Below are 56,369 nucleotides of genomic sequence, written 5' to 3'. Positions count from 1 at the left end.
ACCGGCACGGCCCGGTCCCCTGGTAGCCGCCGCGCGGTTCGCCGAAAGGCCCGGTCAGGGCCGGACCGCCGACCCCGCCGTCTCAGATAGTAGGAAGTCCGAGTAATTGTGCAGACAGAAGCGGGCCGCTCCCTTACTTTTGTAGGAGCCGAACGTCTCGCTCGATCAAGCGAATGGCGGTCGTGAGCCGGGCCCCGTGCAGGCAACCCCTGCGGCCTTCGCTCCCCGCCCCTTCCGGCGTCTCGTAACCCCCCTGCCGTACTCCACGTATGCCGAAGGAGTCGATTCCCATGGCCGAGACGACCGTCCGCCGCCGAGTCCGCCACGTGTCCCGCACGAGCGACTCCGAGCGCAAGAACGCGGCCGCCGCCCTCCAGCGCGCCCTCGACCGCCGTGACAACGGCGGCGAGACCGGCCACTGACCGGCGGCGGTCCTCTGATCGGGAGCCGCACCCGCACGGGGTACGGCGTGGCCCGGACCGCCGCGCCGTACTCCGGGATCAGCCGCCGCGCCGTATCTCGAAGTGGTCGATCCGGGCCCCGTCGTGGGCCAGCGCCGACACCTTCAGCCGCGGGCCGGCACCCGTCTCCGCCTCGACCTTGAGGAAGGAGAAGCCGGTGTACCGCACCCGCGACCACTCCACCGTCTCGGCCGCGTTGTGCTGCCCCTCGGTCCAGTGGAAGCTGTCCACCGCGTCGTGCCGGGTGACGTGCCCCTCGTAGCTGTCCTTCACCCCGGAGGGGAACGCGTACAGGGCCCGCCCGCCGCCGCCCGCCGTGACGTGCACGATTCCGTCCCGGGTCGGATCGGTCGAGCCGCCGACCGGGACCGCGCGGCCGACCCGGCCGTCCCGCACCGCGTCGGTGCGCTCGTAGACGTGGTTGTGCCCGTTGATCACCAGGTCCACCTGGTACCGGTCGAACAGCGGCAGCCAGGCCGCCCGCACGCCGCCGTCGGAGGCGTGCGAGGACGTCGAGTACGCGCAGTGGTGGAAGAAGACCACGACGAAGTCCACGTCCCCGGCCGCCCGCAGCTCCTTGAGCTTCCGCTCCAGCCACGCCGTCTGCCGGCCGCCGCTGTAACCGAGGTTGGCGGGTATCTCGTACGACACGTCGTTCGCGTCCAGCGCCACGAAGCCGACGTTGCCGTAGGTGAACGCGTACACGCCCGGTGCCCCGCGCGGGTCGAAGCCGTTGTCCGGGAGGGCGAAGCGGGCGTACTGCCCGCCGTAGCCGTCGGGGGAGTACCAGGCCTCCATGTCGTGGTTGCCGGTCGTCACCATCCACGGCACCGACCGCGCCACCGGGTCGTTCTGCTTCAGGAACCGGTCCCACTCGCGGGCGTCGTAGCCGTCCGAGGTCTTCCCGGCGCCGTTGCCGTCGGCGTAGCAGATGTCACCCGCGTGGAGGTGGAAGGCCGGGTCCTGCCGCAGCAGCGCGTGGTCGCTCGCCCGGCCGGCCTGACTGACGCCCTGGTCGCCGAAGGCCGTGAACACGAACCGCTCCGGGCTCGCGGGCGCGGTGCGGAAGGAGGCGACGGCGGAGCGGTGGGCCGGGGCGGCCGGGTCCCGGCCCTCGTGGCCGACGCCGTAGTAATAGGTGGTGCCGGGGGCGAGGCCGTCCACCGCCGCGTGCAGGTAGTACTGCTCGACCACCGGGCGCACGCCCGGCACGCCCGGCGTGTGCAGATGCCGTACCTCCGCGTCGACGCGCCGGGCCAGGTCGTCGGGCCGGGTCCCGATCCGGACGAACGGCTTGCGGACGGGGGAGGGCACCTGCCAGGAGACTCGCATCTGCCGTCCCGGGTCGGCACCGAAGGCGAGGTGGCGGCCGAACGGCGGGACGTCCGCACCCCGGACCGCCGAGGTGGCCGGCGCCGGCCTCACCGACCTCCCCGAGCAGCCGGCCAGCAGACCGCCGCCCGCCACCGCGCCCGCCGTCACCAGGGTGCGGCGGCTCACCAGCCGGGTGCGCAGATACTCGTACTGCTCGGCCATGCTCATCCGGGCCGCGAGGCGCGGCGGAATACCGAAGTCGGGGACGTCCATGCCGCAAAGATGCCCAGCACACGTCAACAACCGCCATACATACGGGTGAACGCCGGGCGACGGGATGAGCGGTACCCCCCATCGGGTGTCCGCATGACGGACGGTGCGTGTCATCCCATGGGACGAGGAGTAGGGTGCTGTGCATGTCGGCAAGCTCTCGCATCCTCAATCTCGCAGTGATCCCCGGTGACGGCATCGGGCAGGAAGTCGTGGCCGAAGGCCTCAAGGTCCTCTCCGCCGTCCTCCCGCAGGATGTGAAGCTGGAGACCAAGGAGTACGACTTCGGCGCCCGGCGCTACCACGCCACCGGTGAGACCCTCACCGACGCCGACCTCGACGCGCTGAAGCAGCACGACGCCATCCTGCTGGGCGCGATCGGCGACCCGAGCGTCCCGTCCGGCGTCCTGGAGCGCGGCTTCCTGCTGAAGCTCCGCTTCGCCTTCGACCACCACGTCAACCTGCGTCCGTCGAAGCTCCTCCCCGGTGTCGCCACCCCGCTGGCCGGCGAGCCCGAGATCGACTTCGTCGTGGTCCGCGAGGGCACCGAGGGCCCGTACACCGGCAACGGCGGCACCATCCGCAAGGGCACCGAGCACGAGGTCGCCACCGAGGTGTCCGTCAACACCGCCTACGGTGTCGAGCGGGTCGTCCGGGACGCCTTCGCCCGTGCCCAGGCCCGCCCCCGCAAGAAGCTCACGCTGGTCCACAAGAACAACGTGCTGACCTTCGCGGGGCACCTGTGGACGAACATCTTCAACAAGGTGGCCGAGGAGTTCCCCGAGGTCACCACGGACTACATCCACGTCGACGCGGCCACCATCTACCTGGTCACCGACCCGGCCCGGTTCGACGTGATCGTCACCGACAACCTCTTCGGCGACATCATCACCGACCTCGCCGCGGCCGTCTCCGGCGGCATCGGCGTCGCGGCGAGCGGCAACATCAACCCCTCCCGCGAGTTCCCCTCGATGTTCGAGCCGGTCCACGGTTCCGCGCCCGACATCGCCGGCCAGGGCAAGGCGGACCCCACCGCCACGGTCCTGTCCGTCGCCCTGCTGCTGCGCCACCTCGGCTACGAGGCCGAGGCCGCCCGCGTCGAGGAGGCGGTCACCGCCGACCTCACCGAACGCCAGGGCAAGCCCGCCCGCTCCACCTCGGAGATCGGCGACGCGCTGGCCGTACGAGTAGCCGGCTGACCCGCCGGGCTTCTCCCTCCGTCAAGAAGCCGCCGGGTCGCACACGCACCCGGCGGCTTCCCCGTGCCTGCCACCGGGTGCCACCATCAACCCCGGGTCCGCTTTCACCCCGATTCCTTCCGCCCAGGCCCCCGCGCGATAATCGAACGCGGAGCCGCGGTATGAGGGAATGCTCGGACGTCCTACGACAAGGGTGTGAGCGCGGCCACTACTACAACCGGTGAAGGACTACCACTCATGACGACGCCCACGATCGAGCTCAAGCCGTCCGCGCACCCCACCGCCGCCGCCGAGCGCGAGGCGATCCTCGCCCACCCCGGATTCGGCCGCCACTTCACCGACCACATGGTGACGATCAAGTGGACCGAGGGCCGCGGTTGGCACGACGGCCAGCTCGTCCCGTACGCGCCGATCCCGCTCGACCCGGCCACCAACGTCCTGCACTACGCCCAGGAGATCTTCGAGGGGCTGAAGGCCTACCGCCGCCCCGACGGCTCGGTGGCCACCTTCCGGCCCGACCAGAACGCCAAGCGCTTCCAGCGCTCCGCCCGCCGCCTCGCCATGCCCGAGCTGCCGGTGGAGACCTTCATCGAGGCCTGTGACGTCCTGGTCCAGCAGGACCGGGACTGGGTCCCGGCGCACGGCGGCGAGGAGTCCCTCTACCTGCGCCCCTTCATGATCGCCACCGAGGTCGGCCTGGGCGTCAAGCCGGCCAACGAGTATCTCTTCCTGGTCATCGCCTCGCCGGCCGGCGCCTACTTCCCCGGTGGCGTCAAGCCGGTCTCCATCTGGGCCTCCGAGGACCGGGTCCGCGCCGTCCCCGGCGGCATGGGCGACGCCAAGACCGGCGGCAACTACGCGGCCAGCCTGCTCGCCCAGGCCGAGGCCGCCGCCCAGGGCTGCGACCAGGTCTGCTACCTCGACGCGGTCGAGCACAAGTGGGTCGAGGAACTCGGCGGCATGAACCTGTACTTCGTGTACGGCAACAAGATCGTCACCCCCACCCTGTCCGGGTCCATCCTGGAGGGCGTCACCCGCGACAGCCTGCTGACCGTCGCCCGCGACCTCGGCTACGAGTCCGAGGAGGCCCGGGTCTCCATCGACCAGTGGCAGCGCGACTCGGAGAACGGCACCCTCACCGAGGTCTTCGCCTGCGGCACGGCCGCCGTGATCACCCCGGTCGGCACGGTCAAGCGGACCGGCGCCGAGTGGCAGCAGTCGGGCGGCGAGCCCGGCGAGGTCACCCTCAGGCTCCGCGAGGCGCTCCTGGACATCCAGCGCGGCACGGCGGAGGACAAGCACGGCTGGATGCACCAGCTCGGCTGATGCCACTGCTCGGCCCTCTCACGGTCCCCGCCTCCCGGTCGGAGCGTGGTGACCCGTGGTCCGCCGGCGCGTCGAGGTACCCCCTCGGCTGGTGAGGGCGGGCCGTCGGCCTCAGACGCGGGACGGGGTGGAGTGCGGTGCCGAGCGGCCTTCGCCCTCGGAATCCGGACGGGACGGGGAGGGCCGGCCCGCGCTCAGCAGCAGGTACACCAGCCCGCCCACCGTCCCCGACAGCAGGAAGCCGCAGTCCACCCCGCCCGTCAGGGAGCAACGGGCCCTCGTACGACGGCAGGGAGACCGCGAGCAGGCCGACGCCCGCTCCCAGCGCCCAGGACAGCGTCGCCCGGACGTTCCAGCCCGCCCGGTACCAGTAGGCGCCGCCCCGTGAGCGGCGGTTGAAGACCTGGAGGGCGTCCGCGTCGTACACGCCCCGGCAGCGGGCGAAGCCGATGAGGGTGATGACCGCCCAGGGGGTGCCGACGGCGGTGAGCAGGAGGACGAAGGAGGTCATCGCGGACTGGGCGTTCCAGGCGATGGGGGTCCCCCCGGGCGCGAGCGAAGCCGAGCGTTCGGGGGAGGCCGGCGAAGACGCAGGCCGTGGCGACGACGGCGACCGTGTACGTGGCGCGGGCACGGGACGCCCGGGGGAGGATCGCGTCGAGGTCGAGGCCCATGGAGTAGAGCATGAGGCCCGCGTTGCCGACCGAGCCCGCGGAGGCGGAGAGCAGGAGCGGGACGAGGTACCAGGCGGGGGAGGCCGACACCGGCGGGCCCGCGTAGTCCGCCGCCGCCCGTGCCGCGTACGCGGTGAACGTGCCGAAGAGCTGCGGCACCAGCAGGCCCAGGATCAGGCCCAGCCAGGTCGCGTGCAGGACCCGGCGGGAGGTGTGGCGGGCCGGGGAGATGTAGCGGGTGTGGTCGCCGAGGAGGGTGATGAAGGCGACCGGTCCGGACAGGCCCGCCGCCAGGCACCAGGTCGGCCGGAAGCCGCCCAGCAGGTAGCCGCCTGCCCCCGGCAGCGCGGAGGTGGTGAAGTGCGGGGCGTAGGCGAGGATCCCGAGGAGCAGCAGGGCCGTCATGCCGACGGCCAGGACCTTGGACATGGCGAGCAGCACCCGGTAGCCGTAGACCGCGCCCGCCACCGTCGCCGCCGCGAGCACCGTGTAGACCACGGCGTACGCCACCCCGTCCGCGGGCAGCCCGAACAGCCGGTCCAGCACGCCGACCATCACGTCGCCGCCGATCCACACGGAAAGCGCGGTGTGGCCGAGGGCCGGCAGGAGGCCCACCGCCGAGCCGACCAGCCGCCCGCGCACCCCGAACTGGGCGCCCGAGGAGGTCGAGAGGTTGGTCGCGGTGCGCAGCGAGACCGGCGCCAGCGGGGCCGTGAACACCGTGCCGATCAGCGTGCCCGCCACGATCGCGCTCACCGACGCCCACCGGCCGAGCCCGAAGGACGGCGGCGGCCAGTCGAAGATGATCACGCCGAGGCAGAGGTTGGAGCCGAGCAGGATCGAGACCAGGTCCTTCGGGCCGCTGGTGCTCCCCCACGCTCTCAACTGCGTTCGAGCGCGGGAGGTACCTCCATCCCGTCCGGGATCGTGTCGACTGCGCGCTGTTCCATCGGCATGGCTGGTCTCCTTCGACGGCCGCCACAAGTTAGAGCGACGTTCAATGTGGTTGACCTGGCAGGCGATGCCAATGGTTCCCTTCTTGTGATCCGGCATTTAGAGTGCTGTTCTAAATGAAGTCGGATGTGAGGAAACCAAGGAGGTGCCGGGCGTGCGACTGACCCCGACGGAACGTGACCGGCTGCTGCTCTTCGGAGCCGCCGAGCTGGCCCGGGCCCGCCGCGCGCGCGGCCTCAGGCTCAACGTGCCGGAGGCCACCGCGCTGATCGCGGACACCGTCTGCGAGGCCGCCCGGGACGGCCGGCGGCTGGCCGAGGCGATCGAGGCGGCCCGCTCCGTCCTCGGCCCGGCCGACGTGCTGCCCGGCGTCGCCGACATCGTCACCGAGGTGCACGTCGAGGCCGTCTTCGACGACGGGTCCAGGCTCGCCGTGGTCACCGACCCGATCGGGGGCGCGGGACTGGGCGAGGACGCGCCCGGCGCGCTGCTTCCGGGGCCCGGGCACGCCGACCCGGAGGCGGTCGTACGGCTCACCGTCACCAACACCGCCGCCGTCCCCGTCTCCGTCACCTCGCACTTCCACTTCTTCGAGGCCAACCCCCGCCTCGACTTCGACCGGGCCGCCGCCTACGGCCTGCGGCTCGCGGTGCCCGCCGGGTCGTCCGTGCGGTTCGGGCCGGGAGACTCGCTGGAGGTCGGTCTCGTGCCGATCGGCGGTTCCCGGGTCGCCATCGGCTTCGCCGGTCTCGTCGACGGGCCGCTGGACGCGCCCGGCGCCCGCGAGGAGGCGCTGCGCCGCGCCGCCGCCTGCGGATACCTGGGGGTACGAGAGACAGAGGAGGCCGATCGATGAGCCGCCCCGGAGGCCACCCCGCCGAGGCCCGCCGCCTCACCCCGCACGAGTACGCGGCCACCCACGGCCCGCGCGCCGGCGACCGCGTCCGCCTCGGGGACTCGGGCCTCGTGATCCGCGTCGAGGACGACTCACAGCGCTACGGCGACGAGTTCCTGGCCGGCTTCGGCAAGACGGCCCGGGACGGGCTGCACCTCAAGGCCGCCGCCGTCCGCGAGACCTGCGACGTCGTGATCAGCAACGTCGTCGTGATCGACGCCGTGCTCGGGATCCGGAAGGTCTCCATCGGCATCCGCGAGGGGCGGATCTGCTCGATCGGCCGGGCCGGGAACCCCGACACCCTCGACGGGGTCGACGTCGTGGTCGGCACCGGCACCTCGATCGTGTCCGGAGAGGGGCTCATCGCCACCGCCGGGGCCGTCGACACGCACGTCCACCTGCTGTCGCCGCGCATCATGGAGGCCTCGCTGGCCTCCGGTGTCACGACGATCATCGGGCAGGAGTTCGGTCCGGTGTGGGGCGTCGGCGTCAACTCGCCCTGGGCGCTGAAGCACGCCTTCAACGCCTTCGACGCCTGGCCGGTCAACATCGGCTTCCTCGGCCGGGGTTCGTCCTCGCACGCGGCCCCGCTGGTCGAGGCCCTCGCCGAGGGCGGCGCCTCCGGCTTCAAGGTGCACGAGGACATGGGCGCCCACACCCGCGCCCTGGACACCGCGCTGCGGGTCGCCGAGGAACACGACGTCCAGGTCGCCCTGCACAGCGACGGGCTGAACGAGTGCCTGTCGGTCGAGGACACCCTCCGGGTGCTCGAGGGCCGCACCATCCACGCCTTCCACATCGAGGGCTGCGGCGGCGGACACGTGCCCAACGTCCTGAAGATGGCCGGCGTCCCCCACGTCATCGGCTCCTCCACCAACCCCACCCTGCCCTTCGGCCGGGACGCGGTCGCCGAGCACTACGGGATGATCGTCTCCGTCCACGACCTCAAGACCGACCTGCCCGGCGACGCCGCCATGGCCCGCGACCGCATCCGCGCCGGCACCATGGGCGCCGAGGACGTGCTGCACGACCTGGGCGCGATCGGCATCACCTCGTCCGACGCGCAGGGCATGGGCCGGGCCGGGGAGACCGTCCGCCGTACCTTCGCCATGGCCGGCAAGATGAAGGCCGAGCTGGGCGCCCCGGACGACGGCCACGACAACGAGCGCGTGCTCCGGTACATGGCCAAGCTGACCATCAACCCGGCCATCGCCCACGGCCTCGCGCACGAGGTCGGCTCGATCGAGGTCGGCAAGCTCGCGGACATCGTGCTGTGGTCGCCCGAGTACTTCGGCGCCAAGCCGCAGCTCGTCCTCAAGTCCGGCTTCCCGGCGTTCGGCGTCACCGGTGACCCGAACGCGGCCACCGACACCTGCGAACCCCTCGTCCTCGGCCCCCAGTTCGGGGCGCACGGCGCCACCCCGGCCGACCTCTCCGTCGCGTTCGTGGCGCAGGCCGCCCTCGACCAGGGCCACGACACCATGCCCACCCGGCGCCGCCGGGTCGCCGTCCGCGGCACCCGCGGCATCGGACCGGCCGACCTGCGGCGCAACTCCCGTACCGGAGCGGTCGACGTCGACCAGCGCACCGGCCTGGTCACCCTCGACGGCGAACCGCTCCGCTCGGAGCCCGCCGACTCCGTCTCCCTCAACCGCCTGTACTTCCTCTGAGGATCACCGATGACTGCTGCCTGCGACGGTTTCCGGATGCCCGCCGAGTGGACCCCGCACGCGCGCACCTGGATGGCGTGGCCGAGTCCCAACCCCACCTTCGACGACGCCGGCGACCTCGTCGCCGCCCGGACGGCCTGGGCGTCGGTGGCCCGTGCCGTCCTGCGCTTCGAACCGGTGACCGTCGTGTGCGGCCCCGGCCAGTCGGCGGCCGCGCAGACGCTGCTCGGCCCCCGCGTCGACACCGTCGAGCGGGACCTCGACGACGCCTGGATGCGGGACATCGGGCCCACCTTCCTGACCAACGGGCGTGAACTGGCGGCCGTGGACTGGACGTTCAACGGCTGGGGCGCCCAGCACTGGGCGCGCTGGGAGCACGACGCGAAGATCGCCGCACATGTCGCGGACCTCGCGGGCGCCCGGACGTACGCCTCGAAGCTGGTCAACGAGGGCGGGGCGATCCACGTCGACGGCGAGGGGACGGTCCTGCTGACGGAGACCGTGCAGCTGGGCCCCGAGCGCAACCCCGGCTGGACCCGCGAGGAGGTCGAGGCCGAGATCCACGGCATGCTCGGCACCCGCAAGGCGATCTGGCTGCCGCGCGGACTCACCGGTGACTATCCCCCGCACGGCTTCGGCACCCTCGGCCACGTCGACATCGTCGCCGCCTTCGCCCGCCCCGGCGTCGTGGTCGCCCACCACCAGCCGGACCCGGCGCACCCCGACCACGAGGTCACCAAGGAGGTCATCGGGCTGCTGCGGTCCGCGACCGACGCCCGCGGCCGCGCCCTGGAGGTCGTCGAGGTGCCCGCGCCGACCGTCCTGGAGGCCGACGGACACTGGGCGGACTACTCCTACATCAACCACTACCTCTGCAACGGCGGGGTCGTGCTGTGCGGCTTCGACGACCCGCGCGACGAGACCGCGGCTGGGATCTTCCGCCGTCTCTTCCCCGAGCGGACCGTGACCCTGGTGGACGCCCGTACGATCTTCGCGGGCGGTGGCGGTGTCCACTGCATCACCCAGCAGCAGCCGAAGATCTAGGGAACCAGGAGCGGAACATGGCCGGTGCGCGCAGGAACGCCCCGCCCCGCGAGGACGTGCTGGCCGCCGCCATGACCATGATCGCCGACCGGGGTCTGGAGAAGCTCACCATGGCCGCCCTCGGCCGCGAGGTCGGGATGAGCAGCGGCCATCTCCTCTACTACTTCCACTCCAAGGACGAGCTTCTGCTCCAGACCCTGGAGTGGAGCGAGGGCCGGCTGGGCGCCGAGCGCGGCCGGCTGCTCACCGGGCCCGGCACCACCCGCGAACGCCTGGACGGGTACGTCGACCTGTACGTGCCCGACCGGCACCGCGACCCGCACTGGACGCTCTGGCTGGAGGTCTGGAACCGCTCGCAGAACGCCGAGGAGGCCGCCCGCGACCGGCAGGCCGCCATCGAGGGCGCCTGGCACCGCGACCTGGTGGCGCTGCTCGCGGAGGGCGTGTCCACGGGCGAGTTCCGCCCGGTCGACCCGGACCGCTTCGCCACCCGGCTGCGCGCCCTGCTCGACGGCTTCTCCATCCATGTGGCGATCGGCCTGCGCGGCACGGACCGGACCCGGGCGCTCGGCCACGTACGGGAGTTCCTGGAAACGGATCTCGTGCGACACCCGGTCTGACGACCGCATCCTGAGACGGTGAGTGAGCCGGGGACACGGTTGTGCCAGACTGCCCCCGTGCTCTCGTTCGCCATGATTATTGGCAGCAGGCGCGCCGGTCCGCAGTGACCACCACGTACGACCAGGTACGGGTGGCCATCGTCGTCCTCGACCCGCGCGCAGACCTCTCGCACCCGCGAGGGGTTTTTTCGTTTTCCGGCCCACCTTCAGCCGGGAGGCAGGCGCGAGGGACCATGGAGGCACGGTGGAGCCGGTCATTCCGGTACGACCGAGATTCGACATCAGGAGCCTTGAGACCATGACCGAGACGGAAACCAACGAGCTGGACGACTCGTTCCACGTCTTCGACACCACACTGCGCGACGGCGCGCAGCGCGAGGGCATCAACCTCACCGTCGCGGACAAGCTCGCCATCGCCCGGCACCTGGACGACTTCGGCGTGGGCTTCATCGAGGGCGGCTGGCCGGGCGCCAACCCCAGGGACACCGAGTTCTTCGCCCGTGCCCGGCAGGAGATCGACTTCAGGCACGCCCAGCTCGTCGCCTTCGGAGCGACCCGCAGGGCGGGCGCCAAGGCGGCGGACGACCCCCAGGTCAAGGCGCTGCTGGAATCCGGCGCCCCGGTGATCACGCTGGTCGCCAAGTCCCACGACCGGCACGTCGAGCTGGCCCTGCGCACCACCCTCGACGAGAACCTGGAGATGGTCCGCGACACCGTCTCCTTCCTCAAGGACCAGGGCCGCCGGGTCTTCGTCGACTGCGAGCACTTCTTCGACGGCTACCGCGCCAACCCCGAGTACGCGAAGGACGTCGTCCGCGCCGCCTCGGACGCCGGCGCCGACGTCGTCATCCTCTGCGACACCAACGGCGGCATGCTCCCCGCCCAGGTCAACGCCGTGGTCTCCACCGTCCTCGCCGACACCGGCGCCCGGCTCGGCATCCACGCCCAGGACGACACCGGCTGCGCGGTCGCCAACACCCTCGCCGCCGTCGACGCGGGCGCCACCCACGTGCAGTGCACGGCGAACGGCTACGGCGAGCGCGTCGGCAACGCCAACCTGTTCCCGGTGGTCGCCGCCCTGGAACTGAAGTACGGCAAGAAGGTGCTGCCCGACGGCCGGCTGCGCGAGATGACCCGCATCTCCCACGCCATCGCCGAGGTCGTCAACCTCACCCCCTCCACCCACCAGCCGTACGTGGGTGTCTCGGCCTTCGCCCACAAGGCCGGCCTGCACGCCTCCGCCATCAAGGTGGATCCCGACCTCTACCAGCACACCGACCCCTCCCTCGTCGGCAACACCATGCGCATGCTGGTCTCCGACATGGCGGGCCGTGCCTCCATCGAGCTCAAGGGCAAGGAGCTGGGCGTCGACCTCGGCGGTGACCGGGAACTGGTCGGCCGGGTGGTGGAACGCGTCAAGGAACGCGAGCTCAGGGGCTACACCTACGAGGCGGCCGACGCCTCCTTCGAACTCCTCCTGCGCGCCGAGGTCGAGGGCAGGCCGCGGTCCTACTTCCGCGTCGAGTCCTGGCGGGCCATCGTCGAGGACCGCCCCGACGGCACCCACGCCAACGAGGCCACGGTCAAGCTGTGGGCCAAGAGCGAGCGCATCGTCGCCACGGCGGAGGGCAACGGCCCGGTCAACGCCCTCGACCGGGCGCTGCGGGTGGCCCTGGAGAAGATCTACCCCCAGCTGGCCAAGCTCGACCTGGTCGACTACAAGGTCCGCATCCTGGAGGGCAAGCACGGCACCGAGTCCACGACCCGGGTGCTGATCTCCACCTCCGACGGCAGCGGCGAATGGTCCACGGTCGGCGTCGCGGAGAACGTGATCGCCGCGTCCTGGCAGGCCCTGGAGGACGCGTACACCTACGGTCTGCTGCGCGCGGGCGTCGAGCCGGCCGAGTAGACGAGAGCCGGGGCCCGCTGCCGGCGCCGCCGCGCCGGAGGCCGAGGGCCCGGGGGTCCAGGGGGCGGAGCCCCCTGGGCGGGTTCACCTACCGCAGGTTCCACTTCTGGTTGGCGGCACCCGTGCAGGACCAGATCTGCGCCCTGGCCCCGTTCGCCGACGAGTTGTCCGTGACGTCCAGGCACTTGTTCGCCGCCGTGTTCACCACGTCACCGGTGGACGAGTTGTACGACCACTGTTGTGCCCCGGTTCCGTTGCAGTCGTACAGCTGCACCTTCGCGCCGTCCGCCGTCGACGCCGACGTCACGTCGAGGCACTTGCCGAGCGCCCGGATCGACCCGTCGGACCCCACGGTCCACTGCTGGGCGGTGGACCCGTTGCAGTCGTAGAGCTGGACGGCCGTGCCGTTCGCGGTCGAACCGCCCGCGACGTCCAGGCACTTGCCCGCGAGCCCCACGAACGCGCCGGTCCGGCTGCCGCCGCCCGACTGGGTGCCGGACCAGGTGAAGGTCGCCGAGGTCTTGCCGGGGAGCGAGTACGTGGCGTGCTGCGAGCCCCAGTCGATGGTCACCGTCTGCGCGCTCGACGAGTCGTTGTAGGCGATCAGCGCCTTCGAGCCGTCGGGGTTGCGCCAGGCCACGTTCGGCACGGCGGTGGACGCGGTGGAGGCGATCCGCTGCGCGCCGGGCCGTACGAACTTGGTCAGGTGGCCCATGTCGTAGTACTCGACGGTGTAGTCGACCGTGCCGCTCGCACCGTCCCCGTTGTGCACGGTGATCAGCCCCGTGCAGGTGCCGCAGCCGCCGTTGTGCGGGCCCATGTTCTGGTCCACGGCCAGCGACCACTTCGTCACCGACTTCGCCCAGTTGCGGGTGTAGTCGATGATGTTGGACATGTCCTCCTGCTGCTGGTCGGCGACCCAGGTGCCGCCGGAGTGCTCGGTGCCGAAGGCGTCCAGCGTGGGGTACTGGTCGTGCACGGTGGTCTGCTCGGAGACGTCACCGCCGTAGCCGTGCCAGGCGATCCCGCCGAAGTTGGGGTGGTTGCGGATCGTCGCGTCGTCGACCAGGGCGGCCGCGTACGAGTCGTACACGTCCCAGTTCCAGTCGTGGGCGAGGACCTTGGTGGACAGGCCCGCCGACTGGAGCTGCGGCAGCAGGTCGTTCTTGAGGAAGTACTGCAGCCCGGAGGCGTTCCAGCTCATCGACGGGTAGCCGGAGCAGCAGGTGGGCTCGTTCTGCGGGGTGACGTAGGAGACCTTGACGCCCTGCGCCTGGTACGCCTGGAGGTACTTCACGAAGTACGCGGCGTAGGCGGCGTAGTCCTCCGACTTGAGCCAGCCCCCGTTGAGTGAACCGCTGTCCTTCATCCAGGCCGGCGCCGTCCATGGCGAGGCCATGACAGTCAGAGAGGGGTTCAGCTGGAGCGCCTGCCTGGTGAGCGGCACGACGTCCGCGAGGTCGTGCGAGATCGAGAAGCTGTTGAGGTTCGGGTCGGTCTGCCCGGCGGGTACGTCGTCGTACGTGTACCCGTACCGCGCCAGGTCCGAGGCACCCATCGGATTGCGCAGGAAGGACAGTCCGATGCCGTCCGTGGGGGAGAACAGCTTCCTCATGGTGGCGTCCCGGGTGGCCTGGGACAGCGCCCCGCTGCTGTTCATCAGCCAGGCCGCGGTGTCCGTGAAGGACGCGCCGCCGCCGGTGAAGGTCTGGTACCGGGTGTTCTCGTCGACGGTGATGTTCGTGCCGCCGCCCCCGGTCCCGGCGGAGAAGGTGAACGGCGTCTGCGCCTGGAGCCCGCGGGTGACATGGCGTCCGGCGGAGTCGTCGGTGGTGGTGAGGTACGCGGTGACCTGCTCACCGGCCGCGTGCGCGGGCGGCACGACGGCACTGAAGCCGGCCGCGGTGAGCAGCCCGGCCAGCACCAGGCGCAGGGTGTGGGGGGTTCTTCTCATGGGCACATCGCCCTTCCTGACGGGACGTCTTGACGGGTGTGCGAGCCGTTAGTTAACTCACGACGTGATCTAAGCCATGAGTGAACTGTGAGAGCCCCGAGTGAACCAGAGAGTCGAGGGAAGGTCCATGCCAAGAGCCGCCCTGCTCGTCTCCACCGCACTGCTCGCAGCCCTGATCCCCCTGTCCGCCGCCGGCGCCGCCGACGACCCCGCGCCCACCCCCGTCGACCGCTTCGAGGGCGAGGTCCCCTTCGCCTCCCAGCCCGCCGAGGGCATCTTCACCTGGGGAGGCGACAGCGACGACCCGCCCGCCCTCCAGTTCGCCGACCGCGCCGACGCCCCCGAGGGGGCCAAGGTCCTCTCCGGGACCTACGACATCAGCGGCTACGGCGGCTTCAGCCACGACTTCGCCGCCACCGAGCCGGCCCACGACTGGTCCGCCCACAAGGGCATCCGCTTCTGGTGGGACGGCCAGGACAACGGCAAGAAGATCGCCTTCGAGATCAAGGACGGCGGCGCCAACGGCGAGGCCTCCGAGCTGTGGACGACGTCCTTCACCGACGACTTCACCGGCTGGAAGCAGGTCGAGATCCCGTTCACCGACTTCGTCTACCGGACCGACTACCAGCCGGTCGGCGGCATCGACCACGTCCTCGGCCTGACCCGGATGTGGGGCTACGCGGTCACCCTCCCCGTCGGGATCAAGGGCCGGTTCGCCATGGACGACGTGGAGTTGTACGGCAAGGCCGACCAGGCGCTGCGCGCGTCGGTCACCACGGACGCGGCCGTCTACCCGGTGAAGGAGGGCTCCACGGCGAGCGTGAAGGTCACCGTCGCCACCACCGGCTCCGCCCCGATCGACGACCCGGTCACCGTCGCGTACACGACGCAGGGCGGGACCGCCGAGCCCGGCAAGGACTACACGGCGGTCTCCGGCACCGTCACCTTCCCGGCGGGCACGGCCTCCGGGACCACACGGACCATCAAGGTGCCGACGCTGAAGGACCGGTCGGCCGAGTCCGCCGAGACCGTCCCGCTGAAGCTCACGGTCACCGGCGCCAAGGCCCCCGCGGAGACCCCGCAGGTCGTCATCGACGCGCACGGACTGCCCTACCTGGACAGCAGGTTGCCCGTGAGGAAGCGGGTCGCCGATCTCCTCTCCCGGATGTCCCTGGAGGAGAAGGTCGGCCAGATGACCCAGGCCGAGCGCGGTGCCGTGGGCACCGGAGGTGACGTCGCCGCGTACGACCTCGGCTCGCTGCTCTCCGGCGGCGGCTCGACCCCCACGCCCAACACGGCCGCGGCCTGGGCGCAGATGATCGACGACTTCCAGCTCCGGGCACAGGCCACCCGGTTCCAGATCCCGCTCGTCTACGGCGCCGACGCCGTCCACGGCCACAACAACCTGGCCGGCGCCACCATCTTCCCGCACAACATCGGCATCGGCGCCACCCGCGACCCCGCACTCGCCGAGCGGGCCGGTGCGGTCACCGCCTCCGAGGTCCGGGCCTCCGGCGTCTCCTGGGACTTCGCCCCCTGCCTCTGCGTCAGCCGTGACGAACGCTGGGGCCGCTCCTACGAGTCCTTCGGTGAGGACCCGGCTCTCGTGCAGTCCATGGAGACCGTCATCCAGGGCCTCCAGGGGCGCGCGGACGGACGGGACCTGAAGCACGACGACAAGGTCCTGGCCACCGCCAAGCACTTCGTCGGCGACGGCGGCACCGCCTACGGCTCGTCCACCACCGGCACATACACCATCGACCAGGGCGTCACCACGGTCACCCGGCAGCAGCTGGAGGCCGTCCACCTGGCGCCGTTCCGGACAGCCGTGGACCGGGGCGTCGGCACGGTCATGCCGTCGTACTCCTCGCTGGAGATCATCGGCGACGGCCGGGGCCCGGTGAAGATGCACGCTCGCGCCGACATGATCACCCGGGTGCTCAAGGGCCGGATGGGCTTCCAGGGCTTCGTGATCAGCGACTGGAATGCCATCGACCAGCTCCCGGGTGACTACGCCTCCCACGTCGGCACGGCCGTCAACGCGGGCGTCGACATGATGATGGTGCCGTACAGCTACCAGGACTTCACGAAGACCCTGATCGACCAGGTGAAGGCGGGCACCGTCAGCGAGCGGCGCATCGACGACGCGGTGTCCCGCATCCTCACCCAGAAGTTCAGGCTGGGCCTCTTCGAGCACCCCTACGCCGACACCTCCGGTGCCTCGAAGATCGGCTCCGCCGGGCACCGGGCCGTCGCCCGGCAGGCGGCCGCCGAGTCGCAGGTGCTGCTGAAGAACTCCGGCGGCGTCCTGCCCCTGAAGAAGTCGCAGAAGGTGTACGTCGCCGGGTCCAACGCCGACGACCTCGGCAACCAGACCGGCGGCTGGACCATCACCTGGCAGGGCCAGTCCGGCACCCACACCACCGGCACCACCATCCTCCAGGGCATGAAGAACGCCGGGGGAGACGTCACCTACTCCAAGGACGCCTCGGCACCCACCTCCGGCTACGACGTGGGTGTGGTCGTCGTCGGCGAGACCCCCTACGCCGAGGGTGTCGGCGACGTCGGCAACGGCCACGACCTGGCCCTGTCCGCCGCCGACCAGGCCGCCGTGGACAAGGTGTGCGCGGCCATGAAGTGCGCGGTGCTGATCGTCTCCGGGCGCCCGCAGCTCATCGGCGACCGGCTCGGCGAGATCGACGCCCTGGTGGCGTCCTGGCTGCCGGGCACCGAGGGCGACGGCGTGGCCGACGTGCTCTACGGCAAGAAGGCCTTCACCGGGCAGCTCCCGGTCACCTGGCCGAAGTCCGAGGCGCAGCTGCCGATCAACGTCGGCGACGCGTCGTACGACCCGCAGTACCCCTACGGCTGGGGTCTGACCACGCTGACCAAGACACCCAAGGGCGGTGAGGCCACCCTGAAGGCGCTCGGCGCGGCGGCGAGGGCGGCCGAGCGTGCGGGCTCCGGCTCGGCGGGCCGGAAGGTGGTCGACCAGGCCCGGCTGCTGGTCCAGGCGAAGATCGGGCAGTCGGTCACCGCGGCCGTCTCGAAGCCCTTCGCCGACGCCGACCACCTGCTGCTGACCGGCAGGTACGCGGCGGCGGTGGAGAAGCTGACGGAGGCCTACCGGGCAGCGTAGGAGGACGGCGCTCCAGGGAGGCTTCGGGGTAGTTTCGAAGCATGAACGCGGTGCGACGGACCACTCGAAGCCTCCCGGGGCTGTTGTTCCTGGCGCTTGCCCTGGCGCTGGTCGCCCTGGCCGCGCCCGCCCCACGGGCGAGTGCGGCCACCGGTGTCTCGGCGGTGGCCGACGCCTTGCGCAAGAACCCGGTGTACGTCGACCCGGCAGCCGCCGCCCAGCTCTCCACGGCCGACGCGGAGGCGCTGGCCCGGCAGATCAAGGACGCGGACAAACCGCTGTTCGTCGCCGTCCTGCCCGCCGGTTACCCCACCAAGGACCTCTTCACCGACCTGCGCACCGCGACCGGCATCACCGGCCTCTACGCCGTCCGCCTCGGCGACCGCTTCGACGCCCGCGCCGACTCCTCGGTCCTGCCCAGGACGGCCGTGCGGAACCTGGTCACCAGCGTCCAGGGCGAGAGCGCCAAGGCCCAGCTGACCGACTTCACCGACCGCGCCCTGACCCACATGGGCGGCAAGGCCCCCGCGAGCTGGGGCGGCTCCGGCACGGGCGGCTCGGGCGTCTCCAGTACGGCGCTGATCGCGCTCGGCGCCGTGGTGGTGGCCGGCGGGGCGGGCGCGTACGCGCTGGTCCGCCGCAACCGCCGACGCCACGAGCAGGAGCGGCGGGCCGCGCTGGACCGGCTCCGGGTGGTCGTGGACGAGGACATCACCGCGTTCGGCGAGGAACTGGACCGGCTCGACTTCCACCCGGCCGAGTCCGGCGCGGACGACGCGATGCGCGCGGACTACGAACGCGCGCTGAACGCCTACGACCGGGCGAAGTCGGCGATGGCCGACGCCCGGCGGCCGGAGGACGTCCGCGCGGTCACCGAGGCCCTGGAGGACGGCCGGTTCTCGCTCGCCCAGCTGGCCGCCCGCCGCACCGGAACCCCGCTCCCGGAGCGCCGCCCGCCGTGCTTCTTCGACCCCCGGCACGGCCCCTCTGTCACGGACGCCACCTGGACCCCGCCCGGCGGCGCGCCCCGCGAGGTCCCGGTCTGCGCGGCCGACGCCACCCGGCTGGCCGACGGCCGCGACCCCGCGGTCCGCGAGGTCGACACCGACTACGGCCGCCGCCCCTACTGGGACGCGGGCCCGGCCTACGGTCCCTGGGCGGGCGGCTACTTCGGCGGCGGCATCCTGCCCGGCCTCCTCCTCGGCACCGCCCTGGGCGGCTGGATGTCCGCGCCCGCCTACGCGGCCGACTACGGCACCGGGTACGGCGACTTCGGCGGCTTCGACACCGGGGGCTACCAGGGCGGCGACGTGTCCGGCGCGGACTTCGACCCGGGGGACTTCGGCTCCTTCGGCGGGGGCGGGGACTTCGGGGGCGGCGGGGGAGGGGACAGCGGGGACTTCGGCGGAGGCTTCTGACCCGCTGTCTCCCTGGTGGTGCCAGGCCTGGCCTCCCGTGTTGTGGATGAAGCGGTCGCTGAACGCACGTGCCGACGTGCGGTTGGCGAGGTGACGTCATGCCGGTCCCGGCGTCAGCGGCCGCTGCGTGGCCGCGACCTGCGTGCCGTCAGGAACACCAGCGTGCCGCCCGCCACCAGCAGGACGGCGGTGCCCGCTCGCAGCAGGACCCCGTCCGCGCCCGTGGCGGCGAGCCCGCCGCCGGCCGTCGTCCCGCTCCCGGTTCCCGTCCCGGAGCCGGACGGGCCCGCGGTGGCCGTGGCCGACGGGGACGCGGGGGCGCTGGGTGACGGGCTGGACGTCGCCGAGCCGGTGGCCTGCACCGTGATCGCCGCGGTGTCGTTCGCCGCGTCGTCGTCACGGTTGGGGTAGTCGGGATTCGCCACCGCCCGCACGCTGCCCTGTGCGCCGGGGACGATCCGGTCGATCCGCACCCTGAACTCCTGGGTCACGGAGGCGCCAGGACGGAAGTCCGTGCTGCCGATGGCGCAGGTGTAGCTCTTCGCGCCGGCCTTGCGCGGTGTGCAGTTCCACAGCGGCCCGGGGTCGCCCTGCTCGCCGGGGTCGGGGGCGCCGGTGATGGTGGTGCCGGCGGGCGGGGTCACCACGAAGGTGCCGGAGTTGCCGGCGTCCGTCCAGCGGAAGTCCATCCGGCCCGGCCCGGTGTTCCGCACGCCCACGGTGATGCTCACCGTCTCGCCTACCTTGCCCTTCACCGTGGCACCGAGCGCCTGGTAGTCGGCGTGCTGGGTGGTGGCGAAGGTGCCGTACCCGGAGCCGGTGAAGCCGGAGCCGGCGGCGACGGACTTCAGGCCGAGCGGCGCGCCGGTGCCGGTCTTGGGGAAGTCGGACGGGTGGAAGGAGTCCGGCGCGGTGCCGCCGACCGGCCACACCACGTAGGTGTTGTATCCGTACATGGTGTCCGCGGCGGCGGTGTAGCGCAGCGGCGCGTCCGTCTCGTAGGCCGAGCCGGGCGCGACCGGGGTGTCGAACCGGCACCAGGCGCCGACGTCGGGCGAGTCCGAGTAATGGCAGTTGGAGTGGGCGCGGGCGAGGGAGACGCCGTCGGAGTCCTGCACCAGCAGCATGACGCCCTTGTCGGCGGGGGCGGAGCCGGTGTCGGCGAAGGCCGGGGTGCGCTCGAAGACGGCGCCGGGGGCGATGCCCTTCAGCGCCGGGTAGGGCCGGGTGACGAGCTTCGGGCCGCCGACCAGGACGTCCGTCCTCCCCGTCGCGGTGGGCGCGTCGGAGGCGGTGGCGGTGTAGGTGATGGCACCGGTGTCGCCGGCCTTGGCGGCCGCGGTGGGCTTCAGGAAGAACGGGTCGATCGACTCCCCGCCCGACAGCGGGCCCACGTCGCACCTCACCTTGAGGGCGCCGGTGCTCACACAGTCCCCCGTGACCACCATCGTCGCCTTCCCGGCGAGGGACGACGCGTCGACCGCGACCGAGACGCCGTGGGCGTCCCCGCCCGAGGCGGTGATACCGAGGTTCAGGTTCGGGCCTTCGCCCGTGGTGGGGAGGTAGTAGTTCTCCTGGGCGTCCAGGACGAGCGTCGTTCCGGCGGCGTGCGCGGCCGGGGTCACGAACGCCAGGAGGGCAGTCGCGCATGCGGCGGCGGCCGCCGTCCGCCATGTTCCACGTAGTGTCAGCACAGTACGTGGACACGCCAAGGTCGCGGAAGGTTGCGCCCGAGCGTCCGTCAGCCGAAGAACAGGTGCCGCTCCCCGGTGCGGCTAGGTGTCGAGGAACTCGGGGACGAAGATGTCGCGGCTGGTCAGCAGGCGCTGGGAGAGGCCCTGTTCGTGGTGGTAGCGCAGGAAGGTGTCGACCGCCTTGCGGTTCGCGCGCAGGCCGTAGGGCCACCAGTCCTCGCCGAGCAGGCTGCGGTTGCGTTCGAACAGGCTGCTGAACCAGGGGGTCACCAGGCTCATGTGCTGCTTCAGGGCGCCCTCGAGGTAGGTGCGTCCGGCCAGTTCCTTGGCCTGGACGAAGGCGCGGTAGACCGAGCGCAGATCCTCGCAGCGGTGCACCAGGTCCCTGCGGACCGCGACGACGTGCATCGGAGGGAAGATCCCGGTGCGCCGGTAGTAGTCGCGCTCGACGTTCTCGTAGTCGGGGAAGAGCCGGGCGATCTTCGCCGATCCCCGCACCATGGCCTGGGGCACGTCGACCGAGATGAGCGCGTCGATCTCTCCGGACTCCAACATGGCGCCGAGGGTCTGGCCGTCGTCGGCGTGCCGCACGTGCACGCCGTCCGGCACCGGCTGCGGGAGCCAGTCGAAGGCGGGGACGGGATGGTTGGTGCCGCCGATGACCCAGCGGCACTGGTCGACGGTCACGCCGAACTCGTCCGACAGGATGCCCTTGGGCCAGACGCCGGCGTCGTGTCCGAAGAGCGCGAACTCGCCGAGTGTCTTGCCGGCGAGGTCCTGCGGCTTCTCGATCCCCGCCTCGGTGTTCACGAAGATGGCGGAGTGCCGGAAGTTGCGGTTGGGGAAGATCGGCAGCGCCATGAACGGCGCGTCGTCCAGGTCGAAGGTCCGCAGGAAGTAGGTCAGGCCGAGTTCCGCCATGTCGTAGCGGCCTTCGAGCATGTGCCGGAAGAGGTCCGAGACCAAGGGCTCCGTCTCCAGGGTGGCGTCCACCCCGTCGATCTTCACGCGGCCGTCGAAGAGCGCCTCGGTGTGCTCGTACCGGTAGGTGCCGATGGTCAGCTCGCCGCTCATCAGGATCCCCGCTTCCGTGAATGACCTTTCACTTTTACGATGAGCCCGATAGCCTTCCGTGTCAAGATGAATGATCATTCACTTCGAGGGAGGCGGCCATGCCGCGCATCACGCCCGAGCGTCGGGAAGCCAAGCGTGCGGGGATCGTGGCGGCAGCGCGCCGGTGTTTCGCGCGGGGCGGCTTCCACCAGACCTCGATGCCGGACATCGCCGCCGCAGCCGGTGTTTCCGCGGGTGCCCCCTACCGCTACTTCGCGAGCAAGGACGAGATCATCCTGGCCATCGCCGCGGACGCCTTCCGGCTGATCTTCGAGCCGATGGAGCGGGTGGCCGTGGCGGCTGACGCCCCTTCCCTGGGCGACCTGGTCGCCGCCTCCCTCCAGGCGCTGAGCGCCGAGACGGTCACGGACGCGGCGGGGGAGGAGGTGCCGGTCGAGGAACTGCTCCAGTGCGTCGTGCAGACCTGGTCGGAACTGCTGCGCAACGACGGCGTGCACGCCCGCGCGCTGGAGGGCTTCGAAAGGGTCCGGCGCAGCATCGCCGCCGCCCTGCGCCGCGGACAGGCGGCGGGCGCTGTCCACACCGTGGAGCCGGAGAGCGGCGCACGGGTGTTGATCGGTCTGCTGCACGGGTTCCTGCTCCAGCGTGTGGCCTTCGGCTTGACCGACACGGCGGGGTTCGACGACGCCGTCCGGGGGTTGCTCGACGGAGCCGAGCGCCCGGACACCACCTCGCGGTGAGCGTTCCCCGGACCGGGCTGCCGTCCGGGGTGCGGACATGACGGAGCGCCCGCCCTGCCGCGGGAAGCGGAGGACGGGCGCCACGGAAGGTCACGCGTTCTTGATCGCGGAGATGTCGAAGTTCAGCTTGATCTTGTCGGAGACCAGGACGCCACCGGTCTCCAGCGCCGCGTTCCACGTCACGCCCCAGTCGGAGCGCTTGATCTCGGCCTTGCCCTCGAAGCCGACGCGCTCGTTGCCGAACGGGTCCTTGGCCGCGCCGTTGAACTCCAGGTCGATGGTGACCGGCTTGGTGACACCGAGGATCGTGAGGTCGCCGGTGATGCGGTAGTCCTCGTCGCCGAGGGCCTCCGCCTTGGTGGAGCGGAAGGTCATCGTCGGGAACTCGTCCGTCTTGAAGAAGTCCGCCGACTTCAGGTGGCCGTCACGGTCCGGGCTGCCCGTGGTGATGCTGGCCATCTGGATGTCGAGGGAGGCCGTGGACTTCGAGGGGTCCTCGCCGTCCAGGTGCAGCGTGCCCTCGAAGTCCTGGAAGCTGCCCTTGACGTTGGTGACCATCGCGTGACGGGCCACGAACCCGAGCGTGCTGTGGGCCGGGTCGATCGTGTAGTCGCCGGTCAGCGCGGCGAGGTCGGCGGTCGGCGTGGTGGTGGCGTCGTCGTTCTTGCGGCCGAAGATGCTCATGGGGGTGCTCCTTGGGGGACGGGTCGCGTTGATGTTTAACATTCAACGAACTCAACGAAGCCCACCGTAGACCTATTCCGTGCGACCTTCAACATCATCGGATCGCGTGTCCCACCCCTCACGCAACGTAACGCGACGGATGCCGTACGGTGGGGTGCGGACCGCCGTCCGAGGGGCTCTGTCACTCCCCGGGTGGTATGGAGGGCGCCGGAATGTGAGGCGGCTCTCGGTCGCCCCCTTTGTGTCACCCCTACAACGGCGAAGCCCTCTGAACAGTCGGAACGGCTGCATGCCGGTCAGGTTCTGTTCAGTGCTTCCAGGAAAACGCGCCGGAGACTGTACGGAGTCGACGTCACGCATTCCTTGGTGTCCTTCGTAAGGTCACTACATGACCGTTTTGGAAGAGACGACGGGCGAGCCCACCGGCGAACCGACGGACGCGCGCGGGCGGGTCGCCGAGCTGCACGAGATCCGTGCGGTGGCCGTGGCCGGGCCCAGCGAGAAGGCGACCGAGGCGCAGCACGCCAAGGGCAAGCTGACGGCCCGGGAGCGCATCGAGCTGCTCCTCGACCCGGGTTCCTTCCAGGAGGTCGAGCAGCTGCGCCGGCACCGCGCCGTCGGGTTCGGCCTGGAGGCCAAGAAGCCCTACACCGACGGTGTCGTCACCGGCTGGGGCACCGTCGACGGCCGTACGGTCTTCGTCTACGCCCATGACTTCCGGATCTTCGGCGGCGCGCTGGGCGAGGCCCACGCCACCAAGATCCACAAGATCATGGACATGGCCATCGCGGCCGGCGCCCCCCTGGTCTCCCTCAACGACGGCGCGGGCGCCCGTATCCAGGAGGGCGTCTCCGCCCTCGCCGGCTACGGCGGCATCTTCCAGCGCAACACGAAGGCCTCGGGTGTCATCCCGCAGATCTCCGTGATGCTCGGACCGTGCGCGGGCGGCGCGGCCTACAGCCCCGCCCTCACCGACTTCGTCTTCATGGTCCGCGAGACCTCACAGATGTTCATCACCGGTCCGGACGTCGTCAAGGCGGTCACCGGCGAGGAGATCACCCAGAACGGCCTCGGCGGCGCCGACGTCCACGCGGAGACCTCCGGCGTCTGCCACTTCGCGTACGACGACGAGGAGACCTGCATCGCCGAGGTGCGGTACCTCCTCTCGCTGCTCCCGCAGAACAACCGCGAGAACCCGCCGCGCGCCGAGTCCACGGACCCGGTCGACCGGCGCTCCGACGTCCTCCTCGACCTGGTACCCGCGGACGGCAACCGGCCGTACGACATGGCCAAGGTCATCGAGGAGATCGTCGACGACGGCGAGTACCTGGAGGTCCACGAGCGCTGGGCGCGGAACATCATCTGCGCGCTGGCCCGGATCGACGGCCAGGTGGTGGGCATCGTCGCCAACCAACCGCAGGTGCTGGCGGGCGTCCTGGACATCGAGGCGAGCGAAAAAGCTGCGCGCTTCGTCCAGATGTGTGACGCTTTCAATGTTCCGATCGTCACCTTCCTGGACGTACCGGGCTTCCTCCCCGGTGTCGACCAGGAGCACGGCGGGATCATCCGGCACGGCGCGAAGCTGCTCTACGCCTACTGCAACGCGACCGTTCCCCGGATCTCCCTGATCCTGCGCAAGGCGTACGGAGGTGCCTACATCGTCATGGACTCCCAGTCGATCGGTGCCGACCTGACGTACGCCTGGCCGACGAACGAGATCGCGGTGATGGGCGCGGAGGGCGCGGCCAACGTGATCTTCCGTCGGCAGATCGCCTCCGCCGAGGACCCCGAGGCCATGCGGCAGAAGATGGTCAAGGAGTACAAGGCCGAGCTCATGCACCCCTACTACGCGGCCGAGCGCGGCCTGGTCGACGACGTCATCGACCCGGCCGAGACCCGCGAGGTGCTCGCCAGGTCGCTGGCGATGCTGCACACCAAGCACGCCGACCTGCCGTCCCGTAAGCACGGCAACCCCCCGCAGTAATCCTGCGGAAACCTCTCTCACGGAGACTGACACCCATGAACGTGCCTGACATCCGCGTCGAGAAGGGCAACGCCGACCCGGAGGAAGTCGCCGCCATCACGGCGGTCCTCCTGGCCCGCGCGGCCGCCCGGCCGACCGCCGACACCGAGCAGACCCACCGAGGCCGCGCCAAGGCGGGCTGGCGCCGCCTGGAGCGCGAGAACGGCTTCCGCGCCCCGCACAGCTGGCACGGCTAGGCTGCGCCGCTCAGCCGACAGCACGAACAAGAAGGGCCCCTCTGCTGGAGAGGGGCCCTTCTGCGTGGGGCCAGGGCCTGCCGGCCGGTCCGGCACCGCCGAACACCGCCGTCTGGGCTGAGCACCGGCGCGGCGGGAAAGAGAGTTGCCTGTGCCGCGGCCGCGGCCGCGACAAAAAGTTCGGGCCCCTTCGCAGGAAGGGGCCCAGGTATGCGCCCCCGAGGGGGCGCTGGGGGTGCCCCCGGCCGAAGGCTGGGGGAGGAACTGCGCGACGAGCCACGATCCGCCCGCGGTCGGCGAACGACCGGTCGTGGCAGTCCGGTTGCCGGAACTACCGCAGCCGAGCCATCAGCGCGTGCTCCACGAGGGTGATCAGGGCGCTCTTCGCATCGGCACGATGCCTCGCGTCCGTCGTGATGATCGGCGTGTCCGGACCGATCTGCAGCGCCTCGCGGACCTCTTCCGGGTTGTACGGCTGGTTGCCGTCGAAGCCGTTGAGGGCGATGACGAAGGGCAGGCCGCTGTTCTCGAAGTAGTCCACCGCCGGGAAGCAGTCGGCCAGCCGGCGGGTGTCGACCAGCACGATCGCGCCGATGGCGCCGCGCACCAGGTCGTCCCACATGAACCAGAAGCGGTCCTGGCCGGGCGTGCCGAACAGGTACAGGATCAGGTCCTGGTCCAGGGTGATACGGCCGAAGTCCATGGCGACCGTGGTGGTCGTCTTGTCCCCGGTGTGGGTGAGGTCGTCGATGCCGGCAGACGCGGACGTCATCACGGCCTCTGTGCGCAGCGGATTGATCTCCGAGACGGCGCCGACGAACGTGGTCTTGCCCACGCCGAAGCCGCCCGCCACCACGATCTTCGCGGAGGTGGTGGAGCGGGAAGGACCGCCGCTAGAGCTTGCGAAGTCCACTGAGCACCCTTTCGAGCAGTGTCACGTCTGGCTGGCCGCCGGCGCTCTCGTCGCCGCCGGGCTGATGGATGGCGACCAGGCCCGCCTCCGCCAAGTCGGCGACGAGGATCCTGGCCACGCCGAGTGGGATCGACAGCAGGGCCGAGACCTCGGCCACCGACTTGATCTCCCGGCAGAGGTTGCAGATCCGCTGATGCTCGGGCAGTTGGCCCTGCATCTGGTGCGGCTGCGCGGTGGTGTGCACCAGTGCCTCGATGGCGAGCTGGTACCGCGGGCGGGTCCGGCCACCGGTCATGGCGTACGGACGCACCAAGGGGTTGTTCGAGCCGGAGGCCGGCGCCGCGTCGGGGCGGCGGTGCGGCTGCACCGGCTGGATGCGGGGCGCCGGCGGCTGGTCGTACGGGGACGGACCGGGGCCCTGCGGCGCGTACGGCTGCCGGTGGCTCGGCGTGGAGGGGAAGTTGTACCGGTTCGCGGAACCGTCGCCGCCCTGGCCCTGCGCAGGACCGTACGGCCAGTTGCCGTTATTCGAACCGCCTGGGGGTGTTGCCACTCTCTCTCCTCCTCCGACCGTGCCGGGCACCCATCCCTGTGGAGCCGCGTCCCGAAACCTTACGGCCCCGAGACGCCAAAACGCACCGTCTGACTATTAGTTGAGAAGGCTTCCCTGGAGTTCCGCACGCAGATCCGGGGTAAGAACCGTGCCCGCGCGGTCCACCAAAAGGGCCATCTCGTACCCAATCAGGCCGATGTCGGCCTCCGGGTGGGCCAGGACCGCAAGCGATGAACCATCGGAAATGGACATGATGAACAGGAACCCCCGCTCCATCTCCACAACCGTCTGGTTCACGCTGCCGCCCTCGAAGATCCGGGAGGCGCCTGCCGTCAGAGACGTCAGACCGGAGGCGACGGCCGCGAGCTGGTCGGCGCGGTCGCGGGGGAAGCCTTCGGACATCGCCAGAAGGAGTCCGTCGGCGGAGACCACCACCGTGTGGGACACCCCCGGGGTGTTGTCCACGAAGTTGGTGATCAACCAGTTCAGGTTCTGTGCCGCCTGGCTCATCGGGCTCACACTAACGCTCCTGGTTGTAGGTGCTGTCAGGACCGAAGCCCTGGCCGTTCGTTTCACTGCCTGCGCTGCGTCCGCGCTGGACGCCTCGACGCAGGTTGCTCAGCCGGCCCCGGACGTCCTCCGGGGCGCGGGAGACCTGTGGGCCTCCCTGAGGGGTGCTCGCGGCGGCTCCCTCGACCAGGTTGGCCTTGGGTACCCGCCTCGGCAGGCCGGAGGAGGTGACCCCGCCCGCCTTGGGCTTGCGCAGCGCCGAGGCCTGCTGCCAGCGCTCGTCGTTCTGCGACCGCCAGTTGCTCTCGCCCGTCGGCTCCGTGGCCGGGGCCGCCTGAGCGGACGGTGCCGGAGCCTGCTGCGCGGGGCTCGTGCCGTTCGCGCCGCCCGTGCCGTTCACACCGCTCGTGCCGCCGCCCACGGATCCCCGGCGGGGCAGTCCGGCGTCGGTCAGCTGGTGTCCGGCGGCGGGAGCCGCTCCCGGACGGTCGAAGCCTACGCGGTTCCGCTCGTCCACGTCACCGGCCTGCGCCGATTCCGCTTCGGGAGCGTACTGGGCCGGGTAGCCGTTCTGGTAGCCGTCCTGCTGCGGCCAGTCGTCCTGGTAGTCCCGTTCGCGGAAGGACCCGAACGCCTCGGGGGCGGCTGCCTCGGCGGCCGCGGGCTCCTCCTGGACCGGCTCCGGATACGCGGGCTCCGGGTAGCCGCCGCCCGAGGGGAACGCCCCGGACGAGAACGGGTCCTGCTGCTGCGGCAGGCCGCCGCCCTGCGCGTAGAACTGCTCGTCGTACGTGCCCTGCGACTGCTCCTGGTACGACGGCTGCGCGTCGTAGCCCGTGGGCTGCTCCTGGAAGCCCGTACCGCCGGTGTCGTAGCCCTGCCGGCCGCTGTCGAACTCGTCGGTGTACGCCGGGATCTCGGCGGTCTCCTGCGGGGCGCCCGGGAGCTGCGCGGCCCCCGGGGGCTGCGCCTGGGCCTCCAGGGCCGCACGGCGCTCCTCGCGCATCAGGGAGCGGCCCACGGGGTCGAGGTCCCGGATGTCGTCGGGGACCTCCGGGTAACGGCTGTCGTCGAAGCCGAGCTCGGCCGCGGTGCGCATCGGCTGGAGCTGCGGCTGCTGGAAGCTCTCACCCTGGAACTGCTGCTCCGGGATGATCTGCGAGACCGTGAACTCGTCGCGGTCCAGCGACTGTTCGCCGCCACCGCCGTGCGTGATCGCGTCGGGCAGCATGACCAGCGAGGTGGTGCCGGCCTGCTCGCCCGAGGGGCGCAGCTGCACCCGGATGCCGTGCCGGTCGGAGAGCCGGCCGACCACGAACAGGCCCATGCGCTGCGAGATCGCGGCGTCCACGGTCGGCGGGTTGGCCAGCTTGTGGTTGATGTCCGCGAAGTCCTCGGCGGTGAGACCGATGCCCTTGTCGTGGATCTCGATCATGATGCGGCCGTCGGGGAGACGGGTCGCGGTGACGCGGACCTTGGTCTGCGGGGAGGAGAACGTGGTCGCGTTCTCCAGGAGCTCGGCGAGCAGGTGCACGAGGTCGGTGACCGCGCGGCCGTGGATCTCGGCCTCCGGGACGCCGGACAGCTCGATGCGCTCGTACTGCTCCACCTCGGAGGAGGCGGCGCGCAGCACGTCGACCAGCGGGACCGGCTGGTCCCAGCGTCGGCCGGGCTCCTCGCCGGCGAGGACCAGGAGGTTCTCGCCGTTGCGGCGCATACGGGTCGCGAGGTGGTCCAGCCGGAACAGGTTCTCCAGCTGGTCCGGGTCCGCCTCGTTGTTCTCCAGGTCGGTGATCAGGGTCAGCTGGCCCTCGATCAGCGACTGGTTGCGGCGGGACAGGTTGGTGAAGATCGCGTTGATGTTGCCCCGCAGCAGGGCCTGCTCGGCGGCGAGCCGCACGGCCTCGCGGTGGACCTGGTCGAAGGCGCGGGCGACTTCGCCGATCTCGTCCGTCGAGGTGATCGGGATCGGCGCCACCCGGGTGTCGACCCGGCCGGGGTCGGTGCGCGAGAGCTGGTCGACCAGCATCGGCAGGCGCTGCTCGGCGATGCCGAAGGCGGCGTTGCGCAGCTGGCGCATCGAGCGGGACATCTGGCGTGCCACCATGCCGGCCAGGATGAACGCGGCGAGCAGGGCGACCACGACCGCGGCACCGGTGATGAAGGCCGAGGTCTTGGCGTCGTCGGCGATGCCGGACGCCTCGCTCACCGCCTTGTCGGCCATGTCCGACTCGATCGTGCGGTAGGCGTTGTACTTGAGGGTGTTCACCGCCCACCAGTTCTCGGCGGTGATCCCCTTGGTCGCCAGCGCCTGCCGGGTGAGGGGGTTGGTGTCCTGGAGCGTCGCCAGCGCCGAGACCATCGTGGTGGTGCTGGACGGCGGGGCCACGTACTTCGGGTCCTTGGCCTTGGCCTGCTGGACCATGGCCGCGCCGTCGGTCTTGATCTTCTGCTCGAGGTCGGTCAGCTTCTGCGCGTCGGCCTCGGTGCCACCGCCGACGTACTCCTCGACGGCGATCCCCTCCAGGTAGGCGTACGAGGAGAGGGCGACCCGCTGGGAGGCCAGGTTGCCGGCGTCCGGTCCCGGCTTCACCAGCAGGTGCATACCGATCGAGCGCTCCAGCGACAGCGCCGCCTTGGTGAGCGCGATGGCGTAGACGGTACGGCCGTACGAGGTGATGTTTCCGGTGCCCAGACCGAGTTCGTTGGCGAACTCCATCAGCGGGTGGGCGATCTGGGTGTAACCCTCTTCGGTCTTCACCCCGGTGAGCTTGGTGGTGTACGCCGCGGCGCGGAGGTTGGTGAGCTGCGGCTCGGCCTCCCGGAACAGTTTCAGACGGCGTTCCAGGCCGGCTTTCTGCGGCATGTTCTGCGCGGCCGCGTCGAAGGCGTCGGCGGCCTTGTCGGTCCGCTGCCGCGCGTCGGTGACGACCTGCTTGTTCTTGTCCAGCAGGATCGGGGCCGCGCTGACGTCACGCTCGTTGTAGAGGGCGTCGCTGTAGGTCAGGGCGGCGCGGACCAGGCGGGCGGTGTTCTCCGCGTCGCGGGCCTGCTGCCAGGTGTCGATGGAGCTCTTTACCTGGAAACCGCCCATGACCAGGCCGACGACCACGGGTATGAGCAGGATCGCGTTCAGCCTGGTCGGCACGCGCCAGTTCCGCGGGGAGAAGCGGCCGCCGCTCTTCGGGGGCGCGGCCGGTGGTTCCGCGGCTGGCACAGGGGTGGGCGCCGCAGCGCGCGGCGGCGGGGTGAAGTTGCCCCGTGCCGACGGCTCGGGACCGTTCTTGCTTCGCCTCACTCGACCAACAACCTCTCGGCGGCGGGCACCTGTCGTCGTGCCGCAGTCTCTCAGAGCCCGGTGTGTCACAGACCACTACTCAGTACGTCTTTGACTATTAGGCAGTTCAGGCATTCCAGCACGGGGCCCGGCGCAGTTCCAAACAGTGGAAACCGCCGGAGTGCGCTGATGTAAGCCCCAGATAAAACGGTCATAAAGAGCGAGCCCCGCCAAAAGGCGGGGCCGTTGTGCGCGCAGCGGTACCGCGCGACCGCGACGCGTGGCGATACCACCGGATTCCTCTGCCGAAACGTTATGAACACCGGAGCCGACCGTGTCAAAGGCCACAGCCGGCTCCGGTTTCCGTACGGCAACTGCCGTACATCACGTCAGATTTGGGTACGCCAGGCCGCTACCGCAGCCGAGCCATGAGCGCGTGCTCGACCAGGGTGATCAGCGCACTCTTCGCGTCGGCCCGGTGCCGGGCGTCGGTGGTGATGATGGGCGCGTCGGGCCCGATCTGGAGCGCCTCGCGCACCTCTTCAGGCGTGTAGGGCTGGTGTCCGTCGAAGCCGTTGAGGGCGATGACGAACGGCAGACCGCTGTTCTCGAAGTAGTCCACCGCCGGGAAGCAGTCGGCCAGCCGGCGGGTGTCCACGAGCACGACGGCGCCGATGGCGCCGCGCACCAGGTCGTCCCACATGAACCAGAAGCGGTCCTGGCCGGGCGTGCCGAACAGGTACAGGATCAGGTCCTGGTCGAGCGTGATGCGGCCGAAGTCCATGGCCACCGTGGTGGTGGTCTTGTCCCCGGTGTGGGTGAGGTCGTCGATGCCCGCCGAGGCGGACGTCATCACGGCCTCCGTGCGCAGCGGGTTGATCTCGGAGACCGCTCCCACGAACGTGGTCTTGCCGACGCCGAAGCCGCCCGCCACCACGATCTTCGCGGAGGTGGTGGCCCGGCCTCCGTCAGAGCTTGCGAAGTCCACTGAGCACCCTTTCGAGCAGCGTCACGTCCGGAGCGCCGCCGTTGTTCTCGTCGCCGCCCGGCTGGTGGATGGCGACCAGGCCGGCCTCGGCGAGGTCGGCCACCAGGATCCGGGCCACACCCAGCGGCATGGCGAGCAGGGCCGAGACCTCGGCCACCGACTTCACCTCACGGCACAGGTGGCAGATGCGCTGGTGCTCAGGGAGCAGCCCCATGAGCGCTGCCGGGTCGGCCGTGGTGCTGATCAGCGCCTCGATGGCGAGCTGGTAGCGCGGCCGGGTCCGGCCGCCGGTCATCGCGTAAGGACGTACCAGCGGCTGGTCGCCCTCGTCCCCGTACGGCTCCGCGTACGGATCATGAGAGGCGGTGGGCGGGGTCATCGTTCCTCCGGGCGGGACAGCAAGTCGATCGGGCTAGCCGTCTGACGTGGGCCGGTGGGGGGTTTGTGGCGGCCGGACGGTGATTTGGTGAGGCGGGTTGGATCCAGGCTGTCAGTGGAGCAGACTGCCTTGCAGTTCGGCACGCAGATCGGGAGTGAGTACCGCGCCCGCGCGGTCGACCAGCAGCGCCATCTCGTAGCCGACGAGGCCGATGTCGCACTCCGGGTGGGCCAGCACCGCGAGGGACGAGCCGTCGGAGATGGACATCAGGAAGAGAAATCCGCGTTCCATCTCGACGACCGTCTGCGCCACGTTGCCGCCCTCGAAGATCCGGGAGGCCCCGGCCGTCAGCGAGGTGAGTCCGGACGCGACGGCCGCCAGCTGGTCGGCGCGGTCACGCGGGAAGCCTTCGGACATCGCCAGAAGGAGACCGTCGGCGGACACGACGACGGTGTGGGACACACCTGGGGTGTTGTCCACGAAGTTGGTGATCAACCAGTTGAGGTTCTGTGCCGCCTGGCTCATCGGACTCAACTAACGCTCCTGCTGGTGAGTGGGGCTCGGGAAGCTGCCGGTCTGCGGGCCTGGTGCGGCCTGCCTGCCCTGCGCGATACCCCGACGGAGATTGGTCAGCCGGCCGCGAACGTCGTCAGGCGAACGCGAGACCTGCGGACCTGCTTGGTGCTGTTGCTGCTGCTGTGCGGTACCCGGGACGAGGTTCGCCCGGGGCACCCGGCGCGGCAGCCCGGAGGTGGTGACGCCGCCCGCGGCCGGCTGCCGTACGCGCTCCGCCTGCCGGACGAGGTCGTCGTTGGGGGAGGGGCGCCAGGAGCTGGTCGCGGAACGCTGGGGGGCCGCGGCCGCGGGGGCCGGCGGCTGTACGGGGACGGGCGGAAGCGGCGCGGAACCGTTGCCGTTGCCCTGGGGGTGCTGCTCCTCCTGGCCGCCGTGGAACCAGTTGGTCTCCAGCGTGTCGTACAGCGGGGTACGACCGTCACCGGGACCGCTCGCCGGGGGCAGCGCCTCCGGCTCCTGGCGGACCGGCGGCACCGGCTGGCGCTGCGAGGTGCCGAAGTCCATGCTGCGGGCGTTGTTCCCCTGGCCGTTGCCGCCCTGGCCGTTGCCCGCGAAGCCGTTCTGGCGGCCGGGCAGGGAGTGCTGGCCGGTGCCGCCGCCGTCGAAGGGCGGGGTGGCGAACTGGCCGGTGGAGCCGTTGTCGTAGGCCTGCGGCGCGGCGAACTGGCCGGTGTTCTGGGGACCGCCCGGCTGACCGGCCGGGGTGCCGAAGACGTCGGAGCGGACGAACTGCCCGGAGTCCTGCTGCCCGTTCACGTTCGGACGCGGGAACGAGCCGGTGTCCTGCGAACCGTTCACGTTCGGACGCGGGAAGGAACCGGTGTCCTGCTGGCCGTGCAGCCCCTGGCGGGGGTACGCGCCGGTGTTCTGGCCGCCGCCGGGGACGTTGAAGTCCGGGCGCGGGAACTCGCCGGTGGACGACGGGCCCTGCGGGATCGCCGGCATCTGCGAGGTGGCGCCGAGGTCGTGCCGCTCGTCGATGCGGGGCATCGGCGCGGTGTGACCCTGGTCCTGCTCGTCGTGGCCGCGCGGCGTGTCCAGCGAGGCGCGGGAGAGCGGCGGCTGGGCGTTGTCGTCGCTCCAGCTGGGCCGGCCCCCCTGCGGGTTGCCGCCGGGCAGCTCGGCCCGGGGACCGCCGCGCGGCGGGAGCTGCGGCTGACGGCCCTGGTCGGAGGGGTTCGCGGCGCGCTGCGGCGGGACCGGGCCGCGGTTGCCGAAGGCGTCCTGGCCGCCGAAGGGGCCCTGCGGGTTGCCGAACGCGTCCTGGTTGCCGAAGGCAGCGCCGTTCTGCCGGCCGCCCTGCGGGGCCTGCGGGCCGCGGGCGCCGCCGGGCGCACCGGGACGGTTGCCGTTCGGACCCGCGCCGGGCAGCGCGGCCCGGGGACCCTGGCCCGTGCCGACCTGACCGCGCGGACCGGCACCGGCACCGAGCGGCCCGCCACCGGAGGGCCCGCCGGAACCGAGGGCGCCACCGCGCGAGCCGCCCGCGGCACCGCCGCCGAGCGCCGGGGCGGGGGCACCCGCGCCGAGCGGACCCGGAGCGCCACCCTGGCCGTTGCCCCGCCGGGCCGCCGCGGCACCGGCCGCGGCCTGCGCGGCGGCCGGACCACCGGACGGCGCCGGGGCGCCGGGCTTGCCGGGAGCGGGCTTCTTGCCGCCCTGGGCGACGTCGACCGGGAGCATGACCAGCGCGGTCGTACCACCGGAGTCGGACGGGCGCAGCTGGATGCGGATGCCGTGCCGCTGGGACAGCCGGCCGACCACGAACAGACCCATGCGGCGGGAGACGGAGACGTCCACGGTGGGCGGCGAGGCGAGCCGCTCGTTGATCGCGGCGAGGTCCTCGGGGGAGAGGCCGATACCGGTGTCGTGGATCTCGATCAGCACCCGGCCGTCGGGCAGCGCGTGACCGGTGACCTTGACCTTGGTCTGCGGGGAGGAGAAGGAGGTCGCGTTCTCGAGCAGCTCGGCGAGCAGGTGCACGAGGTCGTTGACCACGCGGCCGGCGACCTCGGTCGTCGGCACCGAGGCCAGCTCGATCCGCTCGTACTGCTCCACCTCGGACGCGGCGGCGCGGAGCACGTCGACCAGCGGGACCGGACGGGTCCAGCGGCGGCCGGGCTCCTCACCCGCGAGGACGAGGAGGTTCTCACCGTTACGGCGCATACGCGTCGCGAGGTGGTCGAGCTTGAAGAGGGAGGACAGCTGGTCCGGGTCGGCCTCGCGGGACTCCAGTTCGGAGATGAGCGAGAGCTGACGCTGGATGAGGCCCTGGGAACGGCGCGAGAGGTTGGTGAACATCGCGTTGACGTTGCCCCGCAGCAGGGCCTGCTCGGCGGCGAGGCGGACCGCCTCGCGGTGCACGTCGTCGAAGGCCGCGGCCACCTGGCCGATCTCGTCCCGGGAGTGCACACCGACCGACTCCACGGACGTGTCGACGTCCTGGGGGTCGGACTCGGAGAGCTGCTTGACCAGCTCGGGCAGGCGGTCCTGGGCGACCTTGGTGGCGGTCTCCTGGAGGCGGCGCAGCGAGCGGATCATGGACCGGGCCACGATGAAGGCGCCGACCAGCGAGACACCGAGGACGAGCAGGATCAGGGCACCGGAGATGATCGCCGACTGCTCGGAGGAGTTGCGCAGCTCGCGCGCCTTCTGCTCCATGTCCTCGAGCAGGGTGTGCTCGATCTTCTGCATCTGGTCGATCTTGGTCGAGCTGTCGTCCACCCAGTCGCGGTACGACCGCTTGGACAGCTCGTTCAGACCGTTCTGGGCGCCGAGCGCACGCTTGGCGTAGGTGTTGGCGGCCTCGATCGTCGGGTTGTTCTCGTCGATCGGCTTGAGCAGCTCGGCCGCGTTGCCGGAGTAGATCTTCCGGAAGATCGTCAGCTCGGAGGTCTCGCTCGCCTGGGCCGACTCGCCGTAGAGGCGGTCGTTCTCCGAGAGGTCACCCGCGCTGGTGTTGTTGGCGGGCAGGGCCGCGGCGATGACGGCGCGCTGGACGGACGCGTACTCCTTGGCGGTCGAGAACGCCGCCAGGGCGCGGGTGCGCTGGATCATCTCCGGGTTGCTGGAGGCCTGCGCCATGTCCTGCGAGAGGTCGATCAGCTGGGTGATCAGCCGGTGGTAGGCCTCGACCGTCTGGGTCGAGTTCCGCTGCTGCTGGTAGGCGTCCTTGCGGATCTTCGCCAGGTCGTCCAGCTGGCCGGCGAGGCCGACGAGGCTGTCGCGGACGCCCTGGAGCTGACCGTTCTTGCTCGCGGTGTCGATTTCCTCGGAGGCGTTGAGGAAGTTCTCGCGGGCCCGGTCGGTCTTCTCCTCGAATCCCTTGACCGTGACGCTGTTCGTCGACTGGCCGTGCGCCAGCGGGCCGGCCGACTGGTCGCGCTCGTCCTGGAGCGCCTGGGCCAGCTCGGTGGCCTGCTTGGTCATGTCCGTCAGCAGCTTGATGTTGTCGAGCTGCTGGATGTCGTCCAGGGACTGGTTGATACGCACCGCGCCCAGCGTCGTGGCCGCGACCACGGGGAGCGCGAGCAGCGACACCAGGCGCGTGGAGATGCGCCAGTTGCGCAGGGCTATGCGCGAGCCCGCGTTGGACGGTCCCTTCGCGGGCTTGATCGGGGGTGCCGGCGCGGCGGTCGGCTGGGGGCCCGTGGAGCCCGTCGACCCCGAGGAAGCAGACACGGCGGGGCGCCCGGGGCGCTCACCGCCGTCACCACCGCCGACCGGGGCCGGGCCCGGGTTCTGGGCGTGCTGGGGCGAGGAACCGCGGTCGGTCCCGCCGTGCGCCTCCGGCTCCGCCGGAGCGCTGCCATCCCTCTTGAAACGTCCCTGCACTAGCGTCGCAACCTCTGGACCAGGCGCCCCTCCGCTGAACGGAGGGACACGGTGTCGGCGTTGTACGGGGAGCGCCCTGAATGCGCCCCCTGATTGGTCGTGAGTGTGACCGGCGCTGGCTCCCCCTGTCTCGCCGCCACTCGGCGCTGTTGCGCCCCCTGCGCGCCGGCTCGATCCTGCGGCGGTCCGTGGAATTCCAGCACAGTGCCGGATCTCCAACAAGGGCCGTGGGCCGAGCTGTGACCTCTGTGACAGCGTGTGAGTGACACGTTACGAGATGTCTAGGCCGTTCGCGTACATAACGGACGTATGCCCGCCAGTCGCGCGTGGGTGAGCCGTGTCCCAGTCGCCATGATCAGGAGCGGAATGACAGGTTCAGTTCGGCAATGTCCGTTTCGTTGCCGAGAGTTGCCTGTGGGGAATGACCTGTTTGTCCCTGCCTTCGTGAGCAAACTCACACGCGGATCAGGGCTAGTTGGCGACTTCCGTCGGGAATTCGATGTTTAGCCTGGCGCTTTACAAGAGGCGACGTTCTGCCAACCCACACACGACGGGGTCCACTGCAACCGTGAAGACGACGATGATGTTCCGCAACATAGCCAACCCCCGGCGCACCACCCTCGCCCACCTCAAGGACGCCGAGGAGCTGGGGACCCCGGAACTGCCCGAGCACTCCCTCGACCTCCCCGCCCAGACCGCCAACCCGCGCCGCACGATCCTCATGGAGGCCCCCGCCGGGACCCCGGTCGCCGAGTAGGACGGGGCCGCCCTCCAGTACGGGGCCGAGGCCGCCGTTCACTCAGTCACCTGGGTAATTCCACGGCGGCCGCCCCGCCCCGCGTTAGCCTGGAGCGTCAGACTCCGACCGGCTCAGTGAGGGGCGTCACGATCCCGTGCGCATCGCCAGGTTCTCCATCGACGGGAACGTCGCCTTCGGCGCCGTCGAGGGCGACAAGCAGGACGAACTCGTCCTCGACATCATCAAGGGCATTCCGTTCGCCGACTTCGAGCTCTCGGGGACCAAGGTCCCGCTGAGCAAGGTCAGGCTCCTGCCGCCGGTGCTCCCCAACAAGGTCGTGGCCTACGGCCGCAACTACGCGGAGCACGCGAAGGAGCTCGGCAACGAGGTCCCGGACGCCCCCTTCGCCTTCTTCAAGCCGTCCACCTCGGTGATAGGCCCCGGCGACGCGATCCAGTACCCGGCCTTCTCGCAGGAGCTCCACCACGAGGCCGAACTGGCCGTGGTCATCGGCCGCATGTGCCGTGAGGTCCCGCGCGAGCGCGCGGCGGACGTCATCTTCGGCTACACCTGCGCCAACGACGTCACCGCCCGTGACGTGCAGAAGCGCGAGAAGCAGTGGGCCCGGGCCAAGGGCTTCGACACCTCCTGCCCGCTCGGCCCCTGGGTGGAGACGGACCTCGACCTCGCCACCGCGTCCGACCTGACGATCCAGCTCACCGTCAACGGCGAACAGCGTCAGCTCGGCCGTACGAGCGAGATGATCCACCCCATCGCGGACCTGATCGTCCACATCACCGAGGCCATGACGCTGCTGCCCGGCGACGTGATCCTCACCGGCACCCCGGCAGGGGTAGGCCCCCTCAACGTCGGCGACGAGGTCGCCGTCACCATCGAAGGCATCGGCACTCTCACCAACAAGGTTGTCAAGCGTGGCTAGCGCATCCGGCTCCCCCGTCCGCGTACGTTTCTGCCCCTCGCCCACCGGTAACCCCCACGTGGGCCTGGTCCGCACCGCCCTGTTCAACTGGGCGTTCGCCCGCCACCACAAGGGCACCCTGGTCTTCCGTATCGAGGACACCGACGCGGCCCGCGACTCGGAGGAGTCGTACCGCCAGCTGCTCGACGCGATGCGCTGGCTGGGCTTCGACTGGGACGAGGGCCCCGAGGTCGGCGGCCCGCACGCGCCGTACCGCCAGTCGCAGCGGATGGACATCTATCAGGACGTCGCCCGGAAGCTTCTCGACGCCGGCCACGCCTACCACTGCTACTGCTCCCAGGAGGAGCTGGACAGCCGCCGGGAGGCCGCCCGCGCCGCCGGCAAGCCGTCCGGCTACGACGGCCACTGCCGCGACCTCACCGCCGAGCAGGTCGAGGCGTACAAGGCCCAGGGCCGTACGCCGATCGTCCGCTTCCGGATGCCCGACGAGACGATCACCTTCACGGACCTGGTCCGCGGCGAGCTGACCTTCACCCCGGAGAACGTCCCGGACTACGGCATCGTCCGCGCGAACGGCGCCCCGCTGTACACGCTGGTCAACCCGGTCGACGACGCCCTGATGGAGATCACCCACGTCCTGCGCGGCGAGGACCTGCTCTCCTCCACCCCGCGCCAGGTCGCCCTCTACAAGGCGCTGACCGAGCTGGGCATCGCCAAGCAGACCCCGGCCTTCGGCCACCTCCCCTACGTCATGGGCGAGGGCAACAAGAAGCTGTCCAAGCGCGACCCGCAGTCGTCCCTGAACCTCTACCGCGAGCGGGGCTTCCTGCCCGAGGGCCTGCTCAACTACCTCTCGCTGCTGGGCTGGTCGCTCTCGGCGGACCAGGACATCTTCTCGATCGACGAGATGGTCGCCGCCTTCGACATCTCCGACGTGAACCCCAACCCGGCCCGCTTCGACCTGAAGAAGTGCGAGGCGATCAATGCGGACCACATCCGCATGCTGGACGTGAAGGACTTCACCGAGCGCTGCGCCCCCTGGCTGAAGGCCCCCTTCGCCCCCTGGGCCCCGGAGGACTTCGACGAGGCGAAGTGGGAGGCGATCGCCCCGCACGCCCAGACCCGCCTGAAGGTCCTCTCGGAGATCACCGACAACGTCGACTTCCTGTTCCTCCCCGAGCCGGCCGTGGACGAGGCGTCCTGGGCCAAGGCCATGAAGGAGGGCAGCGACGCCCTCCTGGCCACGGCCCGCGAGAAGCTCGAGGCGGCCGACTGGACCTCCCCCGAGTCCCTCAAGGAGGCCGTCCTGGCCGCCGGCGAGGCGCACGGCCTCAAGCTCGGCAAGGCTCAGGCGCCCGTCCGTGTCGCCGTCACCGGCCGCACGGTCGGCCTGCCCCTCTTCGAGTCCCTGGAGATCCTCGGCAAGGAGAAGACCCTGGCCCGGATCGACGCGGCGCTCACCAGGCTGGCCGCGTAGCGCACGCGCGCGTGAGGGGCGGCCCCGGTTCATCCCGGGGCCGCCCCTTCGCCGTACCCGCCGGGTACCGTCGGGCCTATGACGATCAGGGCCGTGGTCTGGGACGTGGACGACACTCTCTTCGACTACACGAGCGCCGACCGCGCGGGCATGCGGGCGCACCTCGCGGCCGAGGGGCTGCTCGCGGCGTACGGGAGTGCCGAGGCGGCGCTGGTGCGGTGGCGGGAGATCACCGACCAGCAGTGGGCGCGGTTCTCGGCGGGGGAGGTGTCCTTCGAGGAGCAGCGCCGGGAGCGGATCCGGGTGTTCCTGGGGGAGGCCCTGAGCGGCGACGAGGCCGACGACTGGTTCAGGCGCTACCGCACGCACTACGAGGCCGCCTGGGCCCTCTTCCCGGACGTCCTGCCCGCCCTCGACGCGCTCGCCGCGGGGTACCGACACGCCGTGCTGTCCAACTCCAGCCTGCACGTCCAGGACCCCAAGCTGCGGGCGCTCGGTGTGCACGACCGCTTCGAGGTCATCCTGTGCGCCGCCGAACTCGGTGTCTCCAAGCCCGCCGCCGGCGCCTTCCTGGCGGCCTGCGAGGCGCTGGAACTGGCCCCGCACGAGGTCGCGTACGTCGGTGACCACCCGGAGATCGACGCGCGCGGTGCCGTCGACGCGGGGCTGCTGTCGGTGTGGATCGACCGGACCGGCGCGTCCACCGGGGCCGACGCGCCCGTCGGCCCGCACCGGATCGCCTCCCTCGCCGAACTGCCCGCGCTCCTGCGCGCCGATACCCGTTTTGGAGCCCCGTCCACCTTCAGGTAATGTTCTTCCTGCGCCGCCGGAGAGCGGGCCGAAAGGCCGGAACCGGAGGAGCGAAACTAGAACAAGATCCCCTCAGGGGCTTGCGTTCCAGTGGCCTATGGTGTAATTGGCAGCACGACTGATTCTGGTTCAGTTAGTCTTGGTTCGAGTCCAGGTAGGCCAGCTCGCAGAGCTCATCTGCAAAGCCCCCGTTGTGTAGCGGCCTAGCACGCTGCCCTCTCAAGGCAGTAGCGCCGGTTCGAATCCGGTCGGGGGTACGGAGATCATCCACGGATGATCGCTAGGGCCCCCGTTGTGTAGCGGCCTAGCACGCCGCCCTCTCAAGGCGGTAGCGCCGGTTCGAATCCGGTCGGGGGTACGAACTGGTCTAAACCATCATTGGTCTATGGTGTAATTGGCAGCACGACTGATTCTGGTTCAGTTAGTCTTGGTTCGAGTCCAGGTAGACCAGCTGGGATCTGCGGCGTCGCACGTTGAACGCCTGCAAGATCCACGCCCCCGTTGTGTAGCGGCCTAGCACGCCGCCCTCTCAAGGCGGTAGCGCCGGTTCGAATCCGGTCGGGGGTACACACGACGAAGGCCCTCCGCGTGAAGCGGAGGGCCTTCGTCGTGTCCGGGTCCTACTCGAAGCCGTAGCGCCGGGCCGTCTCCTCCTCCTGGGCCAGCCGGTGCAGGGCCTGGAGCATCGGCTCCACCAGCACCGCGCTGGCCACCGCGGCCGCCACCTTCTCCTTCTCCGAGGGTTGCGTCTCCAGGAAGTCCAGATCGGCGATCGCCGCCTGGTGCATCAACTTCGCCCGGGTCACGAGGAGTTCGCTGTCCCAGTCGTAGCCGAGCCGGCGGAACGCGGCCACCGAGACCACCAGTCGGCGGTAGGCGGGGGAGACGGTCGTCAGCTGCTTGGCGTTCTCCCAGCCGAGGGTGGTCAACAGGGCGCCCACCTCCCGGTGCGCGGCCCGCACGTACTCGTCGTCCTCGTCCGGCTCGGGCACCTGTGGCAACGCCCACAGCGCGGAGCCCACCCTGATGGTGCGGCCCAGCGACTCGTCGTCGACGTGCCCGAGCACCTCGCGCACCTTCGCCACCGGCACCCGGCCGACCTGGATCATCGCCCGCACCAGCCGCAGCCGGCGCAGGTGCTCCTCGTCGTACTCCGCGGTCGTGGTGTTGACCTGGCGGCCCGGCGGCAACAGGCCCTCGCGCAGGTAGTACTTGATCGTCGCGACGGGCACCCCGCTGCGCTCGCTCAACCGGGCCAGCCGCATCTCTTGCACCTCTCCTTGGTAAGTGCCACTATCCAAGCACCGAGAGACGGATAGTGCCGCTATCCGACAGGGAACCGGGGGGTGTCTCGCATGGTCGCCAAACCGATACCGGGCCGTACGACCGCGGCGCGCGAGGGCGATGCGGTGGTGCTGCTGATCGGCATGCGCATCAACCACTTCTGGGCGGTGCACCAGTGGCTCCCGGTCATGCTGTCCATGGTCCGCATGCTCCGGGAGCTTGCGCGCGACCCCGGACGGGGACTCCTCGGACGCGTCCTGCTGACGGCGTCACCGCGGACGTACTACGTCGTCCAGTACTGGGAGTCCAAGGAGAAGCTGTACGCCTACGCGAGTTCGCCGGAGATGCTGCACCACGGGGTGTGGAGCCTGGTGAACCGCAAGGAGCGGGCGGGGAAGCTGCGGCAGCACGTGGGCCTGTGGCACGAGACCTACGTGGCGCCCGAGGGGTCGTACGAGTCGATCTACTTCGACATGCCCGAGTTCGGACTGGGCGCGGCGAGCGGGACGGTCCCCGTGGAGCGCCGGGGCCGCTACGCGAAGGACCGGTTCGCTTACAGGGGCGTCGGCAAAAGCGCCCCGTAAGGGGCGCGGGGAACTGCGCGATCAGCCATGACGGCGCAGCGGTCGGCTGACGACGGGTGGGGGTTGTCTCTGCGCCGTTGGGGTCCGGCCAGGGGGGAGGGTGCTGGTCGCGTGCGGCTGATCGCGCAGTTCCTCCCCCAGCCTTCGGCCGGGGGCACCCCCAGCGCCCCTGGGTTTCTCCACTCCCGTCGGGAAGAGGCCGGCCGCGGCGTTGGGGCCGGCCTCTCCTGGCGGGAGCGTTCGTTTCGGGGCTCAGCCGGTGCGGCGAAGCGCCTCGGAGAGGCGGCCCGCCGCGTCGATGACCGCCTGGGCGTGCATGCGGCCGGGGTGGCGGGTCAGGCGCTCGATCGGGCCGGAGACGGAGACGGCGGCGACCACGCGGTTGGAGGGCCCCCGCACCGGCGCCGACACCGACGCGACGCCCGGCTCCCGCTCACCGATGGACTGGGCCCAGCCGCGGCGCCGGACGCCGGAGAGGGCCGTCGCCGTGAAGCGAGCCCCCTGCAGGCCGCGGTGCAGCCGCTCCGGCTCCTCCCAGGCCATCAGGATCTGCGCCGAGGAACCGGCCTTCATCGTGAGGGTCGAGCCGACCGGGACCGTGTCCCGCAGGCCGGACAGGCGTTCCGCGGCGGCCACGCAGATCCGCATGTCTCCCTGCCGGCGGTAGAGCTGCGCGCTCTCGCCGGTGATGTCGCGCAGGTGCGTGAGCACCGGGCCCGCCGTCGCGAGCAGGCGGTCCTCGCCGGCCGCCGCGGCCAGTTCCGCGAGTCGCGGACCGAGAATGAAACGGCCCTGCATGTCGCGTGCCACCATGCGGTGGTGCTCCAGAGCCACGGCCAGCCGATGGGCCGTGGGCCGTGCCAGTCCGGTTGCCCCGACCAGACCCGCGAGGGTGGCCGGACCGGACTCCAGAGCGCTCAGGACAAGGGCCGCCTTGTCCAGAACGCCGACGCCGCTACTGTTGTCCATGCAACGATACTCACGTCTCACTCTGTGAAACGCAAGTTCAATTTTCGGGGGAACGCGCCACTCTGGAAGAACACAGTGGCCCGCGGACCAACGGGCCCGGCGGCGGACGCCCGGAACCACGACTTCAGGGGCCCGGAACACGGGCAGCCGCTTCCTCAAGATCTCTAGTTGGGCCGGTGCACGTCTGCCGGCCGGAGGGAAAGCGATGGGTAGGACACTCGCGGAGAAGGTCTGGGACGACCACGTCGTCCGGCGCGCCGAGGGCGAGCCCGACCTCCTCTTCATCGATCTGCACCTGCTGCACGAGGTGACCAGCCCGCAGGCCTTCGACGGACTGCGCCAGAACGGCCGCCCGGTGCGCCGCCTCGACCTCACCATCGCCACCGAGGACCACAACACCCCGACCCTCGACATCGACAAGCCGATCGCGGACCCCGTCTCCCGCGCCCAGCTGGAGACGCTGCGCAAGAACTGCGCCGAGTTCGGGGTGCGCCTGCACCCGCTGGGCGACGTCGAGCAGGGCGTCGTGCACGTGGTCGGTCCGCAGCTGGGCCTGACGCAGCCGGGCACGACGGTCGTCTGCGGCGACTCCCACACCTCCACCCACGGCGCCTTCGGCGCGCTGGCGTTCGGCATCGGCACCTCCCAGGTGGAGCACGTGCTGGCCACCCAGACGCTGCCGCTGGCCCGCCCGAAGACCATGGCCATCACGGTCGACGGCGAACTGCCCGAGGGCGTCACCGCCAAGGACCTGATCCTGGCGATCATCGCCAAGATCGGCACCGGCGGCGGCCAGGGCTACATCCTGGAGTACCGCGGCTCCGCCATCGAGAAGCTCTCGATGGAGGCCCGCATGACCATCTGCAACATGTCGATCGAGGCCGGCGCCCGCGCGGGCATGATCGCCCCCGACGAGACCACCTTCGCGTACATCAAGGGCCGCGCCCACGCCCCCGAGGGCGCGGACTGGGACGCGGCGGTCGAGTACTGGAAGACGCTGCGCACGGACGAGGACGCGGTCTTCGACGCCGAGGTCCACATCGACGCCGCCGCGCTCTCGCCGTTCGTCACCTGGGGCACCAACCCCGGGCAGGGCGCCCCGCTTTCGGCGGACGTCCCCGACCCGGCTTCGTACGAAGACGCTTCGGAGCGCCTCGCCGCCGAAAAGGCCCTGGAGTACATGGGGTTGGAGGCCGGCCAGCCGCTGCGCTCCATCAATGTGGACACCGTCTTCGTAGGCTCCTGCACCAACGGCCGGATCGAGGACCTGCGCGCCGCCGCCGAGATCCTGCGGAGCCGCAAAGTCGCCGACGGCGTACGGATGCTGGTCGTCCCCGGCTCCGCGCGGGTCGGTCTGCAGGCCGTCTCCGAGGGCCTGGACGTGGTCTTCAAGGAGGCCGGCGCCGAATGGCGGCACGCGGGCTGCTCGATGTGCCTCGGCATGAACCCCGACCAGCTGGCCCCGGGTGAGCGCTCCGCCTCCACCTCGAACCGCAACTTCGAGGGGCGACAGGGCAAGGGCGGCCGCACCCACCTGGTGTCGCCGCAGGTCGCGGCCGCGACCGCCGTCCTGGGCCACCTGGCCTCCCCGGCCGACCTGTCCGACGTTCGTACGCCCGCTGGAGTCTGATCAGCCATGGAAGCATTCACCACGCACACCGGCCGGGCCGTCCCGCTGCGCCGCTCCAACGTCGACACCGACCAGATCATCCCTGCTCACTGGCTCAAGAAGGTGACCCGGGACGGCTTCGAGGACGGGCTGTTCGAGGCCTGGCGCAAGGACGAGAACTTCATCCTCAACCGCCCCGAGCGGCAGGGCGCCACCGTCCTGGTCGCCGGCCCCGACTTCGGCACCGGCTCCTCCCGTGAGCACGCCGTGTGGGCGCTGCAGAACTACGGCTTCAAGACCGTGATCTCCTCCCGCTTCGCCGACATCTTCCGGGGCAACTCGCTGAAGAACGGCCTGCTCACGGTGGTCCTGGACCAGAAGATCGTGGAGGCGCTCCAGGAGCTCTCGGAGCGCGACCCCGAGGCCGAGATCACCGTCGACCTGGAGAAGCGCGAGGTGCGCGCCGAGGGCGTCACCGCCTCCTTCGAGCTGGACGAGAACTCCCGCTGGCGGCTGCTGAACGGGCTGGACGACATCTCCATCACCCTCCAGAACGAGGCCGACATCGCCGCGTACGAGGCCAAGCGGCCGTCGTACAAGCCGCGGACGCTCCAGGTCTGACCCGGAGCCCGGTTCGGGCCTGATCACCACATCTGAATACGGCTGGTTTCAGCCATCGCACGACCCCGCCGGTACCCCCGATCGCCACGATTGGGGGTACGGCCATGTCTGCACCCGAACGGACGCTCGCGTTGTCGCAGGTCTTGCCAACTTCCCACGTTAGGGCTGATGTTGTCGGGGTAGGTGAGTGCTGTGTCCGGGGCTCGCGCAAGTGCCCGGAAGGCCATTCGAGGCGGCAGTTGCCCCCTGCGCAGGCGACAACTCGCCCCAGATGGCACAATCTGTGCATGGAACACGACGGCCAACTCCAGCTCTATGCGGCGGTCGCGGACCAACTGAAGGAAGCGCACACAACAGTGCGCGCACTGCAAGTCCCGGAGGGCGTACGGATGGCGCTGACCCGGAAGCTGCTGGTCATTACGGCCGCGGCCAAGCACGACATCGCCGACGCGGCAAGGCGGCTCGAGCGGTTCAACGCCGACCTCGAAGCGGGTCGATTCCCGCAAGAGGAAGGCTGACCGGACCCTGCGAGACGGTCGAGTCCGTTGCGGCACAAGGGTGATAAGCCCGTTTCGTGTTTGATTTGCGGTATATATCTGCCTAACGTGCGAAAAAGCTTGAACACTTTCGTTCTGGCGAGGTCTCCGAAGGGGAAGACGTGAACAAGGCGCAGCTCGTAGAAGCGATTGCCGACAAGATGGGCGGTCGCCAGCAGGCGGCCGACGCTGTCGACCATGTCCTGGACGCCATCGTCCGCGCGGTCGTCGCGGGTGAGCGGGTCTCGGTCACCGGCTTCGGGTCCTTCGAGAAGGTGGACCGCCCCGCCCGTTACGCCCGCAATCCCCAGACGGGCGAGCGGGTTCGGGTCAAGAAGACCTCCGTGCCGCGCTTCCGTGCAGGTCAGGGCTTCAAGGACCTGGTGAGCGGCTCCAAGAAGCTCCCGCGCGGCGGTGAGGTCTCGGTCAAGAAGGCGCCCAAGGGCAGCCTGACCGGCGCCGCTTCGGCGACGGTCAAGAAGGCGGCGGCGAAGAAGACCACCGCCAAGAAGGCGACGGGCGCGGCCAGGAAGACCACGGCCGCCGCGAAGAAGACGACGGCGAAGAAGACCACGGGCGCGGCGGCGGCGAAGAAGACCACCGCGGCGGCGAAGAAGACGACCGCCAAGAAGACCACGGCGACCGCGAAGAAGACCGCCGCGCAGAAGGCGCCGGCCAAGAAGGTCACCGCCAAGAAGGCGCCGGCCAAGAAGTCGACCGCGCGGAAGGCCACCGCCAAGAAGACCGCGAGTCGCTAGGCCTCCGCTTCCGCGGCGCAGTCGGGATACTCACGCGACGGGCCGGATTCCCCCGGGGAGTCCGGCCCGCGGTGTGTTCCAGGGGGCTTTCAGGTGCGGATACCGCCTCAGAGCGTCTGCAAGGTCACGAGGGTGATCCGGAGGTCGTCTCCAGCCCCCTCCGTTTCGATCCTTACCCGTTGTCCGGGTCGCAGCAGCCTCAGGCCGCCCGCCTCGAAGGCCGGGCCGTCGAAGGGGACTGGGGTTCCGTCGTCCAGGAGTACCTGGCCGCTGTGGGTCTCGGGGTCGTACGTGTATGCGGTCGCCTGCATGGGCGCAGCCTACTGGTCCGGGATCAGCAGGCGGGCCGCCACCGCCGCCGTGCGGGTGCCCACGCCCAGCGCCAGGGCGGTGCGCAGGTCCGCGCCGGTGTCCACGTCCTGGCGTACCGAGTCGACGTCGGCGACCCGCAGCTCCACGGCTCCCGAGGCGGCGTGCCGGGCGCGGGAATCCGGGCCGAACGCGGGCGCCAATTCACTGCCGGGCGCCGCCGTCAGCACAGTGGTGCCGATTGCCGCCGCGTCCGGGAGAAAAGCACGCGGGAATTCCGCGGCCGAGTCGAGCACCCGGGCCAATTCCAGCGGACGCAACGCGGGCAGATCGGCGTTCAGGGCCGCCACGGGGCTTTCCGGACGCGATGCGCGGGCGACGGCCGCCCCGTGCCGGAGGGCGGCGTTCAGACCGCCTCCCGGCGTGTCGGGGACGATGCGCGCGCCCAGCGCCGAGAGCTCGCGCCCGGCCCGCGGATCGACCGTGACGACCGCCACATCCTTCACGGCCTGGCAGGCCAGGGCCGCCGCCACCGTGTCCAGGGCGAACGCGAGGGCCAGCGACGGGCGCACACCGTCCGCCGCGGTGTCCGCGAGCCTGCTCTTCGCCCGGGCCAGAGGCTTGAGTGGAATGACCAAGGTCCACTGCACCGATGTACCGTCCCTCCCTCGTTGCCTCATTGTCACCCGGGCCCACCCGGCGACCGCGACACCGGGGCGTACGGTGTTCTCGACAGACCGGCGGGCCGGGACCACACTTCTTCCCGATCCCGGACCGGGAGGAAGTCCTAGAGGAAGGTGTCCGCGTGCCCCGCCGGAGAATCGGCTTCTGGTACCGCTTCGCTGCGGTGCTCTGCAAACCGCCGCTGGTGGTTCTGATCAAGCGGGACTGGCGCGGAATGGACAACATTCCGGCCGAGGGCGGATTTATCACCGCGGTGAACCACAATTCTCACATCGACCCCTTCGCCTACGCCCACTATCAGTACAACACCGGCCGCGTTCCGCGATTCCTGGCGAAGAGCGGGCTTTTCAAGAAGGGATTCGTCGGTGCCGCCATGCGCGGCACGGGACAGATCCCCGTCTACCGGGAGTCCACCGACGCGCTCAGCGCCTTCCGGGCCGCGATCGACGCCGTGGAACGCGGCGAGTGCGTCGCCTTCTACCCAGAGGGAACGATCACGCGCGACCCGGACCAGTGGCCCATGACCGGCAAGACCGGTGCCGCCCGCGTCGCCCTGCAGACCAGGTGCCCGGTGATCCCGGTCGCCCAGTGGGGCGCCAACGAACTCCTCCCGCCGTACGCGAAGAAGCTCAACCTGCTGCCCCGCAAGACGCACCACGTCCTCGCCGGTCCGCCGGTCGACCTCACCCGCTTCTACGGCAGGGAGATGACCCAGGAGGTCCTCAAGGAGGCGACCGAGGTCATCATGGCGGCCATCACGCGCCAGCTGGAGGAGATCCGCGGCGAGAAGGCCCCCGAGACCCCCTACGATCCTCGTCAGGTGCGGATCGAGCAGCGGCGCCGGACGCGTGCGCAGAGCGGTCTGGAAGAGGAGAGCGGCAAGTGAGCAAGCCTGCCAAGGCGGCGGTCTTCAGCGCGGGTTCGTGGGGTACGGCCTTCGGGATGGTGCTCGCCGACGCCGGGTGCGAGGTCACCCTGTGGGCGCGGCGCGCGGAGGTCGCGGAGGCGATCAACTCCGGCCGTACCAACCCCGACTACCTGCCGGGCGTGGAACTCCCCGAGAACCTCCGGGCCACGACCGACCCCGCCGAGGCGGCCGCCGGCGCCGACTTCACGTTCCTGTCGGTGCCGTCCCAGACCATGCGGGCCAACCTCGCCGAATGGACGCCGCTGCTCGCGCCCGGGACGATTCTCGTGTCCCTGATGAAGGGCGTCGAACTCGGCACCGCCATGCGGATGAGCGAGGTCATCGACGACGTCACCAAGGTCGGCGCGGACCGTATCGCCATCGTCACCGGGCCCAACCTCGCCCGGGAGATCGCGGCCCGGATGCCGGCCGCCGCCGTGGTCGCCTGCACCGACGAGACGGTGGCCCGGCGCCTCCAGGCGGCCTGCCACACACCGTACTTCCGGCCGTACACCGAGACCGACGTGGTCGGCTGCGAGCTGGGCGGTGCCGTGAAGAACGTCATCGGCCTCGCCGTGGGCATCGCGGACGGCATGGGGCTCGGCGACAACGCCAAGGGCTCGCTCATCACCCGCGGTCTCGCGGAGACCGCCCGGCTGGGCAGCGCGCTCGGCGCCGACCCGCTGACCTTCTCCGGGCTCGCGGGCCTCGGCGACCTGGTGGCCACCTGTTCTTCGCCGCTGTCCCGCAACCACACCTTCGGCACCAACCTCGGCAAGGGCATGACCCTGGAGGAGACCGTCGCGGTCACCAGGCAGACCGCCGAGGGCGTCAAGTCCTGTGAGTCCGTGGCCGATCTGGCCCGCAGGCACGGCGTGGAGATGCCGATCACCGAGACCGTCGTGGACATCGTGCACGAGGGCAAGCCCCCGGTGGTCGCCCTCAAGGAGCTGATGTCGCGCAGCGCGAAGCCCGAGCGACGCTGAGCCACGGCACGCGACGGACGCTGTCTCGGGGCCCTACCACCGGGTACTCTCAACGCGATATGAGCACCGAGAACCTCCCCCAGAACCCTGAGCAGCCCGCTCGCAAGCCGCGTGTGGCCGTCGTGTTCGGCGGTCGCAGCTCCGAGCACGGGATCTCCACGGTCACCGCAGGCGCCGTACTCGCCGCCATCGACCGGACGAAGTACGACGTCCTGCCGATCGGCATCACCCGGGAAGGCCGCTGGGTGCTCACGGCCGACGAACCGGAACGCATGGCGATCGCCGACCGCCGCACCCCGGAGGTCGGCGACCTCGCCGAGTCCACCGAGGGCGGCGTCGTGCTCCCGGTCGACCCGGCCAGCCGCGAGGTCGTCTACAGCGAGCCCGGCTCGGTGCCCAAGGCGCTCGGCGAGGTCGACGTGGTCTTCCCGGTGCTGCACGGCCCCTACGGCGAGGACGGCACCCTCCAGGGCCTGCTGGAGCTCTCCGGCGTCCCCTACGTCGGCTCGGGCGTGCTCGCCTCGGCCGTCGGCCAGGACAAGGAGTACATGAAGCGGGTGTTCACCTCCTTCGGGCTCAAGGTCGGCCCGTACCTGGTGATCCGCCCCCGCGAGTGGAAGCAGGACGAGTCCGCCGCCCGCAAGCGGATCGTCGACTTCGCCGGCGAGCACGGCTGGCCGCTGTTCGTGAAGCCCGCGCGCGCCGGTTCGTCGATCGGCATCACCAAGGTCGACGACCTGGCGGGCCTGGACGAGGCGATCGCCGAGGCCCAGTCCCACGACCCGAAGATCCTCGTCGAGGCGGCGCTGCGCGGGCGTGAGATCGAGGTCGGCGTCCTGGAGTTCGAGGACGGCCCGCGCGCCTCGGTCCCGGCGGAGATCCCGCCGGCCGCCGCGCACGCGTACTACGACTTCGAGGCCAAGTACATCGACTCCACCCCCGGTGTCGTCCCGGCCCCGCTGACCGCGCAGGAGACGGCCGAGATCCAGGCGCTCGCGGTGGACGCCTTCGAGGCCGCGTCCTGCGAGGGCCTGGTCCGCGCCGACTTCTTCCTCACCGAGGACGGCGACTTCGTCATCAACGAGATCAACACGATGCCGGGCTTCACCCTGATCTCGATGTACCCGCAGATGTGGCAGGCGACGGGTGTCAGCTACCCCGACCTCATCGACCGCCTGATCCAGGCAGCCCTGACCCGCTCGACGGGCCTCCGCTAGAAACGCCCCGACTGGAGCGCCCCGTCAGGGGCGCGAGGAACTGCGCGAGCAACCCCGCACGACCTGCCCTCGACGCACTACTTCAACCGCCACGGCGCCTAGTCGGCGATCCCTTCGGGCACCGTCTCCTTGATGGCAGGCGCCAAGCTCACCAACGGCGCCATGCCATCCCCCGTCCGCTTCGCCGGGATCGTCACCTCGACATACGCCTTCCGCAGCGTCGTGGTGAACCGGAACGATTTGTCGGCCTGCTGCTCCAGCAGCCACCCCACCCCGTTCACCTCCACCCCGTCCGCCTCCGGGTCGGCCATCTTCGCGGGCCGCGGAACACCGCACCGCAGTATGATCGCCGGGTCGCCGCCCCAGCCGGCGGTGAGCGGAGAGGCCGGTTCCGGATCACGCCGGCCCAGCTTGTCAACCTTCGTCGGCAGCACCCGGTCAAGGCGGTCGCAGAGCTTCACGGCCGCCGCGCCCGGACGGGGAACCGCCGCCGACGGGGCGTCGTCTGCTGATGAGCAGCCCGCGGTCGCGATCACCAACGCGGCGAGCGCGGACAGACCGAATGGCCGGTGACGGAAGAAGTTCACCGGCCAAGGGTAGACGGGGGCTACAGATGGACCACCGGGCAGGTCAGGGTGCGGGTGATGCCGTCCACCTGCTGGACCTTCGCGACCACCATCCGACCGAGTTCGTCGACTGTCTCGGCCTGCGCGCGCACGATGACGTCGTACGGTCCTGTCACGTCCTCGGCCTGGATCACTCCGGGGATCTTGCTGATCGTCTCGGCGACGGTCGACGCTTTGCCGACCTCCGTCTGGATCAGGATGTACGCCTGTACCACGGAACCTCCAGGGCGGCCACGAGGATCATGTGGGGAAAAGGAACGCCACGGTATCGCGTCGCCGCTCACCGCGGGGAGACCTGCGCGGACAGGGGATTGCGCGCCAGGGTGCAGGCACGGCAGAAGTTGACGGTCACCTCGACCGTATCCAGGACGACGGTGACGCGCGAGCGGGCACGGCACGGCACAGAAGGGGCGCCAGGGCAATGAAGGGCACTGTTGGTGAGCTCGGGGAGTTCGGGCTCATCAGGGAGCTCACCTCCCGTCTCACCACCACTCCGGCGGTCCGGGTCGGTCCCGGTGACGACGCCGCGGTGGTCGCCGCGCCCGACCGCCGGGTCGTGGCGAGCACCGACATCCTGCTGGAGGGCCGGCACTTCCGCCGCGACTGGTCCACGGCCTACGACGTGGGCCGCAAGGCCGCCGCCCAGAACCTCGCGGACATCGCCGCCATGGGCGCCGTGCCGACCGCGCTGCTGCTCGGCCTGGTCGTCCCCGCCGAACTGCCCGTGACCTGGCCCAGCGAGCTGATGGACGGCCTCCGGGACGAGTGCCAGGTGGCCGGCGCCTCGGTGGTCGGCGGGGACGTCGTGCGCGGGGACACGATCATGGTGTCCATCACCGCGCTCGGCGACCTGCGCAACCAGGAGCCGGTCACCCGCGCCGGCGCCCAGCCCGGCGACCTGGTGGCCGTCACGGGCTGGCTGGGCTGGTCCGCGGCCGGCTACGCGGTGCTCTCGCGCGGCTTCCGGTCGCCCCGCGCCTTCGTGGAGGCCCACCGCCGCCCCGAGCCCCCCTACCACGCGGGCCCGGCGGCCGCCGGCCTCGGCGCCACCGCCATGTGCGACGTCAGTGACGGGCTGATCGCCGACCTCGGGCACATCGCGGAGGCCAGCAAGGTCCGTATCGACATCCGGTCCGGCGCGATCGACGTCCCCACCCAGATGAACGACATCGGGCAGGCCGTCGGCGTCGACCCCATCCAGTGGGTCCTGACCGGCGGCGAGGACCACGCGATCGTGGCGACCTTCCCGCCGGACGTGAAACTGCCCGCCCGCTGGAAGGTGATCGGCGAGGTCCTCAACCCGTCCGCGCTGCCCCAGGTCACCGTCGACGGGGCGCCCTGGACCAGCAAGGGCGGCTGGGACCACTTCGGGGACATCGAGTCATGACCCTCCCGCGCGTCCTGACGGTCGCGGGCTCCGACTCCGGCGGCGGGGCCGGGATCCAGGCCGACCTGAAGACGATGCTGGCGCTCGGCGCCCACGGCATGAGCGTGGTCACCGCGGTCACCGCGCAGAACTCCGTCGGCGTCCAGGGCGCCTGGGAACTGCCGGTGGCGGCGGTGCGCGCCCAGTACCGCGCCGTCGTGGACGACATCGGCGTGGACGCGGTGAAGACCGGCATGCTCGCCTCGGCGGAACTGGTCGAGGCGGTGTCCGAGTTGATCGCCGGGACCGGTGTGCCCACGGTCGTGGACCCGGTGGGCGTCTCCAAGCACGGTGACCCCCTGCTCGCCGCCTCCGCGCTGGACTCGGTCCGCACCAGGCTGCTCCCGGTCGCCACCGTGGCCACCCCGAACCTCGACGAGGTGGCGCAACTCACGGGCGTCCGCGTCGAGTCGGAGGACGGTCTGCGACGGGCCGCGGCCGCCGTGCTGGCGTACGGACCGAAGTGGGTGCTGATCAAGGGCGGGCATCTGCCGGGCGACGCCGTCGACCTGCTCACGGACGGCACGGACGAACATCTGCTGCGCGCGCCCCGGCACGGCAACCGGCACACGCACGGCACCGGCTGCACCCTCGCCGCCGCGATCGCCGCCCGGCTCGCGACGGGGCAGTCCGTGCCGGAGGCGGTGGCGGCGGCCAAGGAGTACGTCACCGGGGCGATCGCGGCCGGGTTCGCGCTCGGCGCCGGGATCGGGCCCGTGGACCACGGCTGGGCCCTCAGAAGGGGTACTCCCGCAGCGTGATGGCGGTGGCCGCCTTCTCGGTCATCCTCTTGAAGAAGCGGGCCAGCGGCCGGGAGGCCAGGATCCGGTACATCCGGTCCCGGCTGCGGATACGGCGTTCGGTGGGCGGCGCGAAGAACGGGCCGGCGTTACCGGAGATCTTCTGGCAGCCCTTGGCGAAGTCCCGGATCCGGGTCTCGTACTCGGCGAACGCGGTACGGAAGTCACCGCGCGCCAGCGCGAGCTCACCGGCGAGGACGTACGCCCCGACGATCGCCACCCCGGTCCCCATCCCGCCCATGGTCGCCCCGTACCCGGCGTCCCCGAGCAGGGCCACGCGGCCCTCGACGAGCCGGTCCACGTGGATCTGGGCGATCGCGTCGAAGTACGGGTCGTCGGTCTCCGCCAGGGCCTTGAGGACGGCCGGGACCTCCCAGCCCATCCCGGCGAACCGGTCCAGGAGGATCCGCTTGACCGCCGGGACGTCCCGGCGGTCGTACGACAGCTCCTCGGACCGGAAGACCAGCAGCGCGCCGGCGCGGTCCGGGTCGCCGTCGTAGTTGCCGATGACGGCCGCGCGGCCGGGCTCGCTGTAGACCCGGCCGGTGCGGTCCAGGCCCAGGTGGTTGGGGACGTCGAAGCCGGCCACGTAGTGGTGGGTTCACGGCCGATGAACCGGGTGAGCTGGACCGGCAGCCTGGGCCGCTCCGGTCCGGTGCCCCTGAGCAGCTCCAGGTGCAGCTCGGCCAGCTCCGGCGAGGGATCGGCGCCCAGGTGGTCGGCGAGCGCCCGGCGGGCCTCCTCGAACACCGTGAGCGCCTCGGCGGGTCTGCCGCTCGCGTGCAGGGCCCGCATCAGCTGCCCGTACAGCCGCTCGCTCAGCGGCCGGCCGGCCAGCAGGGCCCGCAGCTCCGGTACGAGTTCGGCACCGCCGCCGAGCACCAGCTCCGCCTCGATGCGGTCCTGTACGGCGGCCAGCCGCAGCTCTTCGAGGCGTGCGGCCTCGGCACCGGCGTCCGGGAGGTCGGGCAGCGCGGGGCCGCGCCACAGCGCGAGGGCCTCCCGCAGGCGGGCCGCGGCCTCCGCGTGGTCACCGGCGGCCAGTGCGGCCCGGCCGGCCGCGGACAGTTCCTCGAACCGGTGCGCGTCCACGCTGCCGCGGGGGGTCACCAGACGGTACCCGGTGGCGGTGGCCTCGATCTCGCCGTGCGGGGCCAGCCGCCTGCGCAGCCGGGAGATCTGCGACTGGAGCGCGTTGGCGGCCCCTGCGGGCGGCTCGGCGCCGTACAGGCCGTCGATGAGGCGCCGTGTGGAGACCGCGCGGCCGGCGTCCAGGAGCAGCAGGGCGAGCAGCGCGCGGGGCCGGGGTCCGCCGGGGTCGAGCGGGGTGCCGTCGTCGGTGCGCAGATCGAGGGGGCCCAGGATGCCGAAACGCATGGGGACAGCTTGTCAGGACGCGGTCGGCCGGATCCGGGATGTGCGGGCACGGCAAAAAGCCGGCCCACCTTCCGGTGGACCGGCTCTGTGCAGCGAACCAGCGGTGGCCGCGCGCTCAGCGACAGTGCGTCAGCGCGAGACCTTGCCGGCCTTGATGCACGAGGTGCAGGCGTTCACGCGCTTCGGCGTCCCGCCGACCACGGTACGCACACGCTGGATGTTGGGGTTCCAGCGACGGGACGTACGGCGGTGCGAAAACGAGATGTTGTTGCCGAAGCCCGGCCCCTTGCCGCAGACGTCGCAGTTGGCAGCCACGGGTCACTCCAAAGACTTCAGATGCACTTACGGTTGAATCCCGGCATGCCGGGATCGAGATCGATGGATCTGATGATCTTGATTGGCGTTGCCAGGGGAATGGCCCGATCGGATCGGGCAACCGGAGCAGCATACAACGGCTGCGACGGTTAGACGAAACTAGCATGGCAGCTCAGGGGCCCGCTCCAGGCCCTCTTCCGGCGGTCGGCCCCGCAGGGTCTACGCTGCGTCCACGTCCGGCCGGCTCAAGGAGGCGCAGGTGGCGCAGGTGCCGCAGACATTCTTCGATGCTCTGGCGGTACGCGCCTGGTGCGGACATGCGCTCGGGGCGCTCGGCCGGGCGCGCGAGGAGATCGACGCGATCAACGTCTACCCGGTGGCCGACGGCGACACCGGCACCAACCTGTACCTGACGGTCGAGTCGGCCACCGGCGCGGTGGAGGCCGTCTTCGCGGGCTACGAGCTGGGCGAGGAGGTCCCGACCCTTGCGGACGCCGCCCACGCGATGGCCCACGGGGCCCTCATAGGCGCGCGCGGCAACTCCGGCACGATCCTGGCGCAGCTGCTGCGCGGCATGGCCCAGGTGCTCACCGAGGGTGAGGCGACTCACATCGACGGGGAGGGGCTCCGGCTCGCCCTGCGGCACGCCGCCGCCTCCGCCCGGCAGGCCGTCGCCCACCCCGTGGAGGGCACGGTGCTCTCGGTCGCGACCGCTGCTGCCGCCGCCGCCGACGGGACCGGAGGCGACTGCGGGACGGTCGCGCGGGCCGCCTACGAGGGCGCGTGCAGGGCGCTCGCGGCGACCCCGGGACAGCTGGCCGTCCTGGAGCGGGCCGGAGTGGTGGACGCCGGCGGGCGGGGCCTGGTCGCGGTCCTGGGGGCACTGGTGGAGGCGTTCACCGGGGAGACCCCGGCACCCTTCGACGGGCGGGCGGCCGGGACGGGGCAGGTCCACGCGCGCGTGGACCCCGTCTCCGACGCCAGGGCCGACACCTGCGCCGAGGCCGCCGCCGGACCGGCCTTCGAGGTCGTCTACCTGCTGGAGGCCGAGGAGGCCGCCGTGGACCGGCTGCGGACCCGGCTCGACGCCCTCGGCGACTCCCTGG

General features: G+C 71.0%; 49 protein-coding genes, 5 tRNA genes and 3 pseudogenes (2 of these 57 running past the window's edge). 34 read left to right on the top strand and 23 right to left on the bottom strand.

All coding sequences use genetic code 11. The annotated features are described in order from the left end of the window. Window positions 1-26, top strand: the 3' portion of a protein-coding gene (locus ACZ3KP_RS06910; protein WP_467497049.1) for an SDR family NAD(P)-dependent oxidoreductase. It extends 670 nt beyond the left edge of the window; only the last 26 of its 696 coding nucleotides appear in the window; its start codon lies beyond the left edge, outside the window; the stop codon is at window positions 24-26. Window positions 27-290: 264 nt separating this feature from the next. Further along, a complete protein-coding gene (locus ACZ3KP_RS06905; RefSeq protein WP_132889751.1) occupies window positions 291-422 on the top strand; it encodes a hypothetical protein in 132 nt (43 codons plus the stop codon). Window positions 423-500: 78 nt separating this feature from the next. On the opposite strand, the gene ACZ3KP_RS06900 is transcribed toward ACZ3KP_RS06905, so the two are convergent. Then, window positions 501-2,048: a purple acid phosphatase family protein gene (locus ACZ3KP_RS06900; RefSeq protein ID WP_467497046.1), complete on the bottom strand. Its 1,548-nt coding sequence runs from the start codon at window positions 2,046-2,048 to the stop codon at window positions 501-503. 143 nt (window positions 2,049-2,191) lie between these two features. Between ACZ3KP_RS06900 and ACZ3KP_RS06895 the strand changes: the two genes are divergently transcribed. Beyond that, entirely contained in the window at window positions 2,192-3,244 is a 1,053-nt protein-coding gene (locus ACZ3KP_RS06895; RefSeq protein WP_467497044.1) for a 3-isopropylmalate dehydrogenase, read from the top strand. A gap of 237 nt (window positions 3,245-3,481) precedes the next feature. Next, the gene (locus tag ACZ3KP_RS06890; protein ID WP_358974892.1) at window positions 3,482-4,570 is read left to right on the top strand and encodes a branched-chain amino acid aminotransferase; all 1,089 of its coding nucleotides are present in this window, start codon (window positions 3,482-3,484) and stop codon (window positions 4,568-4,570) included. 111 nt (window positions 4,571-4,681) lie between these two features. Here ACZ3KP_RS06890 and ACZ3KP_RS06885 read toward each other — a convergent pair. Then, window positions 4,682-6,200, bottom strand: a pseudogene (locus tag ACZ3KP_RS06885) (cytosine permease). Between the two features lie 152 nt (window positions 6,201-6,352). Here ACZ3KP_RS06885 and ureA point away from each other — a divergent pair. The 5 genes from ureA to cimA all read left to right on the top strand — a co-directional run bounded on the left by ureA (window position 6,353) and on the right by cimA (window position 12,336). Continuing rightward, window positions 6,353-7,054, top strand: coding sequence for an urease subunit gamma (ureA, locus tag ACZ3KP_RS06880; protein WP_467497042.1), 702 nt, complete (start codon window positions 6,353-6,355; stop codon window positions 7,052-7,054). Next, window positions 7,051-8,763 carry an urease subunit alpha gene (locus ACZ3KP_RS06875; protein WP_467497040.1) on the top strand — a complete coding sequence of 571 codons (1,713 nt, stop codon included), beginning with the start codon at window positions 7,051-7,053 and terminating at the stop codon, window positions 8,761-8,763. Before ureA ends, ACZ3KP_RS06875 begins: the two co-directional genes overlap by 4 nt. 9 nt (window positions 8,764-8,772) lie before the next feature. Next, a complete protein-coding gene (locus ACZ3KP_RS06870) occupies window positions 8,773-9,807 on the top strand; it encodes an agmatine deiminase family protein (RefSeq protein WP_467497038.1) in 1,035 nt (344 codons plus the stop codon). A 17-nt stretch (window positions 9,808-9,824) separates the two neighbouring features. Next, window positions 9,825-10,427: a TetR/AcrR family transcriptional regulator gene (locus ACZ3KP_RS06865; protein WP_467497036.1), complete on the top strand. Its 603-nt coding sequence runs from the start codon at window positions 9,825-9,827 to the stop codon at window positions 10,425-10,427. Between the two features lie 298 nt (window positions 10,428-10,725). Next, window positions 10,726-12,336 (top strand): citramalate synthase, encoded by a 1,611-nt coding sequence (cimA, locus tag ACZ3KP_RS06860; protein WP_467497034.1) that lies wholly within the window; start codon window positions 10,726-10,728, stop codon window positions 12,334-12,336. 88 nt (window positions 12,337-12,424) lie between these two features. On the opposite strand, the gene ACZ3KP_RS06855 is transcribed toward cimA, so the two are convergent. Further along, window positions 12,425-14,290: a lectin gene (locus ACZ3KP_RS06855; protein ID WP_467497032.1), complete on the bottom strand. Its 1,866-nt coding sequence runs from the start codon at window positions 14,288-14,290 to the stop codon at window positions 12,425-12,427. 127 nt (window positions 14,291-14,417) lie between these two features. Between ACZ3KP_RS06855 and ACZ3KP_RS06850 the strand changes: the two genes are divergently transcribed. Further along, on the top strand, window positions 14,418-17,429 hold the full coding sequence (locus ACZ3KP_RS06850; protein ID WP_467497030.1) for a glycoside hydrolase family 3 protein: 3,012 nt from the start codon (window positions 14,418-14,420) through the stop codon (window positions 17,427-17,429). Between the two features lie 41 nt (window positions 17,430-17,470). Continuing rightward, complete coding sequence (locus tag ACZ3KP_RS06845; protein ID WP_467497028.1) at window positions 17,471-18,847, top strand: hypothetical protein; 1,377 nt, start codon at window positions 17,471-17,473, stop codon at window positions 18,845-18,847. Between the two features lie 113 nt (window positions 18,848-18,960). On the opposite strand, the gene ACZ3KP_RS06840 is transcribed toward ACZ3KP_RS06845, so the two are convergent. After that, complete coding sequence (locus ACZ3KP_RS06840) at window positions 18,961-20,472, bottom strand: hypothetical protein (protein ID WP_467497026.1); 1,512 nt, start codon at window positions 20,470-20,472, stop codon at window positions 18,961-18,963. A gap of 150 nt (window positions 20,473-20,622) precedes the next feature. Next, on the bottom strand, window positions 20,623-21,615 hold the full coding sequence (locus ACZ3KP_RS06835; protein WP_467497024.1) for a substrate-binding domain-containing protein: 993 nt from the start codon (window positions 21,613-21,615) through the stop codon (window positions 20,623-20,625). Window positions 21,616-21,713: 98 nt separating this feature from the next. Here ACZ3KP_RS06835 and ACZ3KP_RS06830 point away from each other — a divergent pair, with 98 nt between their 5' ends. Then, window positions 21,714-22,355 (top strand): TetR/AcrR family transcriptional regulator, encoded by a 642-nt coding sequence (locus ACZ3KP_RS06830; protein ID WP_467497022.1) that lies wholly within the window; start codon window positions 21,714-21,716, stop codon window positions 22,353-22,355. A 90-nt stretch (window positions 22,356-22,445) separates the two neighbouring features. Here ACZ3KP_RS06830 and ACZ3KP_RS06825 read toward each other — a convergent pair whose 3' ends face one another. Then, a complete protein-coding gene (locus tag ACZ3KP_RS06825; RefSeq protein WP_358974935.1) occupies window positions 22,446-23,039 on the bottom strand; it encodes a YceI family protein in 594 nt (197 codons plus the stop codon). Window positions 23,040-23,427: 388 nt separating this feature from the next. On the opposite strand from ACZ3KP_RS06825, the gene ACZ3KP_RS06820 reads away from it, so the two are divergent. Next, window positions 23,428-25,023: an acyl-CoA carboxylase subunit beta gene (locus tag ACZ3KP_RS06820; RefSeq protein ID WP_358974938.1), complete on the top strand. Its 1,596-nt coding sequence runs from the start codon at window positions 23,428-23,430 to the stop codon at window positions 25,021-25,023. A 35-nt stretch (window positions 25,024-25,058) separates the two neighbouring features. Beyond that, a complete protein-coding gene (locus tag ACZ3KP_RS06815; RefSeq protein ID WP_046729245.1) occupies window positions 25,059-25,259 on the top strand; it encodes an acyl-CoA carboxylase subunit epsilon in 201 nt (66 codons plus the stop codon). A 331-nt stretch (window positions 25,260-25,590) separates the two neighbouring features. Here ACZ3KP_RS06815 and ACZ3KP_RS06810 read toward each other — a convergent pair whose 3' ends face one another. The 8 genes from ACZ3KP_RS06810 to ACZ3KP_RS06775 all read right to left on the bottom strand — a co-directional run bounded on the left by ACZ3KP_RS06810 (window position 25,591) and on the right by ACZ3KP_RS06775 (window position 36,289). Further along, complete coding sequence (locus ACZ3KP_RS06810) at window positions 25,591-26,172, bottom strand: GTP-binding protein (protein WP_046729246.1); 582 nt, start codon at window positions 26,170-26,172, stop codon at window positions 25,591-25,593. Continuing rightward, window positions 26,153-26,725 carry a DUF742 domain-containing protein gene (locus tag ACZ3KP_RS06805; protein WP_360561648.1) on the bottom strand — a complete coding sequence of 191 codons (573 nt, stop codon included), beginning with the start codon at window positions 26,723-26,725 and terminating at the stop codon, window positions 26,153-26,155. Before ACZ3KP_RS06805 ends, ACZ3KP_RS06810 begins: the two co-directional genes overlap by 20 nt. 96 nt (window positions 26,726-26,821) lie before the next feature. Then, window positions 26,822-27,235: a roadblock/LC7 domain-containing protein gene (locus ACZ3KP_RS06800; protein WP_004983065.1), complete on the bottom strand. Its 414-nt coding sequence runs from the start codon at window positions 27,233-27,235 to the stop codon at window positions 26,822-26,824. 10 nt (window positions 27,236-27,245) lie between these two features. After that, window positions 27,246-30,533 (bottom strand): sensor histidine kinase, encoded by a 3,288-nt coding sequence (locus ACZ3KP_RS06795; protein WP_467497017.1) that lies wholly within the window; start codon window positions 30,531-30,533, stop codon window positions 27,246-27,248. A 391-nt stretch (window positions 30,534-30,924) separates the two neighbouring features. Continuing rightward, window positions 30,925-31,500, bottom strand: coding sequence for a GTP-binding protein (locus ACZ3KP_RS06790; RefSeq protein ID WP_046729249.1), 576 nt, complete (start codon window positions 31,498-31,500; stop codon window positions 30,925-30,927). Next, complete coding sequence (locus tag ACZ3KP_RS06785) at window positions 31,481-31,879, bottom strand: DUF742 domain-containing protein (RefSeq protein WP_019058642.1); 399 nt, start codon at window positions 31,877-31,879, stop codon at window positions 31,481-31,483. The genes ACZ3KP_RS06790 and ACZ3KP_RS06785 overlap by 20 nt, the downstream gene beginning before the upstream one ends. Before the next feature lie 111 nt (window positions 31,880-31,990). Next, window positions 31,991-32,404: a roadblock/LC7 domain-containing protein gene (locus ACZ3KP_RS06780; RefSeq protein WP_030382516.1), complete on the bottom strand. Its 414-nt coding sequence runs from the start codon at window positions 32,402-32,404 to the stop codon at window positions 31,991-31,993. Between the two features lie 9 nt (window positions 32,405-32,413). Further along, the gene (locus tag ACZ3KP_RS06775) at window positions 32,414-36,289 is read right to left on the bottom strand and encodes a sensor histidine kinase (protein ID WP_467497014.1); all 3,876 of its coding nucleotides are present in this window, start codon (window positions 36,287-36,289) and stop codon (window positions 32,414-32,416) included. 568 nt (window positions 36,290-36,857) lie between these two features. Between ACZ3KP_RS06775 and ACZ3KP_RS06770 the strand changes: the two genes are divergently transcribed. The 9 genes from ACZ3KP_RS06770 (at window position 36,858) to ACZ3KP_RS06730 (ending at window position 40,822) form a co-directional block, all read left to right on the top strand. Then, complete coding sequence (locus ACZ3KP_RS06770) at window positions 36,858-37,046, top strand: hypothetical protein (protein WP_132889773.1); 189 nt, start codon at window positions 36,858-36,860, stop codon at window positions 37,044-37,046. 136 nt (window positions 37,047-37,182) lie between these two features. Next, window positions 37,183-37,968, top strand: a complete 786-nt coding sequence (locus tag ACZ3KP_RS06765) for a fumarylacetoacetate hydrolase family protein (protein ID WP_358974950.1) — start codon at window positions 37,183-37,185, stop codon at window positions 37,966-37,968. Further along, window positions 37,961-39,445 carry a glutamate--tRNA ligase gene (gltX, locus tag ACZ3KP_RS06760; protein ID WP_467497010.1) on the top strand — a complete coding sequence of 495 codons (1,485 nt, stop codon included), beginning with the start codon at window positions 37,961-37,963 and terminating at the stop codon, window positions 39,443-39,445. Before ACZ3KP_RS06765 ends, gltX begins: the two co-directional genes overlap by 8 nt. Before the next feature lie 78 nt (window positions 39,446-39,523). Further along, window positions 39,524-40,255, top strand: coding sequence for an HAD family hydrolase (locus ACZ3KP_RS06755; RefSeq protein WP_467497008.1), 732 nt, complete (start codon window positions 39,524-39,526; stop codon window positions 40,253-40,255). A gap of 91 nt (window positions 40,256-40,346) precedes the next feature. After that, a tRNA-Gln gene (locus tag ACZ3KP_RS06750) sits at window positions 40,347-40,418 on the top strand. Window positions 40,419-40,439: 21 nt separating this feature from the next. After that, window positions 40,440-40,512, top strand: a tRNA-Glu gene (locus ACZ3KP_RS06745). A 28-nt stretch (window positions 40,513-40,540) separates the two neighbouring features. Continuing rightward, window positions 40,541-40,613: transfer RNA gene (locus ACZ3KP_RS06740), tRNA-Glu, on the top strand. A 21-nt stretch (window positions 40,614-40,634) separates the two neighbouring features. Beyond that, window positions 40,635-40,706, top strand: a tRNA-Gln gene (locus ACZ3KP_RS06735). Window positions 40,707-40,749: 43 nt separating this feature from the next. Next, window positions 40,750-40,822 (top strand) — tRNA-Glu (locus ACZ3KP_RS06730). A gap of 53 nt (window positions 40,823-40,875) precedes the next feature. Here the strand turns inward: ACZ3KP_RS06730 and ACZ3KP_RS06725 are convergent. Then, window positions 40,876-41,520, bottom strand: coding sequence for a MerR family transcriptional regulator (locus ACZ3KP_RS06725; protein ID WP_467498052.1), 645 nt, complete (start codon window positions 41,518-41,520; stop codon window positions 40,876-40,878). Between the two features lie 90 nt (window positions 41,521-41,610). On the opposite strand from ACZ3KP_RS06725, the gene ACZ3KP_RS06720 reads away from it, so the two are divergent. Next, a complete protein-coding gene (locus tag ACZ3KP_RS06720) occupies window positions 41,611-42,123 on the top strand; it encodes a DUF4188 domain-containing protein (RefSeq protein ID WP_467497006.1) in 513 nt (170 codons plus the stop codon). Window positions 42,124-42,375: 252 nt separating this feature from the next. Here the strand turns inward: ACZ3KP_RS06720 and ndgR are convergent, their stop codons facing one another. Beyond that, window positions 42,376-43,092: an IclR family transcriptional regulator NdgR gene (ndgR, locus tag ACZ3KP_RS06715; RefSeq protein ID WP_003993203.1), complete on the bottom strand. Its 717-nt coding sequence runs from the start codon at window positions 43,090-43,092 to the stop codon at window positions 42,376-42,378. Window positions 43,093-43,297: 205 nt separating this feature from the next. Between ndgR and leuC the strand changes: the two genes are divergently transcribed. The 4 genes from leuC (at window position 43,298) to ACZ3KP_RS06695 (ending at window position 46,616) form a co-directional block, all read left to right on the top strand. Next, window positions 43,298-44,722, top strand: a complete 1,425-nt coding sequence (leuC, locus tag ACZ3KP_RS06710; protein ID WP_467497004.1) for a 3-isopropylmalate dehydratase large subunit — start codon at window positions 43,298-43,300, stop codon at window positions 44,720-44,722. Between the two features lie 6 nt (window positions 44,723-44,728). Continuing rightward, a complete protein-coding gene (gene leuD, locus ACZ3KP_RS06705; RefSeq protein WP_467497002.1) occupies window positions 44,729-45,322 on the top strand; it encodes a 3-isopropylmalate dehydratase small subunit in 594 nt (197 codons plus the stop codon). Between the two features lie 287 nt (window positions 45,323-45,609). Continuing rightward, window positions 45,610-45,840 carry an SCO5555 family protein gene (locus tag ACZ3KP_RS06700; protein ID WP_046733962.1) on the top strand — a complete coding sequence of 77 codons (231 nt, stop codon included), beginning with the start codon at window positions 45,610-45,612 and terminating at the stop codon, window positions 45,838-45,840. A 140-nt stretch (window positions 45,841-45,980) separates the two neighbouring features. Then, entirely contained in the window at window positions 45,981-46,616 is a 636-nt protein-coding gene (locus tag ACZ3KP_RS06695) for an HU family DNA-binding protein (protein ID WP_358974965.1), read from the top strand. A 107-nt stretch (window positions 46,617-46,723) separates the two neighbouring features. Here the strand turns inward: ACZ3KP_RS06695 and ACZ3KP_RS06690 are convergent, their stop codons facing one another. Continuing rightward, entirely contained in the window at window positions 46,724-46,927 is a 204-nt protein-coding gene (locus tag ACZ3KP_RS06690) for a hypothetical protein (RefSeq protein ID WP_132889782.1), read from the bottom strand. A gap of 9 nt (window positions 46,928-46,936) precedes the next feature. Then, window positions 46,937-47,575, bottom strand: a complete 639-nt coding sequence (gene cofC / locus ACZ3KP_RS06685) for a 2-phospho-L-lactate guanylyltransferase (protein WP_467496999.1) — start codon at window positions 47,573-47,575, stop codon at window positions 46,937-46,939. A 155-nt stretch (window positions 47,576-47,730) separates the two neighbouring features. Here cofC and ACZ3KP_RS06680 point away from each other — a divergent pair, with 155 nt between their 5' ends. The 3 genes from ACZ3KP_RS06680 to ACZ3KP_RS06670 are packed head-to-tail and all read left to right on the top strand — an operon-like array spanning window position 47,731 to window position 50,719. Continuing rightward, window positions 47,731-48,495, top strand: a complete 765-nt coding sequence (locus tag ACZ3KP_RS06680) for a lysophospholipid acyltransferase family protein (protein ID WP_467496997.1) — start codon at window positions 47,731-47,733, stop codon at window positions 48,493-48,495. Then, window positions 48,492-49,502: an NAD(P)H-dependent glycerol-3-phosphate dehydrogenase gene (locus ACZ3KP_RS06675; protein WP_467496995.1), complete on the top strand. Its 1,011-nt coding sequence runs from the start codon at window positions 48,492-48,494 to the stop codon at window positions 49,500-49,502. Before ACZ3KP_RS06680 ends, ACZ3KP_RS06675 begins: the two co-directional genes overlap by 4 nt. 59 nt (window positions 49,503-49,561) lie before the next feature. Continuing rightward, window positions 49,562-50,719, top strand: a complete 1,158-nt coding sequence (locus ACZ3KP_RS06670; protein ID WP_467496993.1) for a D-alanine--D-alanine ligase family protein — start codon at window positions 49,562-49,564, stop codon at window positions 50,717-50,719. Between the two features lie 98 nt (window positions 50,720-50,817). Here ACZ3KP_RS06670 and ACZ3KP_RS06665 read toward each other — a convergent pair whose 3' ends face one another. Together ACZ3KP_RS06665 and ACZ3KP_RS06660 are read right to left on the bottom strand one after the other, a co-directional pair. Further along, window positions 50,818-51,306 (bottom strand): DUF3515 domain-containing protein, encoded by a 489-nt coding sequence (locus tag ACZ3KP_RS06665; RefSeq protein ID WP_467496991.1) that lies wholly within the window; start codon window positions 51,304-51,306, stop codon window positions 50,818-50,820. A 20-nt stretch (window positions 51,307-51,326) separates the two neighbouring features. Further along, a complete protein-coding gene (locus tag ACZ3KP_RS06660) occupies window positions 51,327-51,560 on the bottom strand; it encodes an Lrp/AsnC family transcriptional regulator (RefSeq protein ID WP_101400883.1) in 234 nt (77 codons plus the stop codon). A gap of 206 nt (window positions 51,561-51,766) precedes the next feature. Between ACZ3KP_RS06660 and ACZ3KP_RS06655 the strand changes: the two genes are divergently transcribed. Beyond that, window positions 51,767-52,732 carry a thiamine-phosphate kinase gene (locus ACZ3KP_RS06655; protein ID WP_358974982.1) on the top strand — a complete coding sequence of 322 codons (966 nt, stop codon included), beginning with the start codon at window positions 51,767-51,769 and terminating at the stop codon, window positions 52,730-52,732. Continuing rightward, complete coding sequence (thiD, locus tag ACZ3KP_RS06650; protein WP_467496988.1) at window positions 52,729-53,532, top strand: bifunctional hydroxymethylpyrimidine kinase/phosphomethylpyrimidine kinase; 804 nt, start codon at window positions 52,729-52,731, stop codon at window positions 53,530-53,532. Before ACZ3KP_RS06655 ends, thiD begins: the two co-directional genes overlap by 4 nt. Here thiD and ACZ3KP_RS06645 read toward each other — a convergent pair. The 3 genes and pseudogenes from ACZ3KP_RS06645 to rpmB all read right to left on the bottom strand — a co-directional run. Further along, window positions 53,507-54,166 (bottom strand): annotated as a pseudogene (locus ACZ3KP_RS06645) (Rossmann-fold NAD(P)-binding domain-containing protein); the annotation flags it as partial. The gene thiD and the pseudogene ACZ3KP_RS06645 sit on opposite strands and share 26 nt — an antisense overlap. 5 nt (window positions 54,167-54,171) lie before the next feature. After that, window positions 54,172-54,948, bottom strand: a pseudogene (locus ACZ3KP_RS06640) (AfsR/SARP family transcriptional regulator); the annotation flags it as partial. Between the two features lie 129 nt (window positions 54,949-55,077). Beyond that, window positions 55,078-55,263 (bottom strand): 50S ribosomal protein L28, encoded by a 186-nt coding sequence (rpmB, locus tag ACZ3KP_RS06635; RefSeq protein WP_009190838.1) that lies wholly within the window; start codon window positions 55,261-55,263, stop codon window positions 55,078-55,080. Between the two features lie 259 nt (window positions 55,264-55,522). On the opposite strand from rpmB, the gene ACZ3KP_RS06630 reads away from it, so the two are divergent. After that, a protein-coding gene (locus tag ACZ3KP_RS06630) for a DAK2 domain-containing protein (RefSeq protein ID WP_467496986.1) crosses the window boundary here: on the top strand, window positions 55,523-56,369 show its 5' portion. Its footprint extends 827 nt past the window's final position; the window shows 847 of its 1,674 coding nt (coding positions 1-847); it begins with the start codon at window positions 55,523-55,525; its stop codon lies beyond the right edge, outside the window.

This window comes from Streptomyces sp. NPDC020958 (genome assembly GCF_055562175.1).
This window is presented reverse-complemented; position numbering and strand designations above follow the sequence as displayed.

What these genes read in the sequence shown, in the direction of transcription:
- ACZ3KP_RS06890 (WP_358974892.1), top strand. Translation starts at nt 3,482, where the DNA reads ATGACGACGCCCACGATCGAGCTCAAGCCGTCCGCGCACCCCACCGCC.
- ACZ3KP_RS06780 (WP_030382516.1), bottom strand. Translation starts at nt 32,404, where the DNA reads ATGAGCCAGGCGGCACAGAACCTCAACTGGTTGATCACCAACTTCGTG.
- ACZ3KP_RS06835 (WP_467497024.1), bottom strand. Translation starts at nt 21,615, where the DNA reads ATGAGCGGCGAGCTGACCATCGGCACCTACCGGTACGAGCACACCGAG.
- ACZ3KP_RS06670 (WP_467496993.1), top strand. Translation starts at nt 49,562, where the DNA reads ATGAGCACCGAGAACCTCCCCCAGAACCCTGAGCAGCCCGCTCGCAAG.
- ACZ3KP_RS06815 (WP_046729245.1), top strand. Translation starts at nt 25,059, where the DNA reads ATGAACGTGCCTGACATCCGCGTCGAGAAGGGCAACGCCGACCCGGAG.
- ACZ3KP_RS06870 (WP_467497038.1), top strand. Translation starts at nt 8,773, where the DNA reads ATGACTGCTGCCTGCGACGGTTTCCGGATGCCCGCCGAGTGGACCCCG.
- leuC (WP_467497004.1), top strand. Translation starts at nt 43,298, where the DNA reads ATGGGTAGGACACTCGCGGAGAAGGTCTGGGACGACCACGTCGTCCGG.
- ndgR (WP_003993203.1), bottom strand. Translation starts at nt 43,092, where the DNA reads ATGGACAACAGTAGCGGCGTCGGCGTTCTGGACAAGGCGGCCCTTGTC.
- ACZ3KP_RS06830 (WP_467497022.1), top strand. Translation starts at nt 21,714, where the DNA reads ATGCCGCGCATCACGCCCGAGCGTCGGGAAGCCAAGCGTGCGGGGATC.
- ACZ3KP_RS06845 (WP_467497028.1), top strand. Translation starts at nt 17,471, where the DNA reads ATGAACGCGGTGCGACGGACCACTCGAAGCCTCCCGGGGCTGTTGTTC.
- ACZ3KP_RS06800 (WP_004983065.1), bottom strand. Translation starts at nt 27,235, where the DNA reads ATGAGCCAGGCGGCACAGAACCTGAACTGGTTGATCACCAACTTCGTG.
- ACZ3KP_RS06900 (WP_467497046.1), bottom strand. Translation starts at nt 2,048, where the DNA reads ATGGACGTCCCCGACTTCGGTATTCCGCCGCGCCTCGCGGCCCGGATG.
- ACZ3KP_RS06725 (WP_467498052.1), bottom strand. Translation starts at nt 41,520, where the DNA reads ATGCGGCTGGCCCGGTTGAGCGAGCGCAGCGGGGTGCCCGTCGCGACG.
- ACZ3KP_RS06850 (WP_467497030.1), top strand. Translation starts at nt 14,418, where the DNA reads ATGCCAAGAGCCGCCCTGCTCGTCTCCACCGCACTGCTCGCAGCCCTG.
- thiD (WP_467496988.1), top strand. Translation starts at nt 52,729, where the DNA reads ATGACCCTCCCGCGCGTCCTGACGGTCGCGGGCTCCGACTCCGGCGGC.
- ACZ3KP_RS06865 (WP_467497036.1), top strand. Translation starts at nt 9,825, where the DNA reads ATGGCCGGTGCGCGCAGGAACGCCCCGCCCCGCGAGGACGTGCTGGCC.
- ACZ3KP_RS06875 (WP_467497040.1), top strand. Translation starts at nt 7,051, where the DNA reads ATGAGCCGCCCCGGAGGCCACCCCGCCGAGGCCCGCCGCCTCACCCCG.
- ACZ3KP_RS06895 (WP_467497044.1), top strand. Translation starts at nt 2,192, where the DNA reads ATGTCGGCAAGCTCTCGCATCCTCAATCTCGCAGTGATCCCCGGTGAC.
- ACZ3KP_RS06655 (WP_358974982.1), top strand. Translation starts at nt 51,767, where the DNA reads ATGAAGGGCACTGTTGGTGAGCTCGGGGAGTTCGGGCTCATCAGGGAG.
- ACZ3KP_RS06720 (WP_467497006.1), top strand. Translation starts at nt 41,611, where the DNA reads ATGGTCGCCAAACCGATACCGGGCCGTACGACCGCGGCGCGCGAGGGC.
- ACZ3KP_RS06825 (WP_358974935.1), bottom strand. Translation starts at nt 23,039, where the DNA reads ATGAGCATCTTCGGCCGCAAGAACGACGACGCCACCACCACGCCGACC.
- ACZ3KP_RS06820 (WP_358974938.1), top strand. Translation starts at nt 23,428, where the DNA reads ATGACCGTTTTGGAAGAGACGACGGGCGAGCCCACCGGCGAACCGACG.
- ACZ3KP_RS06690 (WP_132889782.1), bottom strand. Translation starts at nt 46,927, where the DNA reads ATGCAGGCGACCGCATACACGTACGACCCCGAGACCCACAGCGGCCAG.
- leuD (WP_467497002.1), top strand. Translation starts at nt 44,729, where the DNA reads ATGGAAGCATTCACCACGCACACCGGCCGGGCCGTCCCGCTGCGCCGC.
- cimA (WP_467497034.1), top strand. Translation starts at nt 10,726, where the DNA reads ATGACCGAGACGGAAACCAACGAGCTGGACGACTCGTTCCACGTCTTC.
- ACZ3KP_RS06700 (WP_046733962.1), top strand. Translation starts at nt 45,610, where the DNA reads ATGGAACACGACGGCCAACTCCAGCTCTATGCGGCGGTCGCGGACCAA.
- ACZ3KP_RS06905 (WP_132889751.1), top strand. Translation starts at nt 291, where the DNA reads ATGGCCGAGACGACCGTCCGCCGCCGAGTCCGCCACGTGTCCCGCACG.
- ACZ3KP_RS06755 (WP_467497008.1), top strand. Translation starts at nt 39,524, where the DNA reads ATGACGATCAGGGCCGTGGTCTGGGACGTGGACGACACTCTCTTCGAC.
- ACZ3KP_RS06855 (WP_467497032.1), bottom strand. Translation starts at nt 14,290, where the DNA reads ATGAGAAGAACCCCCCACACCCTGCGCCTGGTGCTGGCCGGGCTGCTC.
- ACZ3KP_RS06785 (WP_019058642.1), bottom strand. Translation starts at nt 31,879, where the DNA reads ATGACCCCGCCCACCGCCTCTCATGATCCGTACGCGGAGCCGTACGGG.